The sequence below is a fragment of the Kitasatospora sp. NPDC023120 genome (assembly GCF_055560835.1).
The window spans coordinates 1-54,483 of the sequence record NZ_JBVHHY010000010.1; the positions used below are offsets into that span (position 1 = coordinate 1).

Consider the following 54,483-nt stretch of genomic DNA (forward strand, 5'->3'; position numbering starts at 1 on the left):
CCGCGATATACACCTCGCCCCGCAAACTCTGGCCCGACACGACGCTCTACCGATCTGCTCCTCCACCCGGCCTAGTCCCCCACCGCCACCGGCCCCTACGACCAGCTCCCCTGGCGCCCCGGCATCCTCACCCTGCAACACTGACGGACCCGCGGCCGGGTCCGCCCCGCCGGGGCGGACACGGCCTCCGGGGCGCCCGCTCGAAGGAGCGGGCGCCCCGGATCCGGATTCCGGCCCGCCGGATCACCCCGGACGCAGCTCACGGCCCGCCGGTCAGACGGCGGCCGGCTGCTTCCCGGCGACGGCGGAGACCGCAGCCGTCCGGGCGACGGGCTTCCGCATCCCCTTGAGCAGCACCACCACCGCCGTGGTGACCGCCGTACCCGCCGCGACCGCGACCAGGTACAGGAACGGGCTGCCGATCAGCGGGAGCACCCAGATTCCGCCGTGCGGGGCACGAAGGGTGGAGCCGAAGGCCATCGACAAGCCACCGGCGGTCATGCTGCCGGCGATGCCCGCCGGGATGACCCGCAGCGGGTCGGCCGCCGCGAACGGGATCGCGCCTTCCGTGATGAACGAGGCGCCGAGGACCCAGGCCGCCTTGCCGTTCTCCCGCTCCTCGGGGCTGAAGAGCCTGCTCCGGACGACGGTCGCCAGTGCCATGCCGAGCGGCGGGGTCATGCCGGCGGCCATCACGGCAGCCATCACCTTGAGGCTGCCGGCGTCCGGAGTGGTCCCCGCGGTGGTGAGCGCACCGGCCGCGAAGGTGTAGGCGACCTTGTTGAGCGGACCGCCCATGTCGAAGGCCATCATCGCGCCGAGCAGCGCGCCGAGCAGGATCGCATTGGAGCCGGAGAGGCCGTTCAGCCAGTCGGTCAGGCCGTTCATCGCCGAGGCGATCGGCGAGCCGACCACCACGAACATCAGGAAGCCGACCGCCGCCACCGACAGCAGCGGGACCACCACGACCGGCATGATGCCCCTGATCGCCCGGGGCACGTTCCAGCGGATCATCCACAGCACCAGGAAGCCGGCGGCCAGGCCCGACACGATGCCGCCGAGGAAGCCCGCGCCGACCGCCACCGACACGGCACCGCCGGCGACGCCGGCGGCCAGTGCCGCCCGGTCCGCGATCGCCCAGGCGATGTACCCGGAGAGGACCGGGACCAGGAAGCCGAACGAGGTCTTGCCGGTCTGGAACAGCATCGCCGCCCAGCTCTGCGAGGAGGTCCAGTCGAAGTGGCCCAGCACGGGCGGTGCGGAGGCGATCTGGTAGCCGCCGATCGCGAAGGCGAGGGCGATCAGCAGACCGCCGGCCGCGACGAACGGGATCATGTGGCTGACGCCCGTCATCAGGTACGTGCGCAGCCGCTGGGCCCAGTGCTCCCCCGTCGCGCTCGCCGTGGCCACCGGGGCGGTGGCGAGGCGGGTGCCGGGGCCGGCGCCGGTGACCAGCGCGGCGGCCCGCGCGATCAGGTCGTCGGCGCGGTTGACGCCGGCCTTGACGCCCACGTCCACGGTCGGCTTGCCGGCGAAGCGGGCCCGGTCCCGGATCTCGACGTCATGGGCGAAGATCACCGCGTCGGCTGCCGCGATCACCTCGGGGGCGAGCGGCGTCGTCCCGGCCGAGCCCTGGGTCTCGACCTGGATCCGCGCGCCCGCCCGGGCGGCAGCCAGCTCCAGGGCCTTGGCGGCCATGTAGGTGTGGGCGATGCCGGTCGGGCAGGAGGTGACCGCGACCAGCCGCAGCCCGCCGTCGGCGGCGGTCGGTTCGGGACCGGCGGTCTCCTCCGGAGCAGGGACCGCCTCCGGAGCAGGGACCGGCGTCTCCTCGCCGTTGATCCGTGCCGCGACCGTGCCCGGGCTCTCGGCCTCGCGCAGGGCGCCGGTGAAGGTGGGGTCCACGAGCCGGCGGGCCAGCGCGGCGAGGATCTGCAGGTGGGTGTCGTCCGCACCCGCGGGTGCCGCGATCATGAAGATCAGGTCGGCGGGCCGACCGTCCGGGGCGTCGAAGTCGACACCCCTGGAACTGCGGCCGAAGGCCAGGCTCGGCTGCGTGACGTGGGGCGATCTGCAGTGCGGGATGCCGATCCCGTCGCCCATCCCGGTCGGGGCCTGGGCCTCGCGGGCGGCGATGTCGGCGAGGAAGCCCTCGAGGTCGGTGACCCGGCCCTCGGCGACCAGCCGCTGGGCGAGGACCCGCAGGGCTTCGCTCTTGTCCTCGGGGGCGAGGTAGAGGTCGACGAGTGCGGGTGTGATCAGTGCGCTGGTGTCGGTCATCGTGTCGGTCCTTCGGCTGGTGCCTGACGGTGTCCCTTGCCCCCGGGAATGTCCGCCCTTCCCGTCCCACACGGTCGGGCGTTTTGCCTCCGGCGGTGGACGCCGGAGGACGTTCTCAGCCGCGGAGCGGTCGGTCCAGCGGGAGGTCCGCCGTCACGACCACCGCGGCCGGGTCCAGATCGGCCGGGGTCGGCATGACGCTCCCCGGCAGTTGTACGGCGGCGGCGCCGTGTGCCAGGGCCGCCGCCAGCGCCTCGGGGCCGGTTCCGCCGGCGCCGAGGAAGCCCGCGAGTGAGGCGTCGCCGGCTCCCACGTCGCTGCGGACGGCGGCGACCGGCGCGCTGCCGTACCAGCTGCCCTCCTCGGCGATCAGCAGCATCCCGTCCGCACCGAGGCTCGCGAGGACCTGCTGAGCGCCTCCCTCGCGCAGTTCCCCGGCCGCCTTGACGGCGTCGCCGACGGTGTGGATCGGGCGGCCCACGGCCTCCGCGAGTTCCTCACGGTTGGGCTTGACCACGTCGGGACGAGCCGAGAGCGCGGCCAGCAGCGCGGGGCCGGAGGTGTCCAGGGCGATCCGGGCGCCGCCCGAGTGCACCTGGGCGACCACCTCCGCGTACCACGCGGGTGCCAGCCCGCGCGGCAGGCTGCCGCAGCAGGCGAGCCAGTCCACATCGGTCCCGGTGTCCTGTCGGTTCTTCTGGACGTCGCGGACGAGCGCCAGCAGTGCGGCCGACTCGGCGGCGCTGAGTTCGGGGCCCACCGCGTTGACCTTCGTGAGGCTGCCGCCGTACTCGGCGATCGAGACGTTGATCCGGGTGTCGCCCGCGATCGCGACCGCCGCGACATCGATGCCCTGCCGGCGCAGCAGGTCGGCGAGCAGTTGCCCGGAGAGGCCGCCCAGGGGGAGGACGGCGCTGGTGCGGTGTCCGGCGGCCGTGAGCGCACGGGAGACGTTGACGCCCTTGCCGCCGGGGTCGAGCCGGTCGTGCGAGGCCCGGTTGACCTCGCCCGGGGCGAGGGTTCCCACTTCGTAGGTGCGGTCGAGGCTGGGGTTCGGGGTGATGGTGACGATCATGCGCGGATGACTTCCGGTCCGTGGTTCTCGATCTCGGCGGTCTGTTCGTCCGTCAGCCCGGTGTCCGTGACCAGCACGTCCACCTGGTCCAGCGAACCGAAGCGGGCGAAGTGGCGGACACCCCACTTGGAGGAGTCGGCCACCAGGACCACCCTCCGGGCACCGGCGAGCATGGCCCGTTTGACGGCCGCCTCGGCGAGGTCCGGCGTCGACAGGCCCCCCTCCGGGGAGAAGCCGTTGGTGGCGACCACCGCGAGGTCCGCGTGGATGTCCGCCAGGTCGCGCAGCGCCCACGCGTCGACAGCGGCCTGGGTGCGGTGGCGCAGCCGGCCTCCGATCAGGTGGAGGGCGAGCCCGCGGTGGTCGGCCAGCCGGGCGGCGACCGGGAGGGCGTTGGTGACGATGGTGAGCGTGCTGTCGGCGGGCAGCAGGCCGGCCAGCCGGGAGACGGTCGTCCCGGCGTCCAGGATGACGCTGCCCTCACCGGGCAGCAGGGCCAGGGCGGCCTTGGCGATGCGTTCCTTCTCGGCCGCGGCCGTGGAGTCGCGCTCGGCCAGGCCCGGCTCCAGGTGCAGTGCGCCGGCGGGCAGCGCGCCGCCGTGCACCCGGTGCAGCAGACCGGCCCGGTCGAGGGCGCTCAGGTCACGCCGGATGGTCTCCTGCGTGACGCCGAAGTCCTCGGCCAGCGTCGGCACGTCCACCCGACCCCGCTCCTGGGCGAGGCGGAGGATCTCTTGCTGCCGCTCGGGTGCATACATGTGGGCTTGGGTCCGTTTCATGTCTGTTCACGCTTGATTCAGGCCGACCATACGCGCTTCGACCGGAAAAGCAAGAGGTCGTACGGGCTTTCACCGACATCTTTGAGTTTGCCCGAATGTGTTGACATGGTTCGACGATCGGGCGTACAACCAATCGAAACAACACGCTAACGGGCGTGAAACCAACGGCCTGCCCGGTCCTCCGCCATCGCCCCCGTACGGCGGGGACCGGGCTCCGATCACGGTGGCCCGCGCCTCACCCTCCACGCAGGCCACCGTGCCCCCACCGCCGCCGACCCGGCTCCCACCCGGGTCGGCGCCCGTCTCCTCCAACCCCTCCAAGGACCTCCCATGCACTCGATCCTGGTCACCGTCGGCTCCCGGAGCGGCCTGCACGCCCGCCCGGCCTCCCTGTTCGTCCAGGCCGCCGCCCGCCAGCCCGCCAAGGTCACCGTCGGCCGCCCGGGCCAGACCCCGGTCGACGCCCGCAGCCTGCTCTCCGTGCTCGCCCTCGCCGCCGGCAACGGCGAGACCCTGGAGCTCACCGCGACCGGCGACCAGGCCCAGGACTCGCTGAAGGAGCTCGCCGACCTGCTCGCCGCCGACCACGACGCCGCGGCATGAGCGGTCCGATCCGCGGCAGTGGTCCGATCCGCGGCATCGGCGTCGGCACCGGCAGCGCGGCGGGACCAGTCGCGTGGATGGCACCTGTCCCCGCGCTGCCTGCCCCGAGGCCCGTCGCCGACCCGTCGGCCGAAGCGGCAGCGGTCCGCGCCGCCCTCGCCGCGGTCGTCACCGACCTGGACGAGCGTGCCGCCCGCGTGAGCGGCCCCGCCTCCGACGTGCTCACCGCGCAGGCCATGATGGCCGCCGACCCGGTCCTCGCCGACGAGGCCGCCGCCCTCGCCGAACGGGGCACCGACGGCGCCCACGCGCTCGCCGCCGCCTTCGACGGCTTCCGCGCCGCGCTGGTCGCCGCCGGCGGTCACTTCGCGGAACGCGTCGCCGACTTGGACGACCTGCGTGACCGCGCGGTGGCGCACCTGCTCGGCCTGCCCGTGCCCGGTCTGCCCGACCCCGGGCACCCGTACGTCCTGATCGCCGACGACCTGGCGCCCGCTGACACGGCACTGCTCGACCCCGAGCGGGTGCTGGCCCTGGTCACCGTCCGCGGCGGGCCGACCAGCCACACGGCCATCCTCGCCAAGGCACTCGGCCTGCCCGCCGTGGTCGGCTGCGCCGACGCCGTGGCGCTGGAGGACGGACGGCACGTCCTGGTGCACGGCGCGGACGGCCTGGTCGAGCCCGACCCGAGCCCGGAGGCGCTCGGGCTGGCCGCCGAACGGGAGCGCCGCCGCCGCGAGCTGCTCGCCGGGTTCCACGGACCGGGCCGGACGGCGGACGGCCACCCGATCGCGCTGCTGGTCAACCTCGGTGCGCCGCACGAGCTGGCCGGCGCGGCCGCCGCCGACGCCGAGGGCGTGGGCCTGTTCCGCACCGAGTTCCTCTTCCTGGACCGTAGCGAGGCGCCCGGTCGCGCCGAACAGGCCGCCGCCTACCGGAAGGTCTTCGCGGCCTTCGCCGGGCGCCGGGTGGTCGTGCGCACCCTCGACGCGGGCGCGGACAAGCCGCTGCCCTTCGTCACCGCCGCCGACGAGGAGAACCCCGCCTTGGGCGTCCGCGGCCTGCGGACGGCCGTCCGCGACCCCCAGCTCCTGGAGACCCAGCTCGCCGCGATCGCCGAGGCCGCCGAGGACAGCACCGCGCAGGTCTGGGTGATGGCCCCGATGGTGTCGGTCCCGCGCGAGGCCGCCGAGTTCGCCGCCCGGGTCCGCGCCCACGGCCTGCCGCTGGCCGGCGCGATGATCGAGGTTCCGGCCGCCGCCCTGCGGGCCGACCGGCTGGCCGAGGTCTGCGACTTCTTCAGCGTCGGCACCAACGACCTGGCCCAGTACACCTTCGCGGCCGACCGCACGCTCGGCTCCCTCGCCGAACTGCTCGACCCGTGGCAGCCGGCCCTGCTCGCGCTGGTCGCGGACGCCGCCCGCTCGGCGACCGAGCACGGCCGTCCGATCGGTGTGTGCGGCGAAGCCGCCGCCGACCCAGCACTCGCCCTGGTGCTGGTCGGCCTCGGGATCACCAGCCTGTCGGCCGCACCCGCCTCGCTCCCCGAGGTACGGGCGGCGCTGGCCTCCCGCACCCTCGCGCAGTGCCGCGAACTCGCCGAGCTGGCCCTGCAAGCCGACGACGCCGCCGACGCCCGCGGCAAGGTCCGCTCGCGGATCGCCGGAGGCTGATCAACTCCTTCGGTGCGCCGGGCCCGGTCGCCGCCGGCCGCGATCGGGCGGGCGGCGGCGAGCTCGGCGCACCCAGGGCCTGTCCGCGATCGGCCGGCGACCGGCGTGCGATCGGTCAGCCCCCGTGCACGGTGAGGGTGTAGCCCTCGGGGCCTTCGAAGGAGAAGGTCGGCCCGAACGGGGTGTCCACCGTGGGGGTCAGGATCGTGACCCCGGCGGCGGTGAGCTGGTCACGGAGCTGGTGGGCGTCCTGCGTCCGGAACCAGAGCGCCACACCAAGGCCGGGCCGCGCGGTGTCGGCGAGGTCGACGCCCGGGAGGACCTCGCGGACCGCGAACGGGGTCGGCTTGGTGTCGAACACGACCGCGCCGGGCGGTGAGACCGCGGCCCGACGCAGCCCCAGGTGCTCTTCGCAGAAGGCGGCCGCGGCCGCCACGTCGCGGACCTGCAGGGCGACGAAGTCGGGGCCGTCGATGGTGACGGGCATGGGGTTCTCCTCGGTCTCGAATGTCAGGACTTTGACATACAGGAGACTAGGACCTCGCCCCGAGCGTGTCAAAATGCTGACATGATGGAGAAGCCGCCGACGGAGCCGCCGCACGATGCGAAAGACGTCACCCGACACGTGGGGTACGCGCTCAAGCGCGCCCAGGCCGCCCTGCGCGGCGCCATGGACCGGGCTCTGCGAGAGCACGAACTGACCGTTCCGCAGTACGCCACCCTCGAACTCCTGGCCCTGAACCCCGGCATGTCCAACGCCGACCTCGCGCGCGCGACCTTCGTCACCCGCCAGTCCGGCAACGTCGTGCTGCAGGGCCTGCAGGAAGCGGGGCTGATCACCCGCCCGGCCACCGCCGACCACGGCCGGGCCCGCCCCGCCCACCTCACCGAGGAGGGCCGGGCGCGCCTGGCCGCCGTCCAGGACGCCGTCTACGCCATCGAGCGACACATGGTGGGGTCGATCCCGCCCGAGCGCATCGCCGTGCTGCTCGCCGACCTCGACCGCATGGCGGCGGCTCTGGAGCAGTGACCAGCCGTCAGGATCACCGCCCCGGGAGCCGCCCGGGCCCCGTCCTCAGGCCACGGCCACGCCGCTGCCGGCGATGACCTCGGGCCGCAGCAGGGCCGCGAGCCGCTCCGCCGGGAGCAGGCCCCGCTCCAGCACGAGTTCGGCGACACCCCGGCCGCTGGCAAGGGCCTCCTTGGCGATGTCGGTGGCTGCCGTGTACCCGATGTGCGGGTTCAGGGCGGTCACCAGGCCGATGGAGTTCTCGACGGTCGCGCGCAGCACCTCGGTGTTGGCGGTGATGCCGACGACGCAACGCTCGGCGAGGGTGTGGCAGGCGGCCCGCAGGTGGGTGATGGACTTCGACAGCGAGTGCAGGATGATCGGTTCGAAGGCGTTGAGCTGGAGCTGACCCGCCTCGGCGGCCATGGTGATCGCGATGTCGTTGCCGATCACCTCGAAGGCGACCTGGTTGACGACTTCGGGGATCACCGGGTTGACCTTGCCGGGCATGATGCTCGAACCGGCCTGCACCGGCGGCAGGTTGATCTCGCCGAGGCCCGCACGCGGCCCGGAGGACAGCAACCGAAGGTCGTTGCAGGTCTTGGACAGTTTGACGGCTATGCGCTTGAGGACTCCGGACATCTGGACGAACGCGCCGCAGTCCTGGGTGGCTTCGACCAGGTTGGCCGCGGTCACCAGGGGCAGTCCGGTGATGTCGGCGAGATGGCGCCGGGCGTATTCGGCGTACCCGGCGGGGGCGTTGAGGCCGGTGCCGATCGCGGTCGCGCCGAGGTTGATCTCGTGGATCAGCTCGGCGGCTTCCGCGAGCCGGCTGCGGTCCTCGTCGAGCATGACGGCGAAGGCGGAGAACTCCTGGCCGAGCGTCATCGGCACAGCGTCCTGCAGCTGGGTGCGGCCCATCTTCAGGACGTCGCGGAACTCGACGGCCTTGCGGGCGAAGGCGTCCTGGAGGACGGCCATCGCGTCGAGCAGCCCGCGCACGGCGGACACCGTCGCGACCCGGACCGCGGTCGGGTAGACGTCGTTGGTGGACTGGCCGAGATTGACGTCCTCGTTGGGGTGCAGGTGGGAGTACTCGCCCTTGGCGTGCCCCAGCAGTTCCAGCGCCCGGTTCGCGACGACCTCGTTGGCGTTCATGTTGGTCGAGGTGCCGGCGCCGCCCTGGATGACGTCCACGACGAACTGGTCGTGCAGCTTCCCGCCCCGGATCTCGCGGCACGCGGCGACGATCGCGGCGGCCTTCGCGGGTTCCAGCAGGCCGAGTTCCTCGTTGGCGAGGGCGGCGGCCTCCTTCACGGCGGCCAGTGCGTCGATCAGGTGCGGGTAGGCGGAGATGGGGGTGCCGGTGATGGGGAAGTTCTCGGTGGCGCGCAGGGTGTGGACGCCCCAGTAGACGTCGGCAGGGACGTCACGGTCCCCGAGCAGGTCGTGTTCGCTGCGGGTGGCGACGGTCATGGGTGTGCGGTTCCTCTTCTCGGAGTGGTGGGTCGGGTCACGCGTGGGCGAGCAGGGCCTCCGGGTCCAGGGCGGCCACCGGCCGCACGCCACCGACCGGCCGGCCACCGCCGACCACCGGCTCCCCCGCGAACCCGGTCAGCAGCCGCTTGTCGACTCCTGCCAGCGCCAGGGCGGCCGCCGCCACCGGGATGCGCGCCCGGTTCGCCCCGTCCGCGATCTTCAGGGCGACGGCGCGGCCGTCCGGCAGCGCGGCGACCTGGACGCCCTCGAATCCGTCCTTGGCAAGCAGCCCGGGTACCGCGCGCATCAGCTCGGCCACGTCCCGCCCTGCGCCGGAGGCCATCTCCGGGTGGCTGCGCAACGCGTCCGCCACCCGGAATTCAGGGGTCCCGGGCGCGCCGGTGGCGATGCGCGCGGCGGCACGGGCCAGGCCGTGCAGGGAGACGGCGAACAGGGGGGTGCCGCAGCCGTCCACCGTGGCGCGCGCGATGCGCTGGCCCGTGAGGTCCTCCACGACTTCCGCGATCATCCGTTGGAGCGGGTGCTCAGGCGCGTCGTAGTCCTGCAGCGGCCACCCGTTGAGCTTGCAGAGGTGGAGCATCGCGGCGTGCTTGCCCGAGCAGTTCTGGGCGAGCCGGGAGGGCGGGCGGTCCTCCCGGATCCAGGTGTCGCGGACGGCCGGGTCGTACGGCAGGTCGGGGACGTTGCGCAGGTCGTCCTCGGTGAGGCCGACGAGCGCCAGGATCCGCCGGGCGCCGGCGAGGTGGCGTTCCTCGCCGGAATGGCTGCCCATCGCGAGGGCGAGCAGTTCGCCGTCGAGCGGCAGTCCCGCCCGGACCATGGCGACGGCCTGGAGGGGCTTGAGGGCCGATCGCGGGAAGCACGCGGCCTCCGCGTCACCGAGGCGGAACCGGACCTTGCCGTCGCCGTCGAGGACGACGACGGAACCGTAGTGGGTGCCCTCGACCACACCGCCACGGGTGACGTGGGCGACGGGCACGTGGCGGGGCTCGCGGATCGCGGGCGCGTCCGCGATGGGGAGGGTGAGCATGACTGCCTCGATCGTGATGGCTTGGGGCTGCTGACCTGTGTGCCTGGTGGCAGTGGGCCGGCCCGGGCGGACGCGCGGTGGCTCTGCGGATCCCCCGGGCCGCCCGGGTTCAGTCGTCGGTTCCGGCGGCGGCGCGCGCGATGCGCCCGCGGATCGCGTACCAGCCGGCGACGAGTGCGGCGGCGATGAGCGGTACGCACAGCACCGTGGTGCGTCCGGCGCCGCCGTCGGCGTACATGAGGACCAGGACGACGGCGAGGAAGGCCAGCGTCAGGAGTTCGGTCCAGGGCGAGCCGGGCAGCCGGTAGGCGGGGCGGGTCAGTTCGCCCGCCGTGGTCTTCCGCCAGAACAGGAGGTGGCAGACCATGATCATGCCCCAGGTGGCGATGATGCCGATGGCGGCGAGGTTGAGCACGATCTCGAACGCGTCGGCGGGGACGACGAAGTTGAGGCCGACACCGAGGACGCACATGCCGCTGGTGAGCAGGATGCCGCCGTAGGGCACCTGGGTGCGGCTCATCCTGGCGGTGAAGCGGGGGGCCGATCCGTTGACGGCCATGGAGCGCAGGATGCGGCCGGTGGAGTAGAGGCCCGAGTTGAGCGAGGACATGGCCGCGGTGAGGACGACCAGGTTCATCACACTGCCCGCCGCCGGGACACCGATGTGGGAGAGCACCGTCACGAAGGGACTCTGGCCGGAGGTGTACTTGTTCCACGGCATCAGCATCGACAGCAGGACGACCGAGCCGACGTAGAACAGGCCCACCCGCCACATGATCGAGTTGATCGCCTTCGGCATGATCTTCTCGGGGTTCTCGGTCTCCCCGGCCGTCACGCCGACCAGTTCGACGGAGGCGTAGGCGAAGACGACGCCCTGGATGATCAGCAGCATCGGCAGCAGGCCGTTGGGGAAGATCCCGCCGTTGTCGGTGATCAGGGACGGACCGGGTACGACGCCGTCGACCGGGTGCTGGGTGACGAGCAGGAAGATTCCGATGCCCATGAAGACCACCAGGGCGCTGACCTTGACGATGGCGAACCAGAACTCCAGTTCGCCGAAGATCCGCACCGAGATGAGGTTCACGGTGACGACCACGGCCAGGGCTATGAGCGCGATCACCCACTGCGGGACGTCGGAGAACAGGTGCCAGTAGTGGGTGTACGTGGCCACCGCGGTGATGTCGGCGATGCCGGTGGTCGCCCAGTTGAGGAAGTACATCCAGCCGGCGGTGTACGCGCCCTTCTCTCCCAGGAACTCCCGGGCGTAGGACACGAAGGCCCCGGAGGACGGGCGGTACAGGACGAGCTCGCCGAGCGCTCGCACGACGAGGAACGCGAAGACGCCGCAGACGGCGTACGCGACGAACAGGGAGGGCCCGGCATCGGCGAGCCGGCCGCCCGCGCCGAGGAACAGCCCGGTGCCGATGGCACCACCGATGGCGATCATGTTGACGTGCCGGGCTTTCAGGGACTTGCTGTAGCCGGTGTCACCGGCGTCGACGTGACGGGTCGTGGGGCGCTTCTCGTCTTTGAGGAACTGCTCGCTCACGCCTCGGCTCTACCTTCTCTTGAGGTGTCCGCGCGCTGGGGGCGCACGATGTCGGTGAGAGTGGCCTCCACGCGGTGGAGGTGGTGGGACATCGCCTCGACGGCGTCGGGCTCGGAACCGTCGATCAGGGCCTCGACGATCGCCCGGTGCTCGCAGTTGGACTGCTCGCGCCGACCGCCGAGTTCGTTGAGGAGGGTCGACTGACGCGCCAGTGCGTCACGGATCTCCTCGATCACCCGGCGGAACACCGGGTTGCCGGAGGCCTCGGCCACCGCCAGGTGGAACACGGTGTCCAGGGCGACCCACGCGGTGGTGTCGGTCTCCCGCTCCATCCGGTCGAGCAGGTGGGACAGGTGGTCCAGGTCCTCCGGGGTCCGGCGCAGCGCCGCGTAGCCGGCGACCGGGATCTCGACGTGCCGGCGCACCTCCAGGAGGTCGCTGGCCGCGTAGTCGCCGAAGGTGGGGTCCTCGACCGTGTTCGCCACGACGAAGGTGCCCTTGCCGGTCTTCGAGACCGTCAGGCCCATGGCTTGCAGGGCACGGAGTGCCTCCCGCAGCACGGGCCGGCTGACCTCCAGGGTCCGGCACAGCTCTGCTTCCGAGGGGAGCTTGTCCCCCACGGCGTACTCACCGCGCTCGATGGCGCTGCGCAGGTGGCCGAACACCGCTTCCATCGCGCTGACGCGCCGCGGGATCGCACCACCTGTCTGGCTGTCTGACAGGTTCACGAGGTGATCCTCCGGGTCGGAGCACAGCGGTGTCAAGACACCAGGGTCGACGGAACGATGTCCGGTGCGCTCCGCCGCACGCGCCTTGCTCTCGGCGGTCGATCAGGAGCCGGGTTCGACGTGGTCCGGGCAGCGGCCACCAGGGCGTGCACCACCGCCGAATCGAAAGCCATTTCGGGGTGCCACTGCACGCCGACCACGAAGCGGTGCCGGGTGCTCTCGATCGCCTCGATGGTGCCGTCCGCCGTGCGGGCGCCCACGATCAAGCCGGCCCCGAGGGACTCCACCGCCTGATGATGGTGCGTGGCGACCTGGCGGGTCCCCGGAAGGAGCGCGCCGATCCGCGTCCCCGGCACCGTGGTGACGGCATGGGGGGAGAAGTGGCCGCCGTGCAGGTTGTGCCCGTGGTGACCCACGGTTTCGGGGAGGTGCTGGATCAGGGTTCCGCCTGCGTGCACGTTCATCAATTGCATTCCGCGACACACTCCCAGCACCGGCATGTCACGCGTGAGAGCCTCGGCCAGCACGGCCCACTCCCACCGGTCGCGCTCGTGCACCGGCGGCCCCGTGCACGGGTGCGGCGTCGCCCCGTACAGCGCGGGATCCACGTCCTCGCCGCTGGTCAGGACGATGGCGTCCAGGCGCGCGACGACATCGGCAGCGGCTTCCGGCGCGTCCGGCGGCAGCAGGACCACGCGGCCGCCCGCCGCCCGGAGACAGCTGATGTACGCCGCGGGCAGCAGCGCGGCGGGCAGCTCCCACTCCCCCCACTGGGCGTCGGCGAGGTAGGTGGTCAGTCCGATGAGTGGCTTGGGCATACCACTTCCTTTCAGGGGCGGAGTCGCTCGTCGACGGCCGTCTCCTCCGCGGCCCACCCGCCCCCGCGGACGCGGGGTCAGGAGGGCTGCGGAAGAGGGGGTGCACGGCCCCCGCGGGCGCACGAACGCGTCCGACGAGGGAAATGGTGGGTCGCGGACCCCGGGGGCGGAGACTTGCGCATCCGGGCCGCGAGCAAGAATCCTGCTGCCGTTCATGCTTAAGCACAAGAAAAGACATCTTCGCGACAGATAAGTGAGCCTTAACTCCGTGCAGAGACTCGACCCCCGGTTGCTCGCCACCCTCGAAGCGGTGGTCCGCCACAGCTCCTTCAACGCCGCCGCACGCGAGCTGGGCTACAGCGCGCCCGCCGTCTCGCAACAGATCGCCGAACTCGAACGCCGGGCCGGCCTCATCCTGATCGAGCGCCGCCCGGTGCGCGCCACCCCGGGCGGCATGGTCCTCCTCGACGCCGAACAGCGCGTCCGAAGCGCACTGGCGGCGGCGTCCGTGGAACTCGACGCCATGCGTGCGGGTACGGCCGGTCGGATCAGGCTCGGCGCCTTCGCCTCCGCCGCCGCCGGCATCGTCCCGCAGGCGCTGGCCGAGCTTCACGCGACCTATCCCGATGTGCAGGTCAGCCTCTCCCAGGTGGAGCCCGAAGCCGGCTACAGCCGGCTCAAGCGGGGAGACATGGACCTGGCCCTCAGTTACGACTACGACTTCATCCCGATGCCACCGCCCCGGACGCTGCGCCGAACGCTGGTCGCCCGGGACCCGGTCGTGGCGGTCGTCCCGGCCGACCACCACCTCGCCCACCGGGACGTCATCGACCTCGCCGACCTCGCGTCCGAGACGTGGATCGCCGCCCCGGAGGCCGCCCTTCGCCTGGAACTGCTCGCTCAGATGGCCAAGACACCGGGATTCCAGGCCCGCCTGGAATACGACGGCGACGACTTCAACACCGTGCTCGGCTTCGTGGCCGCCGGCCTGTGCGTCGCCGTCATGCCCCGGCTGGCCCTCCCCCCGGGTAGCACCCAGGTCGTGGCGCGTCCCCTCGCCGACCCGGAGCTGACACGCTTCATCTACACCGTCCGCATCGACACCCGGCACGCCCCGCGCGCCCTCCTGGCCCTGGAGCGGATGCTCGCCGCGCAGGCGCTGGCCGCCCTCTCATGAGCGGGGCAACGCCTGACGGTTCGGAGCGTCGCCGGCCCGCCCACGGGCCGGCTCTCCGGGCAACCTCTCACCCCTCCGCTCGGACACTCCGGTCGGCGGTGAGCCGCTCGCGCCACTCGGCCACGGCGACGGGGGACATCGCCGCGAGACCGGCGATCACCTCGTCGTCCCTCCCGTCGGTCCAGCTGAGGACCCGGGTCAGGACGGTGTTCCGGACCAGGCGGACCTCCTTCAGCAACTCCTCCAAGCGCTTCAGTTCCTCCCCGGTGGCGGCCAGCGTGTCGTCGACCGCCGCCCTTTCCTCGGCCCGCTGCTGCCGCAGGTAGGCCGTCAGGCCGGTGAGCACGACGCCGTCGTCGGCCGCAGCACTGCGGAACGTCTCGGCGAGGTGGTCCAACACGCAGTCGGGGGCGTCGGCGAGACTCGCTCCCACGACCTTCGCACCTTCCCAGCTGCTCCGTCCGGCCTCGCTGGTCCGCAGCCAGAGCCCGGCTTCGACCGGGGCGCGGTCGCCGCAGGCGGCCGCGCGGTAGGCGTACAGAGCCGCCCGGTGACCGTAGAAGGTGTAGCCCTCCCCGATCCGGACGCCCGCCGGAGCGCACATCCGTCCCGGAACGCCGCCGTAACCGGAATCGGGTTCGTACGCGGCGTACCCGTCCAGTTCGGCGTCGGTGGCTGTCGCCCACGCCGGGTCGCACAGCTCCGGATTCCGGGCCAGGAAGTCCGCCACTTCGACCCGCCAGGCGGGAACCGGGCTCATGCGCGGTTCGGCCCAGGCCACCGCTCCCCCGGCGTCGAGCGTGTACCGGCAGGCCTGTTCGAGATCGACCCATGCCTGGGCGGCTTCGGCGGACCATTCCAGATCCCCGTCCGGACCCACCCGGTGCAGCGAGCCGATCAACCGCTGGACCAGGGGCAGTACCCGTCGGACCAGTGCGTAGAGCTCCTCGGCCGTGAAGAACCGCCAGGTCTCGGAGTCCCGGTCGTTGACGGCGCGGTGGGTGAGCAGGATCGCGAACACGGCCGGGGACGGCAGAGCGCCGTCGCCGACCGTGGCCCGGCGGTGACCCGGGAGCCAGGAGGGGGCGTCCTCACTGCGGGTCCGCCAGTCGGTGTCCCCGAACCACACCGCGCCGGTGGCGGCGTCGACGGCGAGCCACTGTTGGTAGCCGTTACCCGGCCCGAACCGCTCCTCGCGGTGCTCGGCGTGCCGGTCGTGCCACACGTATTCCGCTGGGGGCGGGTTGAGTTGGACGGCGACGAAACCGTCCTGCGGGCTGTACCCGACGACGACGTGTGCTGCCGGTTTGCTGTGCTCGGTCCCGGACATGCGGCTCCCTCCGTGCCGGACCGTGGCGGTTCCGCCACTGTGCGGCATCGAGCCTGCCCTGCGAGAGCCGTACGATCAAATCCGATCACTTGTGGACTTGCCGCCCCATGGGGTCCGTGCACGAGCGATTGTGACGGAGCCGACGGGCACGCGATCGCAGAGCACTGGTGTGCTCCTCGCCGACGAAACGGGACGCGAATGCGCCCTTGACGCCGCACCATCGGGCGTCGCATGATCGACCCGCAAACCTGTCAGACAGCAAGACAGGCAGCTCGATTCCACGGTGCGCCAGAACCTCGGAATCGGCGTTCGGGACCAGCAAACCCCGCCCAACGAGCACAGACGTGAGACTCGATCACTCTCAACCCCCACTCGGGGGCGGCCCCGACCGAAGGCCGATGAGTCCCATCGCGCTGGCTGCGGTCGGCCGCCCAGCACCTGTTCGACGACTGTCTACTTGCGAGCCTCGATCAGGAAGCGCGCCGAGTGGGCCACGAACGGGCCCTCGGCGCGGATCCGGGCGTCCAGTTCGCGCAGCCGGTCCCGGTAGGCGTCGACGGTGAAGCCCGGGACCATCCAGATCACCTTGCGCAGGAAGTACACCACCGCGCCGATGTCGCGGAACTCGATCCGCAGCCGCTCGGAGCGCAGGTCCACCACCTCCAGCCCGGCGGCGCGGGCCTCGGCGCTCTCGACCTCGGGACGGCGGCCTTCGCGGGCCTCCGGCAGCGGCCCGAGGAAGTACTCGACCAGTTCGAAGACGGAGGCCGGCCCCACGTGCTGGGCGAAGTAGCTGCCGCCCGGCTGCAGGACCCGGGCGATCTCCGTCCACCAGGCCCGTACCGGGTGTCGACTGCTGACCAGGTCGAAGGCCTCGTCGGCGAAGGGCAGCGGCGGCTCGTCCTGGTCCGCGACCACCAGCGCGCCCAGCGGGTACAGCAGGCGCGTCGCGCGGGCGAGGTTCGGCGGCCAGGACTCGGTGGCCGCCAGGACGGGCGGCAGCCATCCGCGCGGCTCGGCGAGCCTCAGGGCGCCGGCCAGCACCTCGCCGCCGCCGGTCTGAATGTCCAGGGCCGCCCTCGCCGTGCCCAACCGCTCGGACAACAACCGCTGGTAGCCCCAGGAGGGACGTTCCTCGGCGGCCCTGCCGTCCAGCCAGGAGAAGTCCCAGCCGTCCACGGACACGGCCTCGGCCTCGGCGATCAGCTCCTCGAAGGTGCGCATACCCGCATCATCCCGGCGCCGGCACCGAACGGCCACAGATTTCCGGGCCGCGCGTGCGCTCACCCCTGTCCGGCGCCGCGCCCGTACCGCAGCACCAGCCCGACCCGCACGTCCACGCTCGCGGCGGCGACCTCGGGCAGTTCGGGCAGTCCGACGGGCTGCTCCGCCGAGCCCGTCGGCCGGTCCTTCGCGGGGTCCACCCGTTCCTCCCCTCCCCCGTTCCACCCTGTGGCTTCGGCTTCGGAAAACCGCTACGCCGCGCCGGTGCGACCCGGCGAGGATAGCGCCATGGCCCGCTCCCCCATCGCCCGGTTCTACGACGACTTCGCCGCCGGCTACCACCTCCTCTACCCTGACTGGGAGGCCTCCGTCGCCCGCCAGGGTGCCGCGTTGGACGCCCTGATCCGCGACCGGCTCGGCGGCCGCGCCACCGACGTGCTGGACTGCGCCTGCGGGATCGGCACCCAGGCCGTCGGGCTGGCCGGGCTCGGGCACCGGGTCACCGGCACCGACATCAGCCCGGTCGCCGTCGGCCGCGCCGCCGCCGAGGCCGCCCGGCGCGGACTCGAACTCCCCACCGCAGCCGCCGACATGCGGCGACTCCCCTTCCCGGATGCCCGCTTCGAGGTGGTCGTCTGCGCCGACAACGCGCTGCCCCACCTGCTCACCCCGGAGGACGTCCTGGCCGCGCTCGGCGAGATGCGCCGCGTCCTGCGCCCCGGCGGTCTGCTCCTGCTCACCACCCGCCCGTACGACGAACTGCGCCGCAGCCGACCGTCCTCCACCCCACCCCAGACCTCCGAAGCGGACGGACAGCGGTCCGTCGTCTTCCAGCTCTGGCAGTGGCACGAGGACGGCGAGCGGTACGACCTGGAACTCTTCCAGCTGCTGCCCGGCACGGACGGACAGTGGCGGGTCGATGTCCGTCGTTCCACCTACTGGGCCCTCACCCAGGCACAGGTGAGCGCGTTCGCCACCGGGGCGGGCTTCACCGGGACCGACTGGAAGGCCCCCGCCGACACCGGGTTCTTCCAGCCCGTCCTGACCGCCCGGACGCCCTGACCCGCTTCTCCTGCCGCACCGCCTACCGCCCCCCTCCAACGCCGCCACCTCCTACCGACCACCCGCCAACGCCGCCACCGCCTCCGCGACCCGCGCCGCCCCGTCCTCCCCCGCCATCGCGCTGGCCGCCGCCTGCGCCCGCGTGCGCAGCGACGCGTCCGTGACGGCCTGCCGGATGGCCTCCGCCAAGCTGCCGGCCGTCAGATCGGCGAACCGGACCGGCACGGTGGCCGCACCCACGCGCACGAGCCGGTCGGCCCAGAAGGGCTGGTCGGCCATCACCGGCACGGGCACGCTCGGGACACCGGCGCGCAGCGCCGCGGCTGCCGTGCCGGCGCCGGCGTGGTGCACGACAGCCGCCATGCGGGGGAAGAGGTGGACGTGCGGCAGCGCACCGACGCTCAGCACGTCGTCCCCCTCACCGGAGATCCCCGCCCAGCCCGCCTGCAGCACACCGCGGACACCCGCCTGCCGCAGCGCGTCCACCGCCAGGGCCCCCAACCGCTCGCCCTGCCCGGCGGCCATGCTGCCGAAGCCGATGAACACCGGCGGCGGCCCGGCCCGCAGGAAGTCCTCGACCTCGGCCGGGAGCCGGTCGTCCGCCGGAACGTGCGGCCACCAGTTGCCGACCACCCGCAAACCCTGCCGCCAGTCGGCCGGGCGTGGCACGAGGGTGGGGCTGAACCCGTGCAGCACCGGCCAGTTGCCCTGCTCCACGGCCCGCCGCCGCGCCCCCTGGGTGCGCGCGGGCAGGCCCAGCCGCGACCGCAACCGCCGCGCGGCCTCGGCGTGCAGGCGGTCCACGACCCGCTGGCCGAGTGCGCCCGCCGCTCGGTTGCCCCACCTCCCCAGCGAGCGGGTGCCGCCGACGACCGGCGGGAACTCCCGCGTCGGCAGGGTGGGTTGGAGGTAGACCCCGAGGCTGGGCGCGTCCATCGCCTCGGCGAGGTGCCAGCCCAGCGGCGCGGTGGTGGTGCCGAGCAGGAGCAGGTCGGCGCCGGGCGCAGCCGCGTCGGCGAGCCCGTCGCCGAGCCGCTCGATGAACGCGGCCGCCCGCGTGAGCAGTTCGGTCCGGCCTCTCTCCGAACGGGCGGGCGTCCCACGCGGGTCGACCGGCAGCGGGCGGAACTCCAGGCCGCTGTCGACCACCAGTTCGCGGAAGGTCTCCGGCGCGGCGAGCGCGACGTGGTGCCCCTCACCGCGCAAGTGCGCCCCGAGTCCGGTGTAGGGCGCGACGTCGCCGTGGGAGCCCGCGGCCATCAGGAGGATCCTCATCGTGCCACCTCGGACCGCGTCGCCTCGGATCGCGTCGTGGTGCATCCGGTCGCCTCGAATCCCGTCACCTCGGAGTCGCCGCCCGCGCCGTGCCGTTCGGCGTTGCGGCCGATGGCGGTACGGAGGTAGCCGGCCAGCCCGGGGCGCTGATCGGCGGCCGGTACGACGAGGGCGAAGGCGCGGGCGTCCGCCTCGTAGTCGTCGGCGATCCGGCAGTGCATCTCGGGCGGGCAGGGCGTGAACCAGCGGGTGATGTGCTGTCGGTGCTCCTCGGCGAGGTCCAGCACGGCCTCGTGGTCGGCCGGCAGCCTCTGGTCGAAGGCGTCCAGCAGCCGTCCGCGCCACTCCGCGGCCTCCGCCATCAGCTGCCGCCAGTCCTCCTTCGAGTGGGTGGCGGCGCGGGCCAGGGCCTCCTGGTGGCTCTCCCGCTCACCCCACTTGAGGTGGGCGTCGGCGGCGTAGCTGAGGTCGAAGACGACGTCGCCGAAGACCTCGAAGCGCTCCTCCGGGCCGAGTTCGACCCCCGTGCGCTGGACCTCGATGGCGCGCTCGGCGACGTCGACCAGCTTCTGCAGCCGGGCAATCTGCTCGGTGAGCGCCTGTCGTCGGGCCAACAGGTGGTCGAGGGCGTTGGCCTGCGGGTCCGCCAGGATGTCGGCGATCTCCTCGAGCGGGAAGCCGAGTTCCCGGTAGAAGAGGATCTGCTGGAGCCTGGCGAGGTCCGCGCCGCTGTAGAGCCGGTAGCCGGCCGGGCTGCGTTCGCTGGGCGACAGCAGCCCGGACCGGTCGTAGTAGTGCAGGGTCCGAACGGTGACCCCGGCGAATCCTGAGACCTGTCCCACCGACCAACTCATGAGTCCCTCCCGTGCATCCGTTACCTCCGCGCATCCGATACCGCCGTGCATCCGTGCATCCGTGCATCCGCGCGTTCCGCTGCGCCCCACCGTGCGGCCTGACGTGGGGTAAGGGTCAACCCGCGTCCCGGCGTCCCGGAGCGCGCGTCGGACGGCCGACTGCAGGACCGGTGATAAATCGGTTGCGAACTGACCGCGATGCGTGAAAGCGTACGAACAGCCGTGCAGGACCAACGTTTTCAGAAGGGAGGCCCGCCATGATCAGCGGTATACGACCAGCAGCTGTGCCGGGCCTCGTGCTCGGTGACACCCCGGCTCGCGCTTCGACGCGTGAGCCGCACCCGGCCTGACGTCTGCCCACACCCCAGCGGCGCCACGGCTCGGCGCACCTGCTGCTCACCTCCTCGTCGAAGTGCTCTTCGTGCCCCCTTGCACGTTCGACCACGAGGAGCCCCGGTGTCCGACACCCACCGGCCCACCACCGTCACCCTGCCCACGCTCTGCGCCCTGCCCGCCACCTGGCACAGCGAGAACGGCACGCCCCCGCCGCGCCGCCTGATCGCCGCCGACGACTCCCTGCGCGCCGAGGCCGCCTACCGGCTCGCCTGCGAGGGCACCGCCCTGCTCTGGCAGGGCGGCTACCCCGATGCGCTCCGTCTCCTGCACGCCATGCGCCGCCGCGCCGAGCGGCGCCGACCCCGATCCGCATCCGACTCCCCGGCCGAGGCCTTCCGGCAGCACCGCCGCGAGCGCGCCCGCCTCGCGCGCGTCCTCGGCATGCTGCTGGTGCCGCTGGACACGGGCCACCGTGTACGGCTCGACCGAGCCCCCGACGTCCGCGAGGCCTGCCTGGCGGCCTATGGACCGTTCCTTGACAACAGAATCGTGTCCCTGCGCGAACTCCTCGGTGTGATCGGCGCCCACCAGTGGCGCATCCGGGGCGTCGAGGTCCCCGCACTCGGCGCCCGCATCCACCCGCACTACGGGGTCTTCTCGCCGGTCCGCGGCGAGTACGTCGACCTCGTCGCCCGGGCGCCACTGCCACCGGCCGCCCTCCTCCACCCCACCGCCCACGACCTCGGCACCGGCACGGGGGTGCTCGCGGCCGTCCTCGCCCGGCGCGGCCTCCGCCGGGTCCTGGTCACCGACGCCAACCCCCGGGCGCTCGACTGCGCCCGCGACAACGCCCGCCTCCTCGGTCTCGCCGACCGCATCGAGACCGCCGGCACCGCCCTCTACCCGCCCGGCGACGACCGGACCGCCCTGGTCGTCTGCAATCCCCCGTGGCTCCCCGGTCGACCGACCTCCGCCCTCGACCGGGGCGTCTACGACCAGGGCAGCAGCATGCTTCACGGCTTCCTCGACGGTCTGGCCGGCCGTCTACTGCCCGGCGGAGAAGGCTGGCTCGTCCTCTCCGACCTGGCCGAGCACCTCGGCCTGCGCTCCCGGGCCGACCTCCACAACGCCATCGCCGGGGCTGGCCTGCGCGTCACCGGCCGCCTCGACACCGTCCCCCGCCACCCGCGGGCCACCGCGCCCCGCCGGGCCGACCCGCTCCGGACCGCGCGTGCCGCCGAGGTCACCTCGCTCTGGAGGCTCGCCCCCGCGTAACGCCCAGCCACCCGCCGCACACACCGTGGAGCCGACCGATCCCACCCGTGGGCACACCCGCCCCGAGGTACCTAGCCTGGTGGTAGGAGGCGATGGACATGCTTGGAGACGCACCCCTGTTGGCCATGATCCCAGCCGCCGATCTGGCCCGCGCCAAGGCGTTCTACACCGACACCCTCGGTCTGAAGCTCACCGAGGAGAACCCACAGGGACTCACGTTCCAGTGCGGCGGCACCCAATTCGGCGTCTACGAGACACCCAGCGGCGGCCAGGCCGCCCACACGCTCGCCAGCTTCAAGGTCAGCGACCTCGACGCCGAGATGGCGGCTCTGCGCAGCCGCGGCATCACCTTCGAGGACTACGACTTCCCCGGCCTGAAAACCGTCAACGGCATTGCCGAGGCCGACGGCCTGCGCGCCGCCTGGTTCAAGGACAGCGAAGGAAACATCCTCTGCGTGAACGAACTCACCACCACGTAACACCCGCCCGCCCCACACCCGTAGCTCCGTCGGACGGCAGCGGGAGCGGCTGTCCGACGGAGCTGGTCGCCGCCCTGAGGTCACCGCCCGCGCACCCGACGCCGGACCGCGCGCACCGCGGCCACCGGGTCGAAGGCGCCCGGGCGGTCCCGGGTCAGCGGGTAGCAGGCGAAGCCGATCAGCGCCGCGCTGAAGTGGCCGACGCCGGTGTAGTCCCGGCTCTGCTGGAGACCCAGGCCGTAGACGACCAGCACCCCAGCCGCGTACAGGTACCGCCAGGGCCGCACGACCAGGTAGGTGAGCACCGCGACCACCCCGGCGAGCGCGTAGCTGACGCCGTAGTCGAGGGTGAAGACGGCCTTCGGGGAGGCGAGCCCGCGGTGGATCGCCCAGCCGAGCGCGCCCTCACTGAGGTAAGTCGCGCCGACGTGCGCGAGCAGCGCCACCGAGATCCAGCGCAGCGTGCCGAGCCAGCGCTCGGCGGGCACGTGGAAGAGGTTGTAGAGGAGGAAGTAGGCCAGCCATCCGCCGCCCGCGATCCACAGCGCGCTGGTCACCAGGACGCGGACCGGCGACGTCTGCAGGTGGTGCAGGTTGGTCGAGCGCCGCTCCAGGATGCGGTCGGCGGTCGACGGGTCGACGTGCCGGATCACCTGGGTGGTGACGAGCAGGATCGCCAGCCAGGCGTAGGTGCCCGGGGCGCGCCGGACGTAGGCCCACACCGCGCGGGCGGTCCGCGCCCACCGGGGCCGCCGGCGCACCTCGGAGCCCGTCACGGTGCTGCCGGCCATCGACGCCTCCTCGACACTCCCCCACCCACCCTCACCCCGCCCGACCGCCGCCCGCCGCCGCGGCAGCCCGTCCGGGTGATCCGTCGCCACCCCCACCCGCACCCCTCACCGCTCCCAGCGCTCCCACCGCCCGCCCGACCACGACTCCCGACCGCCCACCCGACCGACGCCCGGCCGGCTCCCGGCCGCCACCTGCCGCTGACGTACGCTGGCGCCCTGACTCTCCCGGCCACGACCCCTCCGGCCACGCACCGGGCGTGCCGGCACCGGGAACCCGCAGAGCAAGGGCACCAGGCACGATGAGCGATCGGCTCGACACGAGACCACCGACCGACACCGAGGCCTCCCGGCACCCCGCGTGGAGAGCCGCCGCCCGTCTGCGGCTCACCGCGGCGTACGTCCTGCTGCTGACCCTCACCGCCTCCTGGCTCGCCGGCCAGGGCCACGCCGAGCGGGCCAGGTTCGTCCGGCACAACAGCAGCAACGTTCACCACATGGAAGTCGGCAAGTGGTGGACGGTCATCACCAGCGGACTGGTGGTCGACGGCGTGCCGGCCTGGGCGGGCATCGCGGCGGTCGCGGTCGTCCTGGGCCTGGCCGAGTGGCGCTGGGGCCCCGCCCGGGCCGCCGCCGTCTTCGCCTTCGGTCACGTCGGCGCCACCCTGCTCACCGAGGGCGCGATGTGGGTGATGCTGACCGCCCACATCCCCGGCGCGCTCTCCCGGGCCAGGGACGTCGGCATCAGCTACGGCCTGGTCGCCACCGGCGCATGCCTGCTCGCCCTGGGCCCGGCCCCGCTGCGCCGCTACGGCCTCCCGGCGCTCGCCCTGGCCCTTGCCACCGCCTGGGCGCTGAACCAGCAACTCGCCGACGCCGGGCACCTCGTCGCGCTCGGCCTCGGCGTGCTCGCCTCCCGGACGGTCTGGCTGCGCGCCCGGGCGGCCCCCGCACCCCGCTGACACCGCTGACACCGCTGACACCGCACCAGCAGGACGGGCCGGACTCCCCTCGGGATCCGGCCCGTCGCCGTCCCCCCACTTCCACAGGCTCGACCCACCACCCCCAACACGTCCACCGAACAAGCGAGTTGACCGGACCGACCACCGCCGGAGGACCGTCTCGCACGCAGCCGTCCCCATCGACTCGATCGCATGCTCTTGCGGTACTCTGCAAATCTATGCCAGAGTGCGGGCATCGGATCGAATACGCCGAATCCCGTCACACATCGCTGAATCAGGGGCCCGCCCGCGCGGGTCATAGGGTGCATCCATGTCGAAGGTCTTGAGCAAGCTGCCGGTCGGTGAACGGATCGGCATCGCATTCTCCGGTGGGTTGGACACCTCCGTCGCCGTCGCGTGGATGCGCGAGCACGGTGCGCTGCCGTACGCCTACACGGCCGACATCGGCCAGTACGACGAGCCGAACCTCGCCGACGTCCCGGCCCGGGGCCGCGCGTACGGCGCCGAGCAGGCCCGGCTGGTCGACTGCCGGGCCGCGCTGGTCGAGGAGGGCCTGGCCGCCCTCGCCTGCGGCGCGTTCCACATCCGCTCCGCCGGGCAGACGTACTTCAACACCACCCCGCTCGGCCGCGCCGTGACCGGCACCCTGCTGGTCCGCGCCATGCAGGAGGACGGGGTCTCCATCTGGGGCGACGGCTCCACCTACAAGGGCAACGACATCGAGCGGTTCTACCGCTACGGTCTGCTCGCCAACCCCAGCCTGCGGATCTACAAGCCGTGGCTGGACCAGGCGTTCGTCGACCAGCTCGGCGGCCGCAAGGAGATGTCCGAGTGGCTCGCCGAGCGCGACCTGCCGTACCGGGACTCCGCCGAGAAGGCCTACTCCACCGACGCCAACATCTGGGGCGCCACCCACGAGGCGAAGCGGCTGGAATTCCTGGACGCCTCGATGGAGATCGTCAGCCCGATCATGGGCGTGGCCTTCTGGGACCCTGCGGTCGAGATCCAGACCGAGGACATCACCGTCGAGTTCGAGTTCGGCCGCCCGGTCCGGATCAACGGCCAGGAGTTCGCCAGCGCCGTCGACCTGGTCCACGAGGCCAACAGCATCGGCGGTCGCCACGGCCTCGGCATGTCGGACCAGATCGAGAACCGGATCATCGAGGCCAAGAGCCGCGGCATCTACGAGGCCCCCGGCATGGCGCTGCTGCACATCGCCTACGAGCGCCTGCTGAACGCCATCCACAACGAGGACACCCTCGCCACCTACCACACCCAGGGCCGCCGCCTCGGCCGGCTGCTGTACGAGGGCCGGTGGTTCGACCCGCAGTCGCTGATGCTCCGGGACAGCATGCAGCGCTGGATCGGCCACCCGGTCACCGGCAGCGTCACCCTGCGGCTGCGGCGCGGCCAGGACTACTCGGTCATCGACACCCAGGGCCCCCACTTCAGCTACCACCCCGAGAAGCTGTCGATGGAGCGCAGCGTCGACGCCGCGTTCGTCCCGGACGACCGCATCGGCCAGCTGACCATGCGCAACCTCGACATCGCCGACTCGCGCAGCAAGCTGGAGCAGTACGCGGTGCACGGCCAGCTGGCGCCGTGGAGCGGCCTGATCGGCGAGCTCGCCCCGGGCGGAGCCGCCCCGATCGCCGCGGGCACCGGCGACGCGGAGGAGTCCAACGCGCTCGACCACGCCGCGATCGAGTCCGGCACCGACTGACCCGCGCGGACCGACCGACGCGTCCGGCACCGACGCGTCCGGCACCGACGCATCCGGCACCGGCCGGCACGCCGGAGCGCACCCGAGGAGGCCGCCGCACCACACCGGTGCGGCGGCCTCCGCCGTTCCCGCCCGCACGCCCGGCCAGCGACTTCCTTCCCCCCGGCTTCACCCGAACAGCCGACCCGACCGTGCACCCCGGTCCCCGCCGTAGCTGAATGGCGGACGGGCGCCCGGCGACGGGAAGGCAGGAACCGCGATGGGTGAAGCGGTCGGTTCGATGCTGGCCTCGGCGGTGGCGGTCGCGATCAGCCCGCTGCCGCTGATCGCCGTGATCCTGATCCTCACCACCCCACGCGGCCGGAGTGGCCGGAGTGGACCGACCGGCCGGACCGACCGGAGCGGCCGCACCACCAGCCTCGCCTTCGCGGCCGGCTGGGTGCTCGGGCTCGCCGCGCTGGTCGCCGTGGTCGTGGCGGCCGGCAGCGCGCTGGGCCGGGCCCAGACCACGCCCACCTGGTCGTCCTGGCTCAAACTCGGCCTCGGGACACTGCTCGTCCTCTCCGCCGCGCGGAAGTGGCGCGACCGCCCCCGCGCGGGCCACGTCACGGCACCACCCGCCTGGCTGCGGGCGATCGACCGCTATCCGGCCACCAGGTCCACAGGCCTCGCGCTCGGACTCGTCGTGGGCAGTCCGAAAACCCTGCTCCCCGCCGTCGGCGGCGCCGCCTCGATCGCCGCCACCGGGTGCGGCCCCGGAGCCATGACCACGGCAGCGGCACTGATGGTGGTGATCGGGTCGCTCTGCACGCTCCTGCCGCTCGCGGTCCACCTGCGCGGCGGGGACCGCTCCGCCCGGACCCTCGGCGAGTGGCGGGCCTGGACGGCGACTCACCAGGCCGCGATCCTGACCACCGTCCCGGTCGTGCTCGGCGCCGAATACCTGGGCGACGCACTCTCCGGGCTCACCTGATCGACGCGCTCGCGCCGGCGAGCCGGCCCCGCTCGGCGAATCGCGCCCGCAGCAGGTCCACGCCCTTCGCGACCCCCGCCCTCACGCCTCCGCCCCGCCCTCGTCCGGGTGTTCCAGCAGGTAGTCGAGGTGGCGCCGTCCGAGGCTGTAGTAGGTCCGCGCGGTGGTGTGCGCGATGCCGAGCGAGCGGCCGATGTCGTGGTACGAGAGGCCCTCCCGGCGCAGCCGGACCACGTCGGCCTGGATCGGCGCGGCGCGCGCGAGCTCGTCCATCGCCCAGTCCAGGGCGTCGAGTTCGGCGAGCTCGTCCAGTTCGTCGTGGCTGGTGTCGGGTCGATGCTGGGCTATCACCCGCAGCCGTCTGCGTTCGGCGCGGCGGCGCTCGCGCAGGACATCGACCACCGCGTCCTTCACGACCTTGAAGGCGAAGGCCTGCGGATCGACGCTGGCCAGGGCGCGGCGCCAGTTCTTGTAGAGCGTGGTGCCGGCGCTCTGGACGGCGTCCTGGGCGTCCTCGCGGTGCCGCAGGCGCTGCTGGGCGTAGCGGAGGTAGCCGGAGTTCTCGCGGGCGAAGAAGGCCTCGAAGTCGGTCGGCGGGTCACCGAGCGGGTACGCCCGCAGGCCCCGCTCCTCGCCCGGCCCGGGGTCGTCCATGCACGCCCCCTTTCGTGGGTCCGCTGGCCGGCCCACCGGGTGGTACGCCGACGGCCCCGTCGGGGGCTCGTGGTGTAACCGTCCGGGAGGCACCGGATGTTGACCGGATCGGGCGGAAAATCGGCGAACGTTTCCGTTCACTTCCGAACAGCACCGCTGACCTGCCGGTTCGGGCGCTCCAGCCCCACCGGAACGCCCGCCACGTGACCCAGATCACACCTCGCGAGGCGCCGGCTTGACAAGCCCCGCGACACCACCCCTACGGCGCGGGCTCGACCGTCGCCGAGTCCATCGCGGCGGTCACCCGCTCCAGCAGTCCGCGCAGCGCCGCCAGGTCCTCGATCGGCAGCCCGGTGGCGGCGAGCAGCCGGCGCGGGACCTGCCCGGCCCGCTCGCGCAGCGCCGACCCCTCGGCCGTGAGGGCGACGGTGACCGACCGCTCGTCCTGCGGGCTTCGCTCGCGGCGCACCAGCCCGGCCGCCTCGAGCCGCTTGAGCAGCGGGGAGAGCGTGCCGGAGTCGAGCCGCAGCCGCTCGCCGATCCGCTTGACGGGCAGTTCGCCGTCCTCCCAGAGCACCAGCATCACCAGGTACTGCGGGTAGGTCAGCCCGAGGTCCCGCAGGAGCACCCGGTAGACACCACCGAAGGCGCGCGAGGCCGCGTTGAGCGAGAAGCAGATCTGCTGGTCGAGGCGGAGCAGTTCCTCGTCCGCCATGCCGGGGAGCGTGGTCATGGATCCATGGTACCGATCAGGTTCGCACCATTGAGTTGTGCGCAATTGAATTGCGTGCTCTACTTGGAGCGCGGCAGGGAACCGGACAGTCACCGGAACGAACGGCGACGCCACCGGGCCCCTCCGCATCCGAACAACCGCAGCACCACGAAGGGAACCGACCATGGACGCGCTCTACACCGCAGCCGCCACCGCCAACGGCCGGGAGGGCCGCGCCGTCAGCTCCGACGGGCAGCTGGACCTCGCGCTGGCGATGCCGCCGGCGCTCGGCGGCAACGGCCAGGGCACCAACCCCGAGCAGCTGTTCGCGGCCGGCTACGCCGCCTGCTTCGCGAGCGCCCTCGGCCTGGTCGGCCGCCAGGCCCGGGTGGACACCAGCGAGGTCTCGGTGACCGCCGAGGTGTCCATCGGCAAGGACGGCGCCGGCTTCGGCCTCGCCGTCGTGCTGCGCGTCGAGCTGCCCGAGTCCCTCGCGGGCGAGACCGGCGAGCTGCTGGTCAAGCAGGCGCACGAGGTCTGCCCGTACTCCCGCGCCACCCGGGGCAACATCCCGGTCGAGCTGGTCGTCGAGTGACCACGCTCTGCGACCCGCCATACGGCGCGTAGCCTCCGCAGGCACACCGGGCCCGCCGCACAGCACGTGCGGCGGGCCCACCGCCATGCCCGGAGCCGCGCCCCGCCCCCGGCTGCGCCCCTACTCCACCCCGCCGGGCCCGCCGCCTCCCGGCCCGTTCGCCGAGCGCAGCGTCTCCAGTCTGTGCCGGTACTCCTCCGCGTCGATCTCGCCCCGTGCGAACCGCTCCGCGAGCACCTGCTCCGGGGTCGGCCCCGACCCCCAGCCGCGCGCGCCACCCGGTCCGCGCCCGCCGGCGCCCGCTGCCGCCGGACCGTACGGGATCGGCTGCCGCGAGCGCGAGACGTACCGGAACAGGACGACGGCGAGGACCACGATCAGCGCCAGGAGCAGCAGCGATCCGACCACCATCAGCCCGACGCCCCAGCCGTTCATGCCGTGGTCGTGCCCGTACCCATGCCAGTGCCTCATCAGGACCTCCTCCTCCGGCCCGCCCGGGCCCGCCGAGGTGATCAGCGCCTTACCACCATCGTGCGCCCGTCAGCGGTGAAAGCGCTGTGAAGAAAGCCTGAGAAAACGTTCCTGCGCACAGGCGGGCGCCCGCGGGGTAGCGTGCCGCTCGTGACCCCGCACCCGCGCATGACGCACCACCCGCCCGACGACGGCCGCTCCCCCGAGCAGCTCGTCGCCGCCGGGGTGCTGCGGCGCCATGCGGACCCCAGCCCCCACCCGGCGCTCGGCCGCTCCCCGATCGCCTACGTCGCCACCGCACTCTGGGCCGAACTCACCGCCCTCGCCATCGCACCGTCCGCCGCCGAGGCCACCGCCACCGCCCTGCTGCACACGATCGCCGGCCAGGCCGTGGACGCGGCCCTCGCCCCGGGCAACGAGCGCGCCCCGCGCGACGACCTGTACGTGACCGACCCCGCCCACATCGGCCCGCACCGCCGCGCGGTCTGGTTCCAGCGCTCCGGCCCGCACGGGCCGATCACCGCCGCCTTCGCACCCGTGAACCACAGGCCGTGAATCACAGCTGTGAACCACAGGCCGCGAGACCAGAAGCCGTCAACCGCAGGCCGGGAACCACAAGCCGTGAACGGCGGGTCGCGGTCGTACGCCGGAGTAGCCTTCAGCGCTCGACCCGCAGGCTGTGGCAGACCCAGCTGAGCCGGTCCGGACCGCCGATCGGCGGCCGGTCGTGGTACGTCCCGTCCGCAACCGACAGGTTGACGATCAGGTACGCGTGCCAGCCGGACCCCACCCCGTGCAGGTCCGCGTAGACCAGCTCGTCCTCGACGTACCAGTCCACCGAGTGCGCGCCGAGCACCACCCGCAGGGCGAAGGTCGCGCCGGGGGCGATCCCGGCACCGCCGCCGTGCCAGTACCGGAAGCCGCCCCGGACGTGGTTGGAGATCTCCAGCAGGTCCGGGTTGTCGGGGTGGTACTCGAAGAGGTCCACCTCGTTGCCGCCGTCCCGCCAGGTCCAGATCGCCGGCCAGGCGCCCAGTTCGACCGGCAGCGTCACGCTCGCCGACAGCACGTCCCCGGTGTGGACCTGGAAGCCGTCGGGGCTGCCCTCGGTGGTCAGCAGGTTGCAGCTCCACAGCCCGCCGCTGTGCCGCCGGGTGGCGGTGAACACGCCGCCGGGGCAGTAGTCGCGGACGAGGTAGTCGAGCTTGTGATCGCTCCGATTGGTCGGCCCCATCCGGGGATAGGCGCTGCTGCGCCCGGCGATCCACTGCCTGGTCGAAGTGAAGTCCGCGTCGAACACGACTGTCACGGCCGCCTCCCCGGTGCCCCGGTGCCCCGGCAGTCCGATCAGCCAGGCACACAAAGTGAGTTACCCGATACGCTCCGCTGTATGCGAAGCGGGCCACCCGGGTCCGGGCCGGACCTGGCAGCCACCGCGGAGCTGCGGATCAGCCGACCGGAGCCGCGCCCCCGGTCCCGGCCCCGAGCCGGTCGGTCACCGACACCACGCCGTCCACCGAGCGGCACAGGTTGAGCACGATCGGCACCAGGTGCGCCTCGGGCACGGTGCCGCTGAGCACCACCCGCCCCTGGGTGACCTCCACCCCGATCTCGGCCGGGCTGACCCCGTCGATCCGGCCGAGCACCTCCTCGACGATCTCCCGCCGGATCACCGTGTCCTCGCGCAGGAACACCCGCAGCAGGTCGCCCCGGCTGACCATGCCGATGACCCGCCCCTCCTCGTCCAGCACCGGCAGCCGCTTCAGCCCGTGCCGGCTCATCGTGCGGGCGGCCGCGACCACGCTGGTGCCGGGTGTGGTGCAGACCGGCTGAGCCGTCATCAGGCCGGCGGCCGTGACCTCGCCGTCCGGGCCGGCCTGCGCCGACTCGGGCCCCGGCAGCAGGCTGCCCGGATCCTCCTGCGCGGCCAGGGTCCGCAGCAGGTCGGCCTCCGAGACCACGCCGAGCGGCCGCCCCTCCGGGTCCACCACCGGCACCCCGGTGATGTGGTACTCGCTCAGCAGCGCCACGATCTCCCGGAACCCGGTCTCGGGCGAGACCAGGACCACGGGGCTGGTCATCACGGATTCGACGGTGGCATGCCGCACGCCGGTTCACCTCGTCCAACGCTGCTGGTCCGACCGGGCGCGGATCGTCCCGGCCGGTTACCCGCAGCATGGCGCGCGGCGGCCACGACCGCCAGGGGCCAAGGGGCCGAACGGGTGGGACCTTGGGCCCCGGACCGCGAACGCGGCCCTCATGCCTCCCCCTCCGCGCCCCGGTGGTGCGCCCGCCACCCCGGACGGCGCAACCATCACATGATCGACTCGTTGGACCGTCCACCACGACAGCACCACGGCTTACGGGAGGCCCCTTTGCCAGGACGGACGGTGGGCGCGGCACCGCCGGCCCAGGGAGTCGCGGCGCGTCCCGTGGCGCAGGCGGAGGCCGCGCTGGTGCGCCACTACCGCAGGCTGGTCCGGCTCGCCTACCTGGCCCTGCCCGCCGACCGTGACCGGCACAGCCGGGTGCTCGCCGCCCACGCCGCCGTCCAGCGCGCGCTGCCCTCCCGCTGGCCCCGCCGGGACGAACCGGCGGCCACCGGGGCGGACCCGGTGTACGCCGCGCTGCGCCTACGGGTTCTGCGCGCCGCGCTCCGCCCGCACCCGGCCGCCCGGCTGCTGGCACCCCGGGTCTGGGGGCTGCGGCTGTTCACCCCGCACGGCGGCGAGGAGGACGCGGGGCTCGACCACGCGCTCGCGGCGCTCGACGCCCCGGCCCGGGCGGCCTTCGCCCTGCGCACGGTCGAGGCGCTGACCGCGGACCAGGCCGCCGAGGTGCTCCGGCAGGCGGGGGTGGCACGGCCTCACGAGGCGGTCGCCGCAGCAGCCGCGGTCCCGTCCGGCCCGGACCGGGAGCCGGCCGCATTCGACCCGTGCGCCGTCCGGGTGCAGCCCACCGACCTGCTGCGCCGCCGCCGGACACTGACCGCGGCGCTGGCGGTCGGCGTGCTCGGGCTCACCACCACGGCCGCCGTGCTGGGCGGTTCCGCCGCCACGGCGCCCGCCGGTCCGGCCTCCGCGCTCCCGCCGGGCGCCGTCGACCCGGCCCGGCTGGTCCGGGTGGCACCGGACGCGTGGCAGCACACCGCCCGGGTGGACTTCTCCGCCTGGCCCGCCCGGGGCGACCGCCGCGAGGACGGCGCGCTGCTCGGCCGCGCGCTGACCGCCTGGGCGCGGCCCGGCCCGCAGACCCGCGCCGAAGTGGGCACGGACACCGCTCCGCCCGCCGAAGCGCCGCACCTGCTGTTCGCCGGAACGGTGGAGGGCACCGGCGTGGTGGTGCTGTACGACGGTCGGCGGATCGCCCGCTACACCGACGGCAGCGACGGCGGACTCGACCTCGCCCGGGCCGACGACTCTGACCTGACCACGGCGGGCGCGGTGGCACTGCGCCGCCCGGGCGCCGCCGTCCGCTACCTGCTGGCACCCTGGGTGGACTCCGCCGAGACCCGCCGGATCGACCAACCCGACGCCCCCGCCCGCCCATTGGACCACCCCGGGGGCATCACCGCCGCCGCTCCCGGCGGCGGGCTCGCCGACTGCCAGGGCGCCTCCCTGCTCCAACTGCGCTCCTCCCCGGTGGTCGCCGAGAAGCACGTCTTCCTGCTGGCCGACCTGGGCGGCCTCGTCCCCGCGCACCTCACCTACGCCCCGCCGCCGGACCGCGCCCCGTCCGACCGCAGTCAGCCCGACCGCTCCCCGTCCGCCCAGCCGGCCCCCGAGCCGCGCGAGGTCACCGCCCAGGACGCGCTGCAGGCCTGGTCACGGGCGGGCTGCGCCGTCCCGGACGGCAAACCGGGCGTCAAGCAGCTCAACCTGTGGGCCTTCGCCGTCCAGCCGCTGCCGCAGAACGCGGGCTCGGCCGCCTGGGTGTGCCTGCGCGCCGACCGCTGGAACGGCGAGGGCAGCGCCGCCACCGCCGTCGTCCTGCCGACCGCCCGCGGCCCGCAGTGCACTGGCGGCGGCCCCGGCCGGGCGTGCAGCCGGTTCGAGCAGGACACGGTGGCCTGGACGTGGTGGCGCTCCCCGCAGGGCACCGAGTACCTGCTCGCCGCGGGCAGCCGCCGGGCCACCCGGCTCACCGTCAAGGGCCCGGACTGGTCCGCCGACCGGCCCGTCCCGGACCGCACCCTCGCCGTCGAGCGCTCCGCCCGCACGGCCGTCCAGGTGGAGGCGCTCCTCGACAACGGCACCCGCATCGGCCCGCCGCACTGAGCCCCGCACCCGGGAGTCCGCTCAGCCCGCGGCATCGGCCGCACGGGAGGGCTCCGCCTCGTAGTCCGGCAGTTCGACGCTGCTGACCTCCTTGCCCAGCTCCAGCATCCGGTCCAGCGCCCACCGCCGGTTCAGGACCGCGTTGCGGAACCGCAGCCCGGTCGCCGTGCGCGGTGCCAGGAACGGCCCGGTGCGGTCGCCGCCCTTCTGGCAGCCCTGCGCGTAGCCGCGCAGCAGCTGCTCGTACCGCGCGAAGGCGGCGCGGTGGTCACCGCCCGCCCGGGCCAGCTCGCCCGCCAGGACGTACGCGGCGACCACGGCCGTACCGGTGCCCATGCCGCCGATGGTCGCGCCGCACGCGGCGTCGCCGATCAGGGCGATCCGGCCGTGCGACCAGGTCGGCACGTCGGACCGGCTGATGGAGTCGAAGTACAGCTCGGGGGCGGCGTCCAGGCTCTCCAGCAGCTGCGGCACCCGCCAGCCGAGGCCCGCGAAGGCGGACCGGACCAGTGCCTTCTGCTGCGCCTGGTCGTGGCGGTCGTAGCGCAGTTCGGGCGAGGCGAACAGGCAGAACGCGCCCGCCCTGCTCGGGTCCCGGTGGGTGGCGCCGACGGACATCAGCCGCCCGGGGACGTTCAGGCCCACCGCTCCGACCGGCAGTCCGAGGTCGTTCGGCAGCTGCCAGGTGGCCGCGTAGTAGCCGAGGTGGCGCACGTAGCGCTCCTCCGGGCCGAAGGCGAGCCGACGGACCGTGGAGTGCAGGCCGTCGGCGCCGATCACCAGGTCGAACTCGCGCGGCGCGCCGTGCCGGAAGGCGACCCGGACGCCGCTCGGCGTCTCCTCGAGCGCGGTGATCGAGTCGCCGAAGACGTACTCGGCGCGGGCGCTGCTGTGCCGGTACAGCAGCTGGGCGAGCTCCCCGCGCGGGACCTCCACGTCGCCGCCCGCGAACTCGGCGGGCAGGTGCAGCAGCCGGCGCCCGTCGGCGGCCACGAAGGTCATCGGGCTGCCGCCGGTGCCGAGTGAGCGCAGTTCGTCGAGCACGCCCATCCGCTCCAGCACGGTCAGGTGGGTGCGCCCGCGGAAGTCGACGTCCTGGCCGCCGTCGCGCAGCGCCGGGGCCAGCTCGACCACCGTCACCTCGAAGCCGTACCGGCCCAACCAGTGGGCCAGCGCGGGGCCGGCGATGCTCGCGCCCGAGATCAGGATCTTGGTGCTCATGGGACCACTCCGTCCGAGGATCGAGAAACTGCGTCTGGCAGACACTGTTTGTTGCTGTGTACGGTAGACACAGTTGGAGCGGACAGGCAACCCCCGAGGCGGAAGCCAGGACAGGAGCGGACGATGAGCGAGGCGGCGAACGACACGGTGCGGCTGCTCTGGGGCCCGCCGGCCAAGCCGACCCGGGGGCCGAAGCCGGCCCTCAGCCTGGAGCGGATCGCCGCCGCGGGAGTGGAGGTCGCCGACGCGGAGGGCCTGGGCGCGGTCTCGATGCAGAAGGTGGCCGGGCTGCTCGACTTCACCAAGATGTCGCTCTACCGCTACGTCCCCGGCAAGGCCGAACTGATCGCCCTGATGGTCGAGTCGGCGTTCGACCAGCCCCCGCTGCCCGCGGACGGCGCCGGCTGGCGGGACCGACTCACCGCCTGGGCCCGCCACTTGGCCGCCTCCTTCGTCCGGCACCCGTGGCTGCTCGACGCCACCGTCGGCCCGCGGATCATCGGCCCGAAGGAACTCTCCTGGCTGGAGGGGGTGGTGGCGGCGCTCGACGGCCACGGGCTGACCGGCCCCGAGCGGATGGACGCCGCCGTCCTGCTCGCCGGGCACGTCCGCGGGATCGCCGAACACTCCCGTGCCGCGGGCCCCTCCGGATCCCCCGAGGCCGAATTCCTCACCGCCCTGGGCACCGTGGTGCGCCGGCACGCCGATCGCTACCCCGCCGTCGCCGCCGCCATGTCCGAGCCCGCCGGCCGCGACCAGGCCCTCGATTTCGGCCTCGAGCGCATCCTGGACGGCCTGGCCGCCCTGATCGAGCGCCGCACCCAGCAGGCCTAGCGAGGCCGCGGGCGCGGCGACACGGCGCGGGCGCGGCGAACCCGGGCCGGGCCCGGCGGGACCGACCCGGAAGACCGGTCGGAGCTTCGCCCGCCCGCTCGCTACGATCGCGCCCCATGGCGATGTTCGTGCACCTGACCGCCGCGGCCAACGCGCCGCGCATCCGCCGCTCCGGCATCCGGGCCGACAGCCGGGGCCAGGACGGGGCGCGCGGGCTCTACTGCTTCCCCGTACTGCCCTCGTACACGCTGACCCACCAGTGGCTGCGCGAGCTGGCCCGGTTCGGGCCCAAGGGCTCCCTGGCCGCGGTGCACGTCCGGCTGGACGACGCGCAGGAGGTGCTGACCGGGCACTACCGCGACCGGGCCCGGGGCGCCCAGGAGTCGGCGTCCGCCGCCGAGGCGGTCCGGCGGATCGGCGCGCTGCCCGATCCGCGCGGCTGGGAGGTCTTCGTGCCGCGCCCGGTGGGCGCCCGCGAGGTGCACCGGATCCGCGCCGTGCCGCAGGTCGCCGGCTGGCGCTACCTGCCGAACGCGCACGGCACCCGGCCCTGCACCTGCTTCGGCTGCCGGATCCGCGGTGAGTACGGCGGCCGCCGCCTGCGCGAGCGCCACCCGCACCCGCTGGACGGCCCGCCGCCGCCCGTCCCGGTCCTGCTCGCCCGGGTCGAGGCGGCCGGTGACCCCGGCGACCCGGCCGAGCTGCGGGCCGCCCTGCACTGGTTCGGGATGCGCCGCCGCGGCCCGGTGGACGCCCTGGCCCGCCTGGCCGCCCACCCCGACCAGGCCGTACGCACGGAGCTGGTCTGGGCCGTCGGCACCTGGTCCACCCCGGGCGTCAGCGAACTGCTGGACGGCCTCGCGGACGATCCGCACCCGGATGTCCGCGAGGCCGTCGAGGCGGTGCGGGACCGCTGAGGTTCCGCACCGCCCCCGGGTGGTGCGCTGCCGTCAGGAGACGCGCTTCAGCTGCCAGCTGTTGTTGTTGAGGCTCGGCACCGAGGAGTACTGACAGCCGGCGCTGAAGAAGCTGCTGACGATGGTCCAGCCGGCCGGCGGCCAGGTGGAGGCGCAGGCGTTGACCACGGTGCCGACCGGGTAGCCGGTGAGCTGCATGATCTTCTTGGTGTTCGGGTTGAAGCCGGAGCCGCAGCCGGAGCTGTTCCACCACTGCATGTCCACGTAGCCGCCCGGCGTCAGCGAGGAGGAGCACATGGTGCTGGTGTCGCCGGGCGCGGCCTGGGCGGTACCCATGGTCAGGGTGAGAGCGGCGGCGGCAGCGCCCACGGTCAGCACGGCGGCGCGAAGTCGTGTCACGGGGGTTCGGCTCCTCTCGGTGACACGGCACCTCCGCGTCACCGCCCCTTCCTACCGGTGCCGCCGGCAGGACGGACAGCGCCTTTCCGGCCCGACCGGCGGCGCATTCTCGCCCCTCCGTGCCCGACCCACCCCGTCGTCACGCCCGTGGCCTGCGGTCCTCCCCGCCGACATGCCCGTTCGGCCGATCCGGGTGATCATGGGACGAACCGCGTCTTCGGCGATTCGGCGCACCGGTCGGCTCCGGTGGCGCCCGGAAGGTGGACTGCGATGTTCCAGCTCCTGTGGATTCTGCTCATCGGCTTCGTGCTGGGCGTCCTCGCCAAGCTGATCCTGCGCGGGCCGCAGTCGATCCCCTGGTGGCTGACCATGCTGCTCGGCGCCGCCGGGGCCTGGCTCGGCAACGCCGTCTCCGGCTGGATCGGCGTGCGCCACACCGGGGGCATCGACTGGATCCGGCACATCCTCCAGCTCGCCTTCGCCGTCGGCCTGGTGGCCTTGGTCGCACCCGCCTGGAGCCGGTCCCGTCAGAGCCGCTGACCCGGCGCCGGGCCGGATTGTCAGTGCCGCGTGCAAGACTCCTGCCAGGGCTCACGGGACGGGCCCGGGGCGGGAGGAGTGCACGGATGACCATCCGGAGTGTCTGGCGGCTGCAGCGCGGCGAGGAGCCGCTCGGGGAGATCCTCGTGGACGACATGGACTGGCCCTGGCTGCACGGCCGCTTCGTCCCCGAGCCGGGCTTCGCCGAGGTGAAGCCCTGGTTCGACGAGTCGGCCGCCCTGGTGGACGCCGGGGACTACGGGGGCTTCGAGCGCGCCTACGACCGAATAGACGAGCTGACGCTGGTCGCCCCGGACGGCCCGGTGGACGACTTCCTGCTGCACATCCGCGGCGACGAGGCGTCCTTCCGCTGCTGACGTCCGCGCGCGCCCGCCTGCGCCCGCGGGCACGACCGGTCGCTCAGCCCACGTGCACGGCGGGCCGGCGGGAGCGGTCCGGCTCGGCCTCGCGCAGCACCTCGCGGGTCACGGGGGCGATCTCGCCCTGCCCGAACAGGAAGAACCGCAGGAACTGGGCGAAGGGGTTGCCCTCGGTCCACTCGAAGTAGATGTGCGGCTGCTGCCCGGTCAGGTCGCGCACCTGCAGCAGCAGGGCGGCCAGCGCGTTGGGCACGCTGGAGCTCTCCAACGACAGCACCCGGTACCGCTCGTGCATCACCTCGCCGTGGACGGTCAGCTCGGCCTCGAAGTCGGACGGGTCGAGCACGGTGACCTCGACGAAGACCAGGTCGTCCTCGGCCGGGATGTCGTTGTCGGTGCGGATCTGGCGGATCTTGTCGCGGTACTCGGCGAGGTCCCGGCTGTTCGGCTCGTTGGCGATCAGTCGCAGCGGGCGGTGCATGTAGTCCCGGACGAACCGCTCCGCGACGACGTCCAGCACCACGTCGGTGACGCGCAGTTCGAAGGCGCGCTTGAGCCGGGAGAGGAAGGAGACCAGCATGATGCCCGCGATGAAGCAGGCGCCGATCTTGACGCCGTCGGGCCGCTCGGCGATGTTGACCGCCGTGGTGTAGAGGAACACCGCGGAGACCACCGCGAAGCCCGCCCGCCAGCGCCGCTGCCCGGCCTTGTGGGCGGCGATGGTCACGGCGATCGCGGCGGAGCTGATCAGCACCAGCACACCGGTCGCGTACGCGCTGCCCTGGGCGTCCACGTTGGCGTCGAAGATCCAGGTGACCAGGAAGGCGATCAGGGTGAGGACGATGACCAGCGGCCGCACGGCGCGGGCCCAGTGCGGGGCCATGCCGTAGCGCGGCAGGTAGCGGGGCATCAGGTTGAGCATCCCGGCCATCGCGGAGGCGCCGGCGAACCAGAGGATGGCGATGGTGGAGAGGTCGTAGATCGTCCCGAAGGCACTGCCCAGGTACTGGTGCGCCAGGTAGGCCAGGGCGCGTCCGTTGGCCTCCCCGCCGGGCTTGAAGGCCTCGGGCGGGATCAGCACGGTGGTGATGAAACTGGTCGTGATCAGGAAGCAGCTCATGATCACGGCGGAGGTGGTGAGCAGCTTGCGGGCGCCGCGGATCCGGCCGACCGGGTTCGCCTCGGTGTCCTCCGGGTCGCCCTGGATGTGCGGCATCACGGCGACGCCGGTCTCGAAGCCGGAGAGGCCGAGCGCGAGCTTGGGGAAGACGGTCAGCGCGACGCCGAACATCGCGATCACGTTGCCGTGCTCGGCGGTCAGCGCGTCCGACCAGTCGGTGACGAGGTTCGGCGCCTTCAGGACGTGCCAGAGGCCGTTGGCCACCACGACCACGTTGAGCGCGAGGTACACGGCGACCAGCACCACGGCGACCCCGATCGCCTCGCCGAAACCGCGCAGGAACACCGCCCCGAGCAGGGCGACCAGGATCAGCGTGACCAGCATCTGCTTCCCGCCGAGCACATCGGTCACGTGCGGGTTCTCCACCAGGTGGGCGGCCCCGTCGGCGGCCGACAGGGTGATGGTGATCATGAAGTCGGTGGCGGCGAACCCGAGCAGGGTCAGGACGAAGAGCTTCCCCTGCCAGAACGAGAGCAGTCGCTCCAGCATCGCGATCGACCCCTCACCGTGCGGGCTCTCCCGGGCCACCCGCCGGTAGACCGGCAGCGCGCCCAGCAGGGTGACGATCACCAGCACGACCGTCGCCACCGGGGACAGCAGTCCGGCGGCCAGGGCCGCGATGCCCGGTTGGTAGCCGAGGGTCGAGAAGTAGTCCACGCCGGTCAGGCACATGACCCGCCACCAGCTCTGGCCCTCGTGCTCCGGCGTCTGCGCGTGCGGGCCGGGGTGCTGCTTGGCCATGTCCGCCAGGCCTTCCAGCATCCACGCCCGGAACCGCCCGCCCCGTGTCCCGGACGGCACCCCCGGCTCGGCCGAATCCGACGAGACCACGTTCACCCCTGTCCACGACTCAGTCGGCCGCGTACGGCCCGGACCCCCGGCGGCCGCCGGACGGCGGGCCTGGTCAGGCTAGGTGACGGACCGTGCCCGCCCGGGAACCCGCGCGGGCAAACACGCCGGGGTGCGCCCGTACGGCCCTCCCGGGTGGCGGGCGGTGCCCGACCGTGCCCGGCGGCCCCGGCGCGTTGGGCCGCGCGCGACCCCCCGCCCGGGCGAGGATGTCCGCGCACATTGACGCACCGAGTTGACGTACGACCTTGACGTGCGACCTTGACGCACGAGGTGACCTGCCGAGTGGACGCCCCGGATCCGGCGCGGGCCGATCGGCAGGGCTGCGAACCACACGGACCGCACGGACCACACAGACCACATGGACCACAGGGAGGCCGCGGTGGCGGAACCGAGTCGGCGGGGGATCCTGGGCCTGGGCCTGATGGCGGCCGCCGTCACCTCCTGCGGCCCGCGCCGGCCGGACGCCGCACCCGCCGCCCACCCCGCCGACAGCCGCCCCGAAACCCCCGGCACGGGTGGCACCGGCGAGGGTGACGCCGGCACCGCCCGACCCGCCGGGCCGGCGAGCGACCCGGCCCACGAGCAGTCCCTGCCCGGCACCCCCGGCTGGGAGATCACCGATCCCGGTCCGGACTCCGCCATCGAAGGCTTCGCCGACCGGGTCAGCGTCCTACCCGGGGAACCCTTCGGACTGCACGTCTCCACCCCCGCCGCCGCCTTCACCGTCTCCGCCTACCGGATGGGCTGGTACGACGGCGTCCGGGCCCGTCTGGTCTGGCGCCGCGAGCACGTCCCCGGCGGCAAGCAGCCCGCGCCGCACGTGGACCCGGCGACCCGCACCGTGCTGACGGGCTGGCAGCGCACCCTCGCCGTGGACACCGCCGGCTGGCCCGAGGGCGCCTACCTGCTGCGCCTGGACGCCGAGGACGGCACCGGTCGGCGCTACGTCCCGCTCACCGTCCGCTCGGCCGTCACCGCCGGGAAGACCGTGGTCATGAGCGCCCCGGCGACCTGGCAGGCCTACAACGAGTGGGGCGGTCACAGCCTCTACAACGGCCCGACCGGCGGCCTCGCCACCCGGTCGCTGAAGGTCGTCTTCGACCGTCCGTACGACGACGACCACGGCGCCGGGCTGTTCCTGGTCTACGAGGCGCCGCTGATCGCCCTCGTCGAGCGGCTGGGCCTGCCGCTCGCCTACACCACCGGCATCGACGTGGCCCGCGAGCCGGGGCTGCTGGTCGGCGCGACCGCCGTGGTGTCGCTGGGCCACGACGAGTACTGGTCGCCCGAGCAGCGCGCCCACGTGGTCGCGGCCCGCGACACCGGGACCAACCTGGCGGTCCTGGGCGCCAACTGCTGCTTCCGCCGGGTCCGCTTCGAGCCGACCGCCCTCGGCCCGGACCGCACGGTGGTCTGCTACAAGGGCGCCTGGGCGCAGGACCCGGGCTACCAGGCGGGCTCCCCGGCGACCAGCGACTTCCGGGCCGGCCCGGGCGCGGACCCGGAGAGCTCGATGCTCGGCGTGATCTACGACGGCTACCCGGTCGACGCCCCGTACGTGGTCTCCTCACCCGAGCACTGGGCCTTCGAGGGGACGGGCGTCGCGGCGGGGGCGTCCTTCCCCCACCTGGTCGGCGTCGAGTACGACCGGGTGGACACCGCCTTCCCCACCCCGCGCCCGATCGAGGTGATCGCCCACTCCCCCGTGGTCTGCGAGGGCCGCCACTCCCACTCCGACACCGCCTACTACACCGTGCCGAGCGGCGCCGGGGTCTTCGCCTCCGGCACGATGCGCTGGGTCGAGACCCTCGACGCCCGGGGCCCGGGCGGCGGCAAGGCCGACCACGGCATCGACTCCCACGCCGGGGACCTGGTCCGCAGGGTCACCGAGAACGTCCTGCGCACCTTCGCCGCCGGCCCGGCCGGCCGCACCCACCCGGCCAAGGACAACCTCGCCACCGTCTACGGCCCGGCGTAACGGGGTCGGCTCAGCCGGCCGACAGCGGCGGGGCGAGAGTCTCGACGGGGCCGGAGTCCGAGAAGCAGTGTGCCCCCCGGCGGGTGCCCCCGAAAGGGAGCGGGCGCGCGTCCCGGATACACTCGCACGGTCCAGTACAGCGCAGGTCATCCAGGCAGAACCGACCGGTGCGGCACGACTGCCGACCGGCGAGGGCACGAGGGAAACAGAACATGGTCGAGGCCTCCCCCAAGGTCGTTGTGGTCGTCCCCACCTACAACGAGCGGGAGAACCTCCCGGTCCTCGCGGGCCTGCTCGCGGAACTGCCGGTGGCGAACCTCCACCTGCTGGTGGTCGACGACAACTCGCCCGACGGCACCGGCGAGATCGCCGAGAAGCTCGCCGCGGGCTCCGACGGCACCGTCGGCGTGCTGCACCGCACCGAGAAGAACGGCCTCGGCCGCGCCTACCTGGCCGGCATGGCCCGGGCCCTGGACGAGGGCGCCGACGTCGTGGTCCAGATGGACGCCGACCTCTCGCACCCGGCCTCGGCGATACCCGAGATGGTGCGCACCCTGCTCGCCGACGACACCGCCGTGGTGCTGGGCTCCCGCTACGTCACCGGCGGCTCGACCGCCGCCGAATGGCCCTGGCACCGCAAGGCCCTGTCCGCGTGGGCCAACCTCTACGTGAACACCATCCTCGGCCTGGGCGTCAGGGACGCCACCGCCGGGTTCAAGGCCTGGCGGGCGAGCACCCTGCGCGCCATCGACCTGCCGACCGTGCAGAGCAACGGCTACTCGTTCCAGGTCGAGATGAACTACCGGGTGGTCAAGCGCGGCCTGACGATCCGCGAGGTGCCGATTCGCTTCGAGGAGCGGATCGAGGGTGCCTCGAAGATGAGCATGGCGGTGCAGGTCGAGTCCGCGCTGGCCCCCTGGAAGCTGCGCTTCAACCGCGACAACTAGGGTCATACGGGTGCGTATGGGTTCATACGGGTGCCGGACGGGCCCGGGGACGGTGTGAAGCGCGGCTGCGGGGAAAGAAGGGCGACATGGCCCTTCTCCCGGAGTCACTCACGGCCCTGATCCGCCGCAACGCCCGAGAACCCTTCGTGGTCCAGAGCGTACGGGCCACCGTCGCGGCCACCCTCGCCTACGCGGTGGCGACGCAGCTCAGCAGCGAGCCCGCCCCGCTGACGGCGCCGCTGACCGCGCTGCTCGTCGTCCAGGTCACCGTCTACTCGACGCTCAAGACCAGCATCCGCCGGGTCAACTCGGTGGTCGTCGGGGTGCTGATCGCGATCGGCTTCAGCGCCGTGGTCGGGCTCTCCTGGTGGAGCCTCGGCCTGATCATCCTGGCCTCGCTGGTCGTCGGCCGGTTCGTCCGGGTCGAGGAGTTCGTCCAGGAGGTCGCGATCAGCGCGATGCTGATCCTGGGCGTCACCAAGCTGGCCTCGCAGGCCTGGGACCGGGTGCTGGAGACGCTCATCGGCGCCGCCGCCGGCCTGCTGTTCAACCTGCTGTTCGCCCCGCCGGTCTGGGTGGACACCGCCGGGGAGTCGATCGAGGACCTCGCCCGGCGGGCCCGCCATCTGCTGCTCGACATCGCCGAGGAGCTGGGCCGCCCCACCCCGGTCGCCCGGGCCGCCGAGCGGCTGCACGAGGCCCGTCGGCTGGACCAGGCGATCGCCGAGGTCGACGGGGCACTGCGACAGGCCGAGGACAGCCTGCGGTTCAACCCTCGGATCAGCGAGGGGCTGCTGTCCCGGCTAGTGCTGCGCACCGGGCTGGACACCCTGGAGATCTGCGTCGTGGTGATCCGGGTGCTGGCCCGCTCGCTCACCGACCTCGCCAAGCGGCGCGGGCCCGACGAGCGGCTCTTCCCGCCGGACGTCGCGGTGGGGCTGGAGGAGCTGCTGGACCACGTCGGCGGGGCGATGGTGAGCTTCGCGGTGCTGGTCACCACCCAGGTGAGCCGCAACGCCGAGGAGGCCGAGGACCGGCTGACCGCCGAGCTCACGGCGGCCTGGGCCTGCCGGGAGAACGTCGCCCAGGTGCTGCTGCGCAAGGTGCAGGAGCACCCGGAGGCCTGGCAGCTGCACGGTTCGATACTGGCCGAGGTGGACCGGATCCTGGACGAGCTGGACCTGGAGCACCGCAGCCGGCGGCTGATGGAGGAGCTGGACCGGGCCTCGGTGGCGAACCGGGAGCGGTTCGCGCGGTTCGCCGCACTGCGCCGCTTCCTGCGCGGCGAGCGGAGGCGGGGGTGGGCGAGGAAGGGGCGCCCGGCGGCGGAGGCCGGGCGCTGATCGGATGCTCGGGCGGCAGGGCCCCAGCGCGTCGGGGCGTCGGGCATCAGGGCTCCAGCGCTCCAGCGCGTCAGGGCATCAGGGCATCAGCCAGGGCTGCTGCGGGAGCGGGTGGCCCGTCTCGAGGTAGGTCTTGAGGTTGGAGAGCACCGCCGACCAGCCCAGTTCGGCGTCCGCCCGCTCGGCCTCGTCGGCGAGGTTCTCGTGGGTGACGGTGAGCCGGGTGAGGTCCTGCCAGCTGTGGATGTCGAAGGTGACCCGGGAGGGGCCGCCCGGGCGCCGCTCCTCCGGACCGGCCCAGGTGGTGACCAGCCGGTGCGGGCGGTCGGCGGCCTCGACGGTGCCGACGACGTCGGCGATCCCGGAGTCGTCGGTGCGCTGGTGCTCCCAGGGCGCACCGGGCAGCCAGGTCGAGACGTTGCGGTGGCCCCAGTAGAGGCCGGACTCGTCGGCGTTGGTGAGCGCGTGCCAGAGCCGCTCGGGGGTGGCCCGCAGGTAGAGGATGGCGCGGTGGGTGTGGGTGGTCACGGCATCACCGCCCGGCCGCGTCGAGCAGGGGCTGGATGTCGAGCTTGCGCATCTGCAGCATGGTCGCCATCACGCGGTCGGCCTTGGCCCGGTCCTCGCCGCCGACCAGGTCGAGCAGGACGCGCGGCGTGATCTGCCAGGAGAGGCCGAAGCGGTCCTTGAGCCAGCCACACGGGCCCTCCTGCCCGCCGTCGGCGGTGAGCGCGCCCCAGAGCCGGTCGACCTCCTGCTGGTCCTCGCACTCCACCTGCAGCGAGACGGCCTCGGTGAACGGGAACTCGGGGCCGCCGTTGAGGGCCACGTACTCGCGTCCCGCGAGCTCAAAGTCGACGGTCATGACCGATCCCGCCACGCCCGGGCCGGCCTCGCCGTAGTGAGTGACGCGCGTGATGCGGGAGTTGGGGAAGAGCGAGGTGTAGAAGGCGGCGGCCTCTTCGGCCTGGTCGTCGTACCAGAGGAAGGTGCTGATTTTCTGCATGCGCCCGACGGTAGCGGCGGGGTCCGACCGGAGGGCCGAGCCACGGCCGGGGGTCACCGGTTCGGCGCCCCCGACCTCGCCGGGGCTACCGGATCAGTGCACCCAGCCCGCGTACCGCTGGACGAAGCGCCGACCGGTGTGGGCCGTCACGACGACGTCGTAGCGGCCCTGCTTGTCCAGCGGCCAGGCCAGGTTGACCTGCTTGCCGGGCTTGACCCAGACGGTCTGCGCGGTGCCCGCGAAGTCGTTGGGCGCGGCGGTGAAGGCCGCCTCGGTCATGCCGTCGTTGACCAGCTGGAGGGTGAGCCTGCGGCCTCGCAGGTCGGCGGTGACGATCGGCACGGCGATGTCGTTCTGCCCGTCCCGCCCGTCCTGTCCGTCGCGGACCACCGTGCCGGCGAAGCGGCGGACGAAGCCGTCCGGGCCGTGCACCGTGAAGTCGTAGCGGCCGTTGGTCGCGGCCGCGTCCCAGACGTACGTCGCGGTGGCGCCGGGGGCGACGGTGTACGGGGTGCCCGCGAAGGGCAGCAGGATGTTCGGGTAGACGGTGTACGGGTAGGCCACCGAACCGTCGTTGCTCATCGTGCAGGTGACCTTGCCGGTCCTCCGGTCCACCTCGACGTCGGCCCACGGCTGGTACGGCAGCGGGCGGTGCGGGCGCTCGCCTCGCTCCTGGACGGGCATCGACTGGGCGCCGACCGCCGGCAGCGCGACGCCGGGCAGCTTGGCGCCCGCGTCGGCCCTGGCCATCAGGGCCTTGGTGTCGGGCAGCTTCGGGAGCGATTCGTCCGGGGCGGCGAAGTCGAAGCAGCTGGTGAGGTCGCCGCAGACGGCCCGGCGCCAGGCCGAGATGTTGGGCTCGGCCACACCGGTGACCAGCTCCATGAAGCGCAGCACCGAGGTGTGGTCGAAGACCTGGGAGTTGACCCAACCACCTCGCGACCAGGGCGAGATGACCCAGAGCGGGACGCGGTTTCCGAGGCCGATGGCCCGTCCGTGGGTGAACTCCTCGAGGGTGCCGGGCTCGGGGGTCGGCGGGACCATGTGGTCGAAGTAGCCGTCGTTCTCGTCGTACATGACCAGGAAGACGGTGTGCCGCCAGACGTCGGGGTTGGACATCAGCGACTGCAGCGCCTGGTCGACCCAGTGCGCGCCGTAGGCCGGGCCGGCCTCCGGGTGCTCGGAGAACAGGTAGGGCGCGACCAGCCAGGAGATGGTCGGCAGGGCGCCGTCCTTGCAGTGGCGGTCGAAGTCGGCCGGGTCGAACTTCGTCATCGCGTTGACGTACCGCGGGTCGTCGTGCGGGAAGTCGTGGAACTGCCTGAAGTAGGAGAGTGCGTTGTCGTCGTAGTCGCCGGTGCGCTCGTCCTTGCTGGGGTTGTGGTAGACGCGCCAGGTGACGCCGGCCGCCTGCAGGCGTTCGGCGTAGGTGGTCCAGTCGGCGACGGGGTTGTCGGTGACCGGGGTGTTGTCGATCCACGGCCCGGTGGTGCCGTCGCGGCCGGGGCCGGCCGTACCCGTCCACAGGTAGAGGCGGTTGGGGTCGGTGGGGCCGGCGAGGGACGTGAAGTAGGCGTCGCAGACGGTGAACGCGTCGGCCAGGGCGTACTGGTAGGGGATGTCCTCGCGGGTGAAGTAGCCCATGGTGCGCTCGCCCTTGGCGGCGATCCACTTGTTCATCGCACCGTTGTTGATGGCCTGGTGGCCGGTCGCCCAGTCGTGGGCGAGGCCGCCGGCGTTCTGCGCGTTGTACTTGGCGGTGTCCATCCGGTACGGCAGCATGACGCCGCCGTCGCTGCGCCGGCTGTCGGGCTGCCGGAACACGTCGGTGCCGTCCGGGAATTGGAGCGCCTGCTTGTCGCCGAAGCCGCGCACGCCGGCAAGGGTGCCGAAGTAGTGGTCGAAGCTGCGGTTCTCCTGCATCAGGACGACGACGTGCTTCACGTCCTTGACGGTGCCGGTGAGGGCCGTCTCCTCGGCGGGGGCGGCTTCGGCCCGGGTGGCGGACAGGCCGGTCAGGGCGGTGGCGCCGACGGCCGCGGTGGCGCCGACGAAGGTACGGCGGGAGAGCTCGGGCATCACGAACTGGCCTCTCGGAGCTGGTGGGGTCTCAGAGCTGGAAGGTGGCGACGGCGGCGGCGGTGTCGGAGGGCCACTCGTTGACGGCGGCGTTCGGCTCGGGCTGCGGCCAGTCGGCGACCAGGGTGTGCGCCTCGACCAGCTTCAGCGGGCCGGCGTACTGGACGTAGTCGATCCGGTCCTGGGGCTCGGGCCGGTCGCCGCGCCGCTTGCGGGTGGGCGACCAGGTGGAGCCCGGGGCCTTGGCCGGGTCGGGGTGCTCCTCGCGGAAGGTGTCGGTCAGGCCGGCGGCCTGCAGCGCCACGGTGACCGGCCAGTCGAGCGGACCGACGCCGTGGTGGGCGGCGGCGGTGGCGGCCGTCCAGTCCAGGTGGGAGGGCGAGGACAGCGCGCCGGCCAGGACGACCGGGGTGCGCCGGGCGAGGTCCGCGCGCACAGCGGCGGCCAGCGCCTCGGCCTGCTTCAGCCGGAGCGAGCCCCTCTCGGCGGCCACCGCCCGGGCGGCGGTGCTGCCGTCCTGGACGGCGTACGGGCCGTAGCCCGCCTCGTCCAGGTGCGCGGCCCAGAAGCGGACGACGCGGCCGCCGGGCAGCTGCAGCGTCGCCGCGGCGGCGGGCAGGTCGGCGGTCGGCGCGGTGACCTCGGCGAGCGGGTAGCGGCTGAGGATGCCGACGCTGCCCGGGCTCTGGTAGGCGTACCAGCCGAGGGCGTCGGCCAGGGTCCTGGCCCGCTCCCCCGCGGTCTCCTGGAGGCCCAGCACGTCCAGGCCCTGGACGAGGACCACCCGCAGCTGCTTCTCCAGCGCGTCGGTGCAGGCCGCGCCCGCGTCGTGCAGGTTCCAGCTCGCCGCCTTGAGGCGCAGCGGCGCGGCCGGGTCGACGACGGGGACCAGGACGGTGACGGTGTCGGTGGCGCCCGCGCTGTCCCTGACGCCGACGACGACCGCCTCGGGGTTCCTGCCCGGGGTGGCGGGAGCGGTGCCGCCGAGCGTGCCGTCCGCGCTGACGGAGGCCCAGGCCGGGCCGCTGACCTTGCGGTAGGCGGCGGAGCCTGGCGCGTTGCCGGCCGGGCGGGACCACAGGCCGCCGAGCCTGACCCGCACCGCGGTGCCCGGGGCGACGGGCGTGGTCGTGAAGGCGTCGACGGCGGCGTGCGGTCGGACCACGGCGGGCTTGGGGCGGAAGGTGAACGGGGCGGTCCGGGCGAGGATGCCGTAGCCGTCCTTGGCGAGGAGGTAGGCGGTGTACGGGCCGCCGGTCAGCGCCGAGGTGTCCAGCTGGACGTCGCCGGCGGTGCCCGGGGTGTACTTCCACAGCAGCGAGGCGCCGCTGCCGGGTTGACGGCTGCCGTCGTAGACGCCGACCCAGTTCTTGGCGTCGGGGGCGTCGGTGGTCCAGTGGAAGGTGAGCCGGTCGCCTTCGGTGGGGTCGGAGGCTCCGGAGGATCCGGAGGATGAGGTGATGGTCAGGGTGCTGCCTGCGGCCACGGTCGTCCTGTCCGCCGCCCGGGGCCGGTCCGCCGGGGGACGGTTCGCCGGAGCCGGGTTCGGCTGGTCACGGAGGCTGGAGGGGAGGGCGCGCCGCAGTTCGGGAGCCGGGGAACCGTACGGGACAGTTGGCTGTACAACTGCGGGCGGCCTCATTCATCCGAAGGCCGGCGACCAGCGCGTGAACGACGCATGACGGAGCGTCGGGCGGCACGGGAACATTCGCGGGCATGCGCAGCGGGCCGCGACGGAGGTTCCGTCGCGGCCCGCTGGAAAGGGTGTGCGGTCGGGGCCGTTCCGCCGGTCAGGCCAGGGCGAGGAACAGCTTCTCCAGCTCGGCCTCGGTCATCGGCGCACCATCCTCGTCGGCAGCGGCCATGCACTGGCGCATACCGCTGGCGACGATCTTGAACCCGGCCCGGTCGAGGGCCCGCGAAACGGCCGCGAGCTGGGTGACCACGTCCTTGCAGTCCCGGCCCGCCTCGATCATCGCGATCACTCCGGCCAGCTGGCCCTGGGCGCGCCGCAGCCGGTTCAGGACCGCGCCGACCGCTTCCTCGTCCACCTGCATGTCGGGGCCGCCCTTCACATCGACTGTCGATGGGCAAGCGTACCCGGCGGGGTATTCATCCCGGGCGTCCCGGACGGGCTGGGTGTCCCGGGTGTCCCCGGGATTCCAGGGCGTCCTCGGGAATCCCGGCTGTCCTCGGGAATCCTGGGTTCCCGGGATTCCGGGGTGTCCCGGGTGTCCCGGGGCGAACGAAGGCGGCACCCGTCCAGGGCCCTCAGCCGCGGGCCAGTCGGCGCTCGCCGCCGGCACCGGGCGCGTACGGAAGCTCGTAGTGCGCGAACACGGCGGGTTCGTCCTGGGCGGGCAGGACGTCATCGGTGCCGATCGCCGGAGCCTGCTTGACCAGGTTCTTCGGGTACGCCACCCGAACGTAGTCCGGTCCGACCACGGCACCGATCAGCGGGACGAACACCAGGCGGCGGCGCCCGGCCCAGCCCACCGTGACGGTGGCGAAGAACGCCTCGTCGCTGGCCGTCTCGACGTAGACCGCCTCCAGCGAGCCGATGCGGTGGCTCTTCTCGTCGACCACGGCGTGGCCGCGCCACTCGCGGATGTCTGCCATTGCGATTCCCACGGCCCGGACCTCCCGTCGCCGGATGTGCCACTGCCCCGGGCCTTCCATCCTGCGCCGGGAGGGACGGGCCCGCGCGGCGAGCCACCGGGCGGGCGCGGCCGGCGCTACGGCCCGGCCGGCGCAGCGCGCGAAGACAACTGGCGCGTCACTCACTGCATCGACGCAGATGCGCTCTGCTCTCGCCGTGCTGGAGGTGCCGGGGAACCCATCGACGGCCGAATCCGGCCCGCTATCATGCGTGAACGGTCAACCGGCTGTCGCAGGACGCCTGGTGACACCTGGTGACAGTCACTCAGGCCAGCGGAGGGGACCGGATGTACGAGCCCGGCGACAGCAGACACCCGATCGACCCGGTGGAATTGCGGACCGATCTTCCACACCCGGCCCGGATGTACGACTACTACCTCGGCGGGAAGGACAACTTCCCCGCCGACCGGGCCGCCGCCGAGAAGGCGCTCGCCGCCAACCCCGAGTTCCGCTCCACCGCCCGCGCCAACCGGGGCTTCCTCACCCGCGCGGTGCGCTGCGTCGCCGACCTCGGCATCGACCAGTTCCTCGACATCGGCACCGGTATTCCGACGGCCGGCAACACCCACGAGATCGCCCAGGCCGCCGACCCCGGCACCCGCGTCGCGTACGTCGACAACGACCCGATCGTGCTCAGCCACGCCCGCGCCCTGATGGCCGGCGTGGGCTCCGGCCGCACCGCCGTCATCCAGGCCGACCTGCGGGGGCCGGCCGACCTGCTGGACGCCGTGCGCGCCGCGGACCTGCTCGACTTCTCCCGGCCGGTCGGCCTGGTCCTCGCGGCGGTCCTCCACTTCCTGCGCGACGAGGACGAGCCGTACCGAGCCGTCGCCACGCTGCTGGACGCCCTGCCCTCCGGCAGCCACCTGGTCCTCTCCCACGGCACCGCCGACTTCATCCCGCGCGAGATCCGCGACCGCGTGACCGGCGTCTACGACAAGGCCACCGCGCCCCTCGTCGGCCGCAGCCGCGCCGAGGTGCACGCCTTCTTCGACGGCCTCGAACTCTTCGAGCCCGGCGTGGTCACCGTCCCGCTCTGGCGCCCCGACAGCGCCCCCGCCGCAGGGGCCGACCGCGTCAGCATGTACGGCGCGGTGGCCCGCAAGCCCTGAGCCGGCCGGTCAACCGCGCTGCCACCAGCGGCGCTTGGGGGCGGGGGTGCCAGCGTCGGCCGTGGCGGGTGAAGGTGCAGGCGGCGCGTCGTACTCGCGCGAGACGACCTCCACCCGCCCGGTGTCAGGCTGGACCGTACGGTGTCCAGTCCCATCCGGTCGAGCTCCGCGATCGCCGCAGGCTCGGCGGCCGGGTCCAGCACGCGGACGGCTACCCGCGGATCACCCTCGCCGAGCGTGAGGTAGTCGGTGAGCAGGGCCTGGGCCAGCTGCCGGCCGGCCGTTGTCGGCGCACCGGGCCGGACGGCCACGTGGACCATCAGGTGTTCGTGGCCGCACGTCCGGGTGCTCCGCGATCCGGTCGCCGAGGACGTCGCGCATCGCCACCGCCAGCGGATGCGTGGACCAGGACAGCCGCAGCGTCTGCTCACCCTGGGGCCGTACGCCCCGCTCGCGCAACGTGCGGGCGACGAGCGGCACGGGCACCGCCGCCCACCGCTCGCCGGACTGTCCCATACCCACCCCAAGAGACTTCGCCACCAGAGTCGCCCGTCCGACTTCCTGCTCGGCGCCCGGATTGCCCACGGAACGGACAATATGCAGACCGGTCTACATAGACGTGCCGCGCAGCCCAGCGCTGCCCGGCTGCCGCGCACAGGAAGTCGGCCACATCGACTTCCGGCGCACCGCCCGCAGCGCGGTGAGGGAACAATATGTCGACCGGTCTACAGATTCTGTGCCCCGCGCAGGAAGTCGGGCTGGCCGACTTCCTGCGCAGCAGCAGCGCAATGGCGGGCGCAGAAATATGCAGACCGGTCTACAGATTTAGCTCCGGCCGGGGTTGGGCCCACGCGGGGGTCCAGGTGGGGGTGGCGGGGGCGGGGTAGGGCGGGCTGGTGGTGAGGTGGGTGCGGAGGGTGGGGAGGGCGGGGTGGGGGTTGTCGCGGTGCCAGAGGAGGGAGTGGGGGTACACCGGGGTGGGGGTGTGGACGGGGATACGACGCAGGCCGTGGCCGGCGGGCCAGACCAGGCGGGTGTGCTCGCCGACGAGGCTGGCGAGCCCCGGGGTGTCGGCGATCACGTCCAGGAGGGCGTCGGCGCCGAAGTTGGGCCCGGTCGCCTCGATGGTGAGGCCGAAGGCCGACGCGAGGTCCTCGTAGTAGGCGCCCCACTCGGTGCCCGGGGCGATGCCGGGGATCCAGATGCGGTGCCCGACCAGTTCGGTCAGGGTGACCGACCGGGCGTCGGCGAGTGCGTGGCCCGGGCCGGTGAGCAGGTCGTGGGCCTCGTCCATGACCCGGACGGTCGCGATCTCCTCCGGGAGCACCCGCCCGGGCATGGTCACCGCCCTGATCGAGGCATCGATCGTTCCGGCGCGGACGGCGGCGACGGCCGCGTCGGCGTCGTACAGCGTCACCACGTCCAACTCGACCTCCGGGTACGCCCGGTGGAAGTCCCGCAGCAGCGAGGACGGCAGCAGCCGGGTGCCGATCACGTCCACCCGCAGTGCGCGGCTGCCGGGCCGGACGGAGGCGACGGCCCGTTCGGCGGCCCGGAGCAGCTCGCGGGCGTGCGGCAGGAAGGCCTGTCCGTCGATGGTGAGCTCGGCGCCACGCGGGGTGCGGGTGAAGAGCCGTACCCCGAGGTCCTGTTCCAGCGCGGCGATGCGCTTGGAGACGGCCTGCTGGGTGACGGACAGTGCGACGGCCGCCTCCTGGAACTGGCCCGCCTCCGCGGCGGCGACGAAGGTGCGCACGGCGTTGAGGTCCACGGCCGACATCCTACGGGCGAGCGGACACAACCAGGCGTTGTCCACCGGCACTCCCCCGGTTGTTTGATCCGTGACGGTACCGCTCGCTTTGATGCTGGGGATCACCGGACGGTTGTGGCGGCAGGAGGCACGGGGTATGTGGGGCAGGCAGTCGCTGGGGCGGCGCTTCGAGTGGTTCTGGGCGGCCTTCGCGGTCAGCAGCTTCGGGACCCGGATCGCGTTCAACGCCTTCCCGCTGATCGCGATCCAGGTGTTGGACGCCGGTCCGGCGGAGGTCGCGGCCCTCGCGGCGACGGGGGCGGCGGTCGGGGCCGTCCTGGCGGTGCCCCTCGGCCCATGGGTGGAGTTCCGCCGCAAACGACCCGTGCTGATCGGCATGGACCTGCTGCGCTGCGTCGCCCTGCTGAGCATCCCCGTCGCCTACGCGTTCGGCGGGCTCGGGATGGGCCAGCTGCTGGTGGTGTCGGTCCTGGTCGCCGCCGCCGACATCGCGTTCGGCGCGGCGAGCGGCGCGTACCTCAAGTCGCTGCTGCGCCCGGAGGACCTGCTCGCCGCGAACGCCCGCTTCGAGTCCACGACGTGGACGTCGACGGTCCTCGGCCCGCCGATCGGCGGCGTCGCGATCGCCGTCCTGGGCCCGGTCGCCACCGTGGTCGCCGATGCCGCGAGCTACCTGCTGTCGGCCCTGGGCATCCGCGCCGGCGGCGACGGGGGCGAGCCGACGCCCGTACGTCCGGAGTCCGGGCCGCGGCGGGTCGGCGAACTGCTGGACGGCTGGCGGTACATCCTCGCCGACCGGGTGCTGCGCCCGCTGTTCCTCAACAACATCCTGTTCAACGCCCTGATCATGGCCACCGAGCCGACGCTCGCCGTCCTGCTGCTCGGACAACTGCACTTCGCCCCCTGGCAGTACGGGCTGGCCTTCGCCGTGCCGTGCCTCGGCGGTCTGGTCGGCTCCCGGCTCTCCCGGCCGCTCGTCGCCCGCTACGGGCCGCGACGGGTGCTGCTCGTCTCCGGGGTGCTGCGGTCGTGCTGGCTGCTCGGGCTGGTCCTCGTGGGGCCCGGCGCGGCCGGGATGTTGCTGGTGATGGCGGTCGAGTTCGGGATGATCCTCTGCATCGGAGTGTTCAACCCGGTGCTCTCCACCATCCGGCTCCGACGGACCGCCCCCGACCGTGTCGCCCGGACGCTCTCCGCCTGGTCGGTCACCGCCAAGGCCGCGATCGCGACCCTCACCGCCGTGTGGGGCGTGCTCGCGGCGCTGATCGGCGCCCGCACGGCGATCGGCGTGGCCTCCCTGCTCGTCCTCGCCACCCCGCTGCTCCTGCCCCGCCGGGGCCTCGAACCGGAGCCCGAGCCCGAGGCGGGCCGTCCGGCGACCGTCGTCCGCGGCTGACGGAACGCCACCGGACGGTCGCGGAATCCCGTCGCCCCCGCGTCGATGCTCCCGTAGGGTGCGCGGGTCGTGGTCACGGAGAGGGCGGTACGGAGCGTGGTGGCACCCAGGGCAGTGACGCGGGCGCGACTGGCGGGTGCGGCGAGTGCCGCACTCGGCGGCGGGAGGCGGCTCGCGGCCGTCGAACGGCTTGCGGGCGGCAGCAAGAAGGGCGTGTACCGCCTGGCGATGGACGACGCCACGAGGGCGATCGTCTATCTCTGGGACGACACCGAGAACCACTGGCCGGCCGCCGAGGGCGACGACGACCCCACCGACCCGCTCTCGCCCCGTCCCGGACTCGACCTGTTCGAGGCCGCGCACGCCCGGCTGGACGCGCTCGGCGTCCGTGTCCCGGCGATCCTCCTCCTCGACCACGACGGCACCCACGGTCCGGCCGATCTCGCGATCGTCGAGGACCTCCCGGGCGAGAGCCTGGAACACCTGCTCGCGCGCGACCCGCACGCCGCCGCCCCGGTCGTCGCCCGGCTCGCGGAGGCGCTGGAGGGGATGCGACACCACCGGGCGCCCGGGTACGGGAAGGTGGCCGTGGTCGACGGCGGAGGAACCTCGCTCGGAACGTCCTGCGAGGGGGTCGTCCTCCGGCGTGCGCTGCGGGA

The 54,483-nt window shown here is 73.3% G+C and carries 52 protein-coding genes and 1 pseudogene (1 of these 53 only partly in view); 23 read left to right on the forward strand and 30 right to left on the reverse strand.

Translation table 11 applies throughout. From position 1 onward, the window contains the following. Positions 1 to 273: 273 nt before the first annotated feature. From ACZ3TI_RS16175 to ACZ3TI_RS16185, 3 genes are all read right to left on the reverse strand, one after another. Positions 274 to 2,280 carry a PTS fructose transporter subunit IIABC gene (locus ACZ3TI_RS16175; RefSeq protein ID WP_465726846.1) on the reverse strand — a complete coding sequence of 669 codons (2,007 nt, stop codon included), beginning with the start codon at positions 2,278 to 2,280 and terminating at the stop codon, positions 274 to 276. A 115-nt stretch (positions 2,281 to 2,395) separates the two neighbouring features. Next, positions 2,396 to 3,355: a 1-phosphofructokinase gene (pfkB, locus tag ACZ3TI_RS16180; protein WP_465726847.1), complete on the reverse strand. Its 960-nt coding sequence runs from the start codon at positions 3,353 to 3,355 to the stop codon at positions 2,396 to 2,398. Beyond that, on the reverse strand, positions 3,352 to 4,113 hold the full coding sequence (locus ACZ3TI_RS16185) for a DeoR/GlpR family DNA-binding transcription regulator (protein WP_465726848.1): 762 nt from the start codon (positions 4,111 to 4,113) through the stop codon (positions 3,352 to 3,354). The genes pfkB and ACZ3TI_RS16185 overlap by 4 nt, the downstream gene beginning before the upstream one ends. Before the next feature lie 351 nt (positions 4,114 to 4,464). Between ACZ3TI_RS16185 and ACZ3TI_RS16190 the strand changes: the two genes are divergently transcribed. Then, on the forward strand, positions 4,465 to 4,737 hold the full coding sequence (locus ACZ3TI_RS16190; RefSeq protein ID WP_465726849.1) for an HPr family phosphocarrier protein: 273 nt from the start codon (positions 4,465 to 4,467) through the stop codon (positions 4,735 to 4,737). Beyond that, positions 4,734 to 6,410: a phosphoenolpyruvate--protein phosphotransferase gene (gene ptsP, locus ACZ3TI_RS16195; RefSeq protein ID WP_465726850.1), complete on the forward strand. Its 1,677-nt coding sequence runs from the start codon at positions 4,734 to 4,736 to the stop codon at positions 6,408 to 6,410. The genes ACZ3TI_RS16190 and ptsP overlap by 4 nt, the downstream gene beginning before the upstream one ends. Before the next feature lie 115 nt (positions 6,411 to 6,525). Here the strand turns inward: ptsP and ACZ3TI_RS16200 are convergent, their stop codons facing one another. Continuing rightward, complete coding sequence (locus ACZ3TI_RS16200; RefSeq protein ID WP_465726851.1) at positions 6,526 to 6,897, reverse strand: VOC family protein; 372 nt, start codon at positions 6,895 to 6,897, stop codon at positions 6,526 to 6,528. A gap of 81 nt (positions 6,898 to 6,978) precedes the next feature. Between ACZ3TI_RS16200 and ACZ3TI_RS16205 the strand changes: the two genes are divergently transcribed. Continuing rightward, positions 6,979 to 7,440, forward strand: coding sequence for a MarR family winged helix-turn-helix transcriptional regulator (locus ACZ3TI_RS16205; protein WP_465726852.1), 462 nt, complete (start codon positions 6,979 to 6,981; stop codon positions 7,438 to 7,440). Between the two features lie 45 nt (positions 7,441 to 7,485). On the opposite strand, the gene aspA is transcribed toward ACZ3TI_RS16205, so the two are convergent. The 5 genes from aspA to ACZ3TI_RS16230 form a co-directional block, all read right to left on the reverse strand. Further along, entirely contained in the window at positions 7,486 to 8,895 is a 1,410-nt protein-coding gene (gene aspA / locus ACZ3TI_RS16210; protein WP_465576997.1) for an aspartate ammonia-lyase, read from the reverse strand. A 37-nt stretch (positions 8,896 to 8,932) separates the two neighbouring features. Further along, positions 8,933 to 9,949 (reverse strand): asparaginase, encoded by a 1,017-nt coding sequence (locus ACZ3TI_RS16215; protein WP_465726853.1) that lies wholly within the window; start codon positions 9,947 to 9,949, stop codon positions 8,933 to 8,935. A 109-nt stretch (positions 9,950 to 10,058) separates the two neighbouring features. After that, entirely contained in the window at positions 10,059 to 11,498 is a 1,440-nt protein-coding gene (locus tag ACZ3TI_RS16220; RefSeq protein ID WP_465726854.1) for an amino acid permease, read from the reverse strand. Then, entirely contained in the window at positions 11,495 to 12,172 is a 678-nt protein-coding gene (locus ACZ3TI_RS16225; protein ID WP_465577036.1) for a FadR/GntR family transcriptional regulator, read from the reverse strand. Before ACZ3TI_RS16225 ends, ACZ3TI_RS16220 begins: the two co-directional genes overlap by 4 nt. Positions 12,173 to 12,258: 86 nt before the next feature. Further along, positions 12,259 to 13,044, reverse strand: a complete 786-nt coding sequence (locus ACZ3TI_RS16230) for a gamma-glutamyl-gamma-aminobutyrate hydrolase family protein (protein ID WP_465726855.1) — start codon at positions 13,042 to 13,044, stop codon at positions 12,259 to 12,261. Positions 13,045 to 13,312: 268 nt separating this feature from the next. Here ACZ3TI_RS16230 and ACZ3TI_RS16235 point away from each other — a divergent pair, with 268 nt between their 5' ends. Continuing rightward, complete coding sequence (locus ACZ3TI_RS16235; protein ID WP_465726856.1) at positions 13,313 to 14,221, forward strand: LysR substrate-binding domain-containing protein; 909 nt, start codon at positions 13,313 to 13,315, stop codon at positions 14,219 to 14,221. Positions 14,222 to 14,288: 67 nt separating this feature from the next. On the opposite strand, the gene ACZ3TI_RS16240 is transcribed toward ACZ3TI_RS16235, so the two are convergent. From ACZ3TI_RS16240 to ACZ3TI_RS16250, 3 genes are all read right to left on the reverse strand, one after another. After that, positions 14,289 to 15,551: a hypothetical protein gene (locus ACZ3TI_RS16240; RefSeq protein WP_465726857.1), complete on the reverse strand. Its 1,263-nt coding sequence runs from the start codon at positions 15,549 to 15,551 to the stop codon at positions 14,289 to 14,291. Positions 15,552 to 16,004: 453 nt separating this feature from the next. Next, positions 16,005 to 16,775, reverse strand: coding sequence for a methyltransferase domain-containing protein (locus ACZ3TI_RS16245; protein ID WP_465726858.1), 771 nt, complete (start codon positions 16,773 to 16,775; stop codon positions 16,005 to 16,007). A 59-nt stretch (positions 16,776 to 16,834) separates the two neighbouring features. Beyond that, positions 16,835 to 16,975 (reverse strand): hypothetical protein, encoded by a 141-nt coding sequence (locus ACZ3TI_RS16250; RefSeq protein ID WP_465726859.1) that lies wholly within the window; start codon positions 16,973 to 16,975, stop codon positions 16,835 to 16,837. A gap of 88 nt (positions 16,976 to 17,063) precedes the next feature. Here ACZ3TI_RS16250 and ACZ3TI_RS16255 point away from each other — a divergent pair, with 88 nt between their 5' ends. Then, entirely contained in the window at positions 17,064 to 17,837 is a 774-nt protein-coding gene (locus ACZ3TI_RS16255; RefSeq protein WP_465726860.1) for a class I SAM-dependent methyltransferase, read from the forward strand. Positions 17,838 to 17,888: 51 nt separating this feature from the next. Here ACZ3TI_RS16255 and ACZ3TI_RS16260 read toward each other — a convergent pair whose 3' ends face one another. Beyond that, positions 17,889 to 19,112, reverse strand: a complete 1,224-nt coding sequence (locus tag ACZ3TI_RS16260; protein ID WP_465726861.1) for a glycosyltransferase — start codon at positions 19,110 to 19,112, stop codon at positions 17,889 to 17,891. Beyond that, positions 19,109 to 19,966 (reverse strand): MerR family transcriptional regulator, encoded by an 858-nt coding sequence (locus tag ACZ3TI_RS16265; RefSeq protein ID WP_465726862.1) that lies wholly within the window; start codon positions 19,964 to 19,966, stop codon positions 19,109 to 19,111. Before ACZ3TI_RS16265 ends, ACZ3TI_RS16260 begins: the two co-directional genes overlap by 4 nt. Before the next feature lie 456 nt (positions 19,967 to 20,422). Between ACZ3TI_RS16265 and ACZ3TI_RS16270 the strand changes: the two genes are divergently transcribed. Together ACZ3TI_RS16270 and ACZ3TI_RS16275 are read left to right on the forward strand one after the other, a co-directional pair. Next, on the forward strand, positions 20,423 to 21,577 hold the full coding sequence (locus ACZ3TI_RS16270) for a methyltransferase (protein WP_465726863.1): 1,155 nt from the start codon (positions 20,423 to 20,425) through the stop codon (positions 21,575 to 21,577). 92 nt (positions 21,578 to 21,669) lie between these two features. Further along, positions 21,670 to 22,056, forward strand: a complete 387-nt coding sequence (locus ACZ3TI_RS16275; protein WP_465726864.1) for a VOC family protein — start codon at positions 21,670 to 21,672, stop codon at positions 22,054 to 22,056. An 80-nt stretch (positions 22,057 to 22,136) separates the two neighbouring features. Here the strand turns inward: ACZ3TI_RS16275 and ACZ3TI_RS16280 are convergent, their stop codons facing one another. After that, positions 22,137 to 22,847: a rhomboid-like protein gene (locus ACZ3TI_RS16280; protein ID WP_465726865.1), complete on the reverse strand. Its 711-nt coding sequence runs from the start codon at positions 22,845 to 22,847 to the stop codon at positions 22,137 to 22,139. Between the two features lie 299 nt (positions 22,848 to 23,146). On the opposite strand from ACZ3TI_RS16280, the gene ACZ3TI_RS16285 reads away from it, so the two are divergent. From ACZ3TI_RS16285 to ACZ3TI_RS16295, 3 genes are all read left to right on the forward strand, one after another. Then, a complete protein-coding gene (locus ACZ3TI_RS16285; protein ID WP_465726866.1) occupies positions 23,147 to 23,806 on the forward strand; it encodes a rhomboid-like protein in 660 nt (219 codons plus the stop codon). A gap of 310 nt (positions 23,807 to 24,116) precedes the next feature. Beyond that, positions 24,117 to 25,529, forward strand: coding sequence for an argininosuccinate synthase (gene argG / locus ACZ3TI_RS16290; RefSeq protein ID WP_465726867.1), 1,413 nt, complete (start codon positions 24,117 to 24,119; stop codon positions 25,527 to 25,529). 259 nt (positions 25,530 to 25,788) lie between these two features. Then, positions 25,789 to 26,502: a GAP family protein gene (locus ACZ3TI_RS16295; protein ID WP_465726868.1), complete on the forward strand. Its 714-nt coding sequence runs from the start codon at positions 25,789 to 25,791 to the stop codon at positions 26,500 to 26,502. 81 nt (positions 26,503 to 26,583) lie between these two features. Here the strand turns inward: ACZ3TI_RS16295 and ACZ3TI_RS16300 are convergent, their stop codons facing one another. After that, a complete protein-coding gene (locus ACZ3TI_RS16300; protein ID WP_465726869.1) occupies positions 26,584 to 27,156 on the reverse strand; it encodes an RNA polymerase sigma factor in 573 nt (190 codons plus the stop codon). A 259-nt stretch (positions 27,157 to 27,415) separates the two neighbouring features. Beyond that, positions 27,416 to 27,889, reverse strand: coding sequence for a MarR family winged helix-turn-helix transcriptional regulator (locus ACZ3TI_RS16305; RefSeq protein WP_465726870.1), 474 nt, complete (start codon positions 27,887 to 27,889; stop codon positions 27,416 to 27,418). Between the two features lie 163 nt (positions 27,890 to 28,052). On the opposite strand from ACZ3TI_RS16305, the gene ACZ3TI_RS16310 reads away from it, so the two are divergent. Then, positions 28,053 to 28,463: an organic hydroperoxide resistance protein gene (locus tag ACZ3TI_RS16310; protein WP_189921741.1), complete on the forward strand. Its 411-nt coding sequence runs from the start codon at positions 28,053 to 28,055 to the stop codon at positions 28,461 to 28,463. A 120-nt stretch (positions 28,464 to 28,583) separates the two neighbouring features. Here ACZ3TI_RS16310 and ACZ3TI_RS16315 read toward each other — a convergent pair whose 3' ends face one another. Further along, positions 28,584 to 28,934: an SHOCT domain-containing protein gene (locus ACZ3TI_RS16315; protein ID WP_465726871.1), complete on the reverse strand. Its 351-nt coding sequence runs from the start codon at positions 28,932 to 28,934 to the stop codon at positions 28,584 to 28,586. Positions 28,935 to 29,084: 150 nt separating this feature from the next. Between ACZ3TI_RS16315 and ACZ3TI_RS16320 the strand changes: the two genes are divergently transcribed. Next, the gene (locus tag ACZ3TI_RS16320; RefSeq protein ID WP_465726872.1) at positions 29,085 to 29,489 is read left to right on the forward strand and encodes a hypothetical protein; all 405 of its coding nucleotides are present in this window, start codon (positions 29,085 to 29,087) and stop codon (positions 29,487 to 29,489) included. Positions 29,490 to 29,592: 103 nt separating this feature from the next. On the opposite strand, the gene ACZ3TI_RS16325 is transcribed toward ACZ3TI_RS16320, so the two are convergent. Together ACZ3TI_RS16325 and ACZ3TI_RS16330 are read right to left on the reverse strand one after the other, a co-directional pair. Continuing rightward, on the reverse strand, positions 29,593 to 30,243 hold the full coding sequence (locus tag ACZ3TI_RS16325) for a LamG domain-containing protein (protein ID WP_465726873.1): 651 nt from the start codon (positions 30,241 to 30,243) through the stop codon (positions 29,593 to 29,595). A gap of 139 nt (positions 30,244 to 30,382) precedes the next feature. Further along, positions 30,383 to 31,015, reverse strand: coding sequence for a CBS domain-containing protein (locus ACZ3TI_RS16330; RefSeq protein ID WP_465726874.1), 633 nt, complete (start codon positions 31,013 to 31,015; stop codon positions 30,383 to 30,385). A gap of 351 nt (positions 31,016 to 31,366) precedes the next feature. On the opposite strand from ACZ3TI_RS16330, the gene ACZ3TI_RS16335 reads away from it, so the two are divergent. Then, entirely contained in the window at positions 31,367 to 33,211 is a 1,845-nt protein-coding gene (locus ACZ3TI_RS16335; protein ID WP_465726875.1) for a hypothetical protein, read from the forward strand. 21 nt (positions 33,212 to 33,232) lie between these two features. Here ACZ3TI_RS16335 and ACZ3TI_RS16340 read toward each other — a convergent pair whose 3' ends face one another. Further along, a complete protein-coding gene (locus ACZ3TI_RS16340; RefSeq protein WP_465726876.1) occupies positions 33,233 to 34,432 on the reverse strand; it encodes an FAD-dependent monooxygenase in 1,200 nt (399 codons plus the stop codon). A gap of 123 nt (positions 34,433 to 34,555) precedes the next feature. Between ACZ3TI_RS16340 and ACZ3TI_RS16345 the strand changes: the two genes are divergently transcribed. Together ACZ3TI_RS16345 and ACZ3TI_RS16350 are read left to right on the forward strand one after the other, a co-directional pair. Further along, on the forward strand, positions 34,556 to 35,266 hold the full coding sequence (locus tag ACZ3TI_RS16345) for a TetR/AcrR family transcriptional regulator (RefSeq protein WP_465726877.1): 711 nt from the start codon (positions 34,556 to 34,558) through the stop codon (positions 35,264 to 35,266). Positions 35,267 to 35,382: 116 nt separating this feature from the next. Further along, entirely contained in the window at positions 35,383 to 36,183 is an 801-nt protein-coding gene (locus ACZ3TI_RS16350; RefSeq protein ID WP_465726878.1) for a HEAT repeat domain-containing protein, read from the forward strand. Between the two features lie 33 nt (positions 36,184 to 36,216). On the opposite strand, the gene ACZ3TI_RS16355 is transcribed toward ACZ3TI_RS16350, so the two are convergent. After that, entirely contained in the window at positions 36,217 to 36,582 is a 366-nt protein-coding gene (locus ACZ3TI_RS16355) for a hypothetical protein (RefSeq protein ID WP_465726879.1), read from the reverse strand. Between the two features lie 270 nt (positions 36,583 to 36,852). Between ACZ3TI_RS16355 and ACZ3TI_RS16360 the strand changes: the two genes are divergently transcribed. Together ACZ3TI_RS16360 and ACZ3TI_RS16365 are read left to right on the forward strand one after the other, a co-directional pair. Further along, positions 36,853 to 37,122 carry a GlsB/YeaQ/YmgE family stress response membrane protein gene (locus ACZ3TI_RS16360; RefSeq protein ID WP_465726880.1) on the forward strand — a complete coding sequence of 90 codons (270 nt, stop codon included), beginning with the start codon at positions 36,853 to 36,855 and terminating at the stop codon, positions 37,120 to 37,122. A gap of 86 nt (positions 37,123 to 37,208) precedes the next feature. Beyond that, positions 37,209 to 37,499, forward strand: a complete 291-nt coding sequence (locus ACZ3TI_RS16365; protein ID WP_465726881.1) for a hypothetical protein — start codon at positions 37,209 to 37,211, stop codon at positions 37,497 to 37,499. Positions 37,500 to 37,542: 43 nt separating this feature from the next. Here the strand turns inward: ACZ3TI_RS16365 and ACZ3TI_RS16370 are convergent, their stop codons facing one another. Further along, complete coding sequence (locus ACZ3TI_RS16370; RefSeq protein ID WP_465726882.1) at positions 37,543 to 39,444, reverse strand: APC family permease; 1,902 nt, start codon at positions 39,442 to 39,444, stop codon at positions 37,543 to 37,545. Positions 39,445 to 39,913: 469 nt separating this feature from the next. On the opposite strand from ACZ3TI_RS16370, the gene ACZ3TI_RS16375 reads away from it, so the two are divergent. From ACZ3TI_RS16375 to ACZ3TI_RS16385, 3 genes are all read left to right on the forward strand, one after another. After that, complete coding sequence (locus ACZ3TI_RS16375) at positions 39,914 to 41,512, forward strand: N,N-dimethylformamidase beta subunit family domain-containing protein (protein ID WP_465726883.1); 1,599 nt, start codon at positions 39,914 to 39,916, stop codon at positions 41,510 to 41,512. Positions 41,513 to 41,724: 212 nt separating this feature from the next. Continuing rightward, positions 41,725 to 42,459 carry a polyprenol monophosphomannose synthase gene (locus ACZ3TI_RS16380; RefSeq protein WP_465726884.1) on the forward strand — a complete coding sequence of 245 codons (735 nt, stop codon included), beginning with the start codon at positions 41,725 to 41,727 and terminating at the stop codon, positions 42,457 to 42,459. Between the two features lie 86 nt (positions 42,460 to 42,545). Then, the gene (locus tag ACZ3TI_RS16385; RefSeq protein ID WP_465726885.1) at positions 42,546 to 43,802 is read left to right on the forward strand and encodes an FUSC family protein; all 1,257 of its coding nucleotides are present in this window, start codon (positions 42,546 to 42,548) and stop codon (positions 43,800 to 43,802) included. A 78-nt stretch (positions 43,803 to 43,880) separates the two neighbouring features. Here the strand turns inward: ACZ3TI_RS16385 and ACZ3TI_RS16390 are convergent, their stop codons facing one another. From ACZ3TI_RS16390 to ACZ3TI_RS16415, 6 genes are all read right to left on the reverse strand, one after another. Continuing rightward, a complete protein-coding gene (locus tag ACZ3TI_RS16390) occupies positions 43,881 to 44,330 on the reverse strand; it encodes an SRPBCC family protein (protein WP_465726886.1) in 450 nt (149 codons plus the stop codon). 4 nt (positions 44,331 to 44,334) lie between these two features. Continuing rightward, a complete protein-coding gene (locus ACZ3TI_RS16395) occupies positions 44,335 to 44,808 on the reverse strand; it encodes a VOC family protein (RefSeq protein WP_465726887.1) in 474 nt (157 codons plus the stop codon). Positions 44,809 to 44,901: 93 nt separating this feature from the next. After that, on the reverse strand, positions 44,902 to 46,887 hold the full coding sequence (locus tag ACZ3TI_RS16400) for a phosphocholine-specific phospholipase C (RefSeq protein ID WP_465726888.1): 1,986 nt from the start codon (positions 46,885 to 46,887) through the stop codon (positions 44,902 to 44,904). Between the two features lie 31 nt (positions 46,888 to 46,918). Beyond that, entirely contained in the window at positions 46,919 to 48,373 is a 1,455-nt protein-coding gene (locus ACZ3TI_RS16405; protein ID WP_465726889.1) for an endonuclease/exonuclease/phosphatase family protein, read from the reverse strand. A 304-nt stretch (positions 48,374 to 48,677) separates the two neighbouring features. Continuing rightward, entirely contained in the window at positions 48,678 to 48,944 is a 267-nt protein-coding gene (locus tag ACZ3TI_RS16410) for a metal-sensitive transcriptional regulator (RefSeq protein ID WP_329931520.1), read from the reverse strand. A gap of 214 nt (positions 48,945 to 49,158) precedes the next feature. Beyond that, the gene (locus tag ACZ3TI_RS16415) at positions 49,159 to 49,506 is read right to left on the reverse strand and encodes a PRC-barrel domain-containing protein (RefSeq protein ID WP_465726890.1); all 348 of its coding nucleotides are present in this window, start codon (positions 49,504 to 49,506) and stop codon (positions 49,159 to 49,161) included. Positions 49,507 to 49,832: 326 nt separating this feature from the next. On the opposite strand from ACZ3TI_RS16415, the gene ACZ3TI_RS16420 reads away from it, so the two are divergent. Then, positions 49,833 to 50,657, forward strand: a complete 825-nt coding sequence (locus ACZ3TI_RS16420) for an SAM-dependent methyltransferase (protein ID WP_465727089.1) — start codon at positions 49,833 to 49,835, stop codon at positions 50,655 to 50,657. Between the two features lie 817 nt (positions 50,658 to 51,474). Here the strand turns inward: ACZ3TI_RS16420 and ACZ3TI_RS16425 are convergent. After that, positions 51,475 to 52,428 (reverse strand): LysR family transcriptional regulator, encoded by a 954-nt coding sequence (locus tag ACZ3TI_RS16425; protein ID WP_465726891.1) that lies wholly within the window; start codon positions 52,426 to 52,428, stop codon positions 51,475 to 51,477. A 136-nt stretch (positions 52,429 to 52,564) separates the two neighbouring features. Between ACZ3TI_RS16425 and ACZ3TI_RS16430 the strand changes: the two genes are divergently transcribed. Both ACZ3TI_RS16430 and ACZ3TI_RS16435 read left to right on the forward strand, forming a co-directional pair. After that, entirely contained in the window at positions 52,565 to 53,824 is a 1,260-nt protein-coding gene (locus ACZ3TI_RS16430) for an MFS transporter (RefSeq protein WP_465726892.1), read from the forward strand. Positions 53,825 to 53,938: 114 nt separating this feature from the next. Further along, positions 53,939 to 54,483 (forward strand): annotated as a pseudogene (locus ACZ3TI_RS16435) (phosphotransferase family protein); it runs 426 nt beyond the window's last position.

What these genes read in the sequence shown, in the direction of transcription:
- ACZ3TI_RS16310 (WP_189921741.1), top strand. Translation starts at nt 28,053, where the DNA reads ATGGACGCGCTCTACACCGCAGCCGCCACCGCCAACGGCCGGGAGGGC.
- ACZ3TI_RS16415 (WP_465726890.1), bottom strand. Translation starts at nt 49,506, where the DNA reads ATGGCAGACATCCGCGAGTGGCGCGGCCACGCCGTGGTCGACGAGAAG.
- ACZ3TI_RS16340 (WP_465726876.1), bottom strand. Translation starts at nt 34,432, where the DNA reads ATGAGCACCAAGATCCTGATCTCGGGCGCGAGCATCGCCGGCCCCGCG.
- pfkB (WP_465726847.1), bottom strand. Translation starts at nt 3,355, where the DNA reads ATGATCGTCACCATCACCCCGAACCCCAGCCTCGACCGCACCTACGAA.
- ACZ3TI_RS16175 (WP_465726846.1), bottom strand. Translation starts at nt 2,280, where the DNA reads ATGACCGACACCAGCGCACTGATCACACCCGCACTCGTCGACCTCTAC.
- ACZ3TI_RS16215 (WP_465726853.1), bottom strand. Translation starts at nt 9,949, where the DNA reads ATGCTCACCCTCCCCATCGCGGACGCGCCCGCGATCCGCGAGCCCCGC.
- ACZ3TI_RS16275 (WP_465726864.1), top strand. Translation starts at nt 21,670, where the DNA reads ATGGACATGCTTGGAGACGCACCCCTGTTGGCCATGATCCCAGCCGCC.
- ACZ3TI_RS16205 (WP_465726852.1), top strand. Translation starts at nt 6,979, where the DNA reads ATGATGGAGAAGCCGCCGACGGAGCCGCCGCACGATGCGAAAGACGTC.
- aspA (WP_465576997.1), bottom strand. Translation starts at nt 8,895, where the DNA reads ATGACCGTCGCCACCCGCAGCGAACACGACCTGCTCGGGGACCGTGAC.
- ACZ3TI_RS16345 (WP_465726877.1), top strand. Translation starts at nt 34,556, where the DNA reads ATGAGCGAGGCGGCGAACGACACGGTGCGGCTGCTCTGGGGCCCGCCG.
- ACZ3TI_RS16400 (WP_465726888.1), bottom strand. Translation starts at nt 46,887, where the DNA reads ATGCCCGAGCTCTCCCGCCGTACCTTCGTCGGCGCCACCGCGGCCGTC.
- ACZ3TI_RS16190 (WP_465726849.1), top strand. Translation starts at nt 4,465, where the DNA reads ATGCACTCGATCCTGGTCACCGTCGGCTCCCGGAGCGGCCTGCACGCC.
- ACZ3TI_RS16225 (WP_465577036.1), bottom strand. Translation starts at nt 12,172, where the DNA reads ATGGAAGCGGTGTTCGGCCACCTGCGCAGCGCCATCGAGCGCGGTGAG.
- ACZ3TI_RS16430 (WP_465726892.1), top strand. Translation starts at nt 52,565, where the DNA reads ATGTGGGGCAGGCAGTCGCTGGGGCGGCGCTTCGAGTGGTTCTGGGCG.
- ACZ3TI_RS16300 (WP_465726869.1), bottom strand. Translation starts at nt 27,156, where the DNA reads ATGGACGACCCCGGGCCGGGCGAGGAGCGGGGCCTGCGGGCGTACCCG.
- ACZ3TI_RS16185 (WP_465726848.1), bottom strand. Translation starts at nt 4,113, where the DNA reads ATGTATGCACCCGAGCGGCAGCAAGAGATCCTCCGCCTCGCCCAGGAG.
- ACZ3TI_RS16395 (WP_465726887.1), bottom strand. Translation starts at nt 44,808, where the DNA reads ATGCAGAAAATCAGCACCTTCCTCTGGTACGACGACCAGGCCGAAGAG.
- ACZ3TI_RS16410 (WP_329931520.1), bottom strand. Translation starts at nt 48,944, where the DNA reads ATGCAGGTGGACGAGGAAGCGGTCGGCGCGGTCCTGAACCGGCTGCGG.
- ACZ3TI_RS16330 (WP_465726874.1), bottom strand. Translation starts at nt 31,015, where the DNA reads ATGACCAGCCCCGTGGTCCTGGTCTCGCCCGAGACCGGGTTCCGGGAG.
- ACZ3TI_RS16265 (WP_465726862.1), bottom strand. Translation starts at nt 19,966, where the DNA reads ATGAGTTGGTCGGTGGGACAGGTCTCAGGATTCGCCGGGGTCACCGTT.
- ACZ3TI_RS16385 (WP_465726885.1), top strand. Translation starts at nt 42,546, where the DNA reads ATGGCCCTTCTCCCGGAGTCACTCACGGCCCTGATCCGCCGCAACGCC.
- argG (WP_465726867.1), top strand. Translation starts at nt 24,117, where the DNA reads ATGTCGAAGGTCTTGAGCAAGCTGCCGGTCGGTGAACGGATCGGCATC.
- ptsP (WP_465726850.1), top strand. Translation starts at nt 4,734, where the DNA reads ATGAGCGGTCCGATCCGCGGCAGTGGTCCGATCCGCGGCATCGGCGTC.
- ACZ3TI_RS16240 (WP_465726857.1), bottom strand. Translation starts at nt 15,551, where the DNA reads ATGTCCGGGACCGAGCACAGCAAACCGGCAGCACACGTCGTCGTCGGG.
- ACZ3TI_RS16305 (WP_465726870.1), bottom strand. Translation starts at nt 27,889, where the DNA reads ATGACCACGCTCCCCGGCATGGCGGACGAGGAACTGCTCCGCCTCGAC.
- ACZ3TI_RS16365 (WP_465726881.1), top strand. Translation starts at nt 37,209, where the DNA reads ATGACCATCCGGAGTGTCTGGCGGCTGCAGCGCGGCGAGGAGCCGCTC.
- ACZ3TI_RS16285 (WP_465726866.1), top strand. Translation starts at nt 23,147, where the DNA reads ATGAGCGATCGGCTCGACACGAGACCACCGACCGACACCGAGGCCTCC.
- ACZ3TI_RS16380 (WP_465726884.1), top strand. Translation starts at nt 41,725, where the DNA reads ATGGTCGAGGCCTCCCCCAAGGTCGTTGTGGTCGTCCCCACCTACAAC.
- ACZ3TI_RS16245 (WP_465726858.1), bottom strand. Translation starts at nt 16,775, where the DNA reads ATGCGCACCTTCGAGGAGCTGATCGCCGAGGCCGAGGCCGTGTCCGTG.
- ACZ3TI_RS16370 (WP_465726882.1), bottom strand. Translation starts at nt 39,444, where the DNA reads ATGCTGGAAGGCCTGGCGGACATGGCCAAGCAGCACCCCGGCCCGCAC.
- ACZ3TI_RS16295 (WP_465726868.1), top strand. Translation starts at nt 25,789, where the DNA reads ATGGGTGAAGCGGTCGGTTCGATGCTGGCCTCGGCGGTGGCGGTCGCG.
- ACZ3TI_RS16280 (WP_465726865.1), bottom strand. Translation starts at nt 22,847, where the DNA reads ATGGCCGGCAGCACCGTGACGGGCTCCGAGGTGCGCCGGCGGCCCCGG.
- ACZ3TI_RS16360 (WP_465726880.1), top strand. Translation starts at nt 36,853, where the DNA reads ATGTTCCAGCTCCTGTGGATTCTGCTCATCGGCTTCGTGCTGGGCGTC.
- ACZ3TI_RS16315 (WP_465726871.1), bottom strand. Translation starts at nt 28,934, where the DNA reads ATGAGGCACTGGCATGGGTACGGGCACGACCACGGCATGAACGGCTGG.
- ACZ3TI_RS16255 (WP_465726860.1), top strand. Translation starts at nt 17,064, where the DNA reads ATGGCCCGCTCCCCCATCGCCCGGTTCTACGACGACTTCGCCGCCGGC.
- ACZ3TI_RS16230 (WP_465726855.1), bottom strand. Translation starts at nt 13,044, where the DNA reads ATGCCCAAGCCACTCATCGGACTGACCACCTACCTCGCCGACGCCCAG.
- ACZ3TI_RS16260 (WP_465726861.1), bottom strand. Translation starts at nt 19,112, where the DNA reads ATGAGGATCCTCCTGATGGCCGCGGGCTCCCACGGCGACGTCGCGCCC.
- ACZ3TI_RS16420 (WP_465727089.1), top strand. Translation starts at nt 49,833, where the DNA reads ATGTACGAGCCCGGCGACAGCAGACACCCGATCGACCCGGTGGAATTG.
- ACZ3TI_RS16200 (WP_465726851.1), bottom strand. Translation starts at nt 6,897, where the DNA reads ATGCCCGTCACCATCGACGGCCCCGACTTCGTCGCCCTGCAGGTCCGC.
- ACZ3TI_RS16350 (WP_465726878.1), top strand. Translation starts at nt 35,383, where the DNA reads ATGGCGATGTTCGTGCACCTGACCGCCGCGGCCAACGCGCCGCGCATC.